This window comes from Burkholderia sp. ABCPW 11, assembly GCF_001523445.1.
Lineage (GTDB): Bacteria > Pseudomonadota > Gammaproteobacteria > Burkholderiales > Burkholderiaceae > Burkholderia.
Genome location: NZ_LOVM01000013.1, coordinates 172385 through 227770 on the forward strand (window position 1 = coordinate 172385; position 55386 = coordinate 227770).

The window sequence follows — 55386 nt, forward strand, 5'->3', positions numbered from 1 at the left end:
CAACTGGTCGGCCTGCCGCTCGTCGAGCGGTTGCTCGCACAGCTCCTTGTACGCGCGCTGGCGGTCGAACGGCGTATTGCCGAGCGCCCAGTAGAGCGGATGGTCGGTGATCAGGCTGTCGACGGTGAGCCCGACGTGATGCCGGTAGCTCGACCACCGATAGGCCTCGGGCGTCGCGACGAGCTGCGAGCGCACCGGGCTCATCTCGACCACGCGGCTCGCGAGCAGGAAATAGCGCTCGCCTTCGATCACCGTCGCGCGATAGCGGCCTTCCCACAGGGTGCCGCGCCGCGAATAGCGCCGGTTGAAATGCGCGACGTAGCGACGGCCGACGGCTTGCATCGCCTTCGGCAGACTCGCCTCGTCGCTCGGCGTCACGAGAAGTTGCACCTGGCGCGGCAGCAGCACGTAGGCATGCACCGACAGGTGATGATCGCGTGCGGCGGCCTTCAGGCAATCGATGAAGAGTTCGTAGTCCTGGTCGTCGACGAACGCGGGTTGCTGATCCAGGCCGCGCAGTATCACGTGCTGCGGCTGGTCGGGAACGTAGAGTCGTGCTAACCGTGCCATGCTGAATGTCCGTTTGAACGCGTTAGGAAATACCCGGAGGTCCGAAATTGCGCACCTGCGTAGAATGCCCGTCCCTGCGGCGCGCGTAAGCGTACGGTCGTGCGAATCCTAGGGAGAAAACTCTAACTTACGAGCTTGTTTGGTTTTAAACGCAGTCGTCATAATGAGCACGCCTTTGATCGGAGGAGACACAATGAAACGAAAACTGGCCATTACGGGGGCCGTAGCGCTCGCATTCGCGGGCGGTACGGCACATGCACAATCCGCAGGCGATTTTTACGTCAGCACCGGCTGGTTCCACCTTTCGCCGCAGGACAGCAGCGACCCGCTGTTCGTCTACGGCGTAGGCGGCACGCCCATCAACCAGTCGATTCCCAACACCGGCGCCGGTATCAACGACGCCGACACGCTCGGGCTCGCAACGGGCTACTTCATCACCGACCATATCTCCACCGAGCTCGTGATGGGGATACCGCCGAAGTTCGACATTACCGGCAAGGGTCAGTTCGAAAGATTCGGCGTACTCGGCCGCGCGTACCAGTGGAGTCCTGCCGTATTGCTTCGCTACCACTTCAACGACGCCAATGCGAAGTTCCGTCCGTATGTCGGCGTCGGCGCGACGTACGTCTGGTTCACCGGCGCCAAGATCACCAACGGCGCGTTCGAGAACGGCGTGCTCGGCGGCCCGACCAGCGCCACGACGAGCAATCAGTGGGCGCCCGTCTTCAACGCCGGCTTCACGTACAACTTCACGAAACACTGGTTCGCGGGCCTGTCGCTCTCGTACATCCCCGTCAGCGTGACCGCGACCTTCACGACGGCCCGCCGCACGCCGGTCGGGACGCTGACGGAAACGTCGAAGGCCCACATCTCGCTGAACCCGATCGTCACGTACCTGAACGTCGGCTACCGTTTCTAAGCGTAGTCGAATATTTGGGGAATGGTTAATTCTGCTGCAATTTGTAGCGGATTTTTCGTGGCGTAACGTCTCCACGATGCAAAACGCCCCGGCGGGAATCCCGTCGGGGCGTCGTTTTTTCGCGTCGGGCCCGTCCCGGGCAAGGGTTTTACCGGACGCCGCCGCAACTGCGACCGCCGCCGTGGCCGTCAGTCAGACGACGTCGATATCGTCCAGTGCATCGGGCGCGATCAGGTCGATGCGGTCCGTGCAGACCGCGTCGACGCCCCAGCGCGCCAACTCGCGCGCCCGTTCGAGGTCGTTCACCGTGTAAACCAGGATGCGTAGCCCGGCAGCCTTGATCGCGCGCACGAGCGGTTCGTCGAGGCGGGTGTGGTCTGCATGCAACGACACGCAGCCGAGCGCGTCGACGACCTGCGCATGCCAGTCGTCCGGCACGATTTCGTAGAGCATTCCGCGCGGCAGCGCCGGCGCGGACGCGCGCGCCTGTTGCAGTGCGTCGAACGAGAACGACGACAGCAGCGGCGCCACGGCGGCATCGCGCCAGTACGCGGCCGCGTCGGCCGCCACGCGCCGCCCCGTTTCGCGCTCGCGCCCCGGGCACGGCTTGATCTCGACGTTCGCGGCCAGCCCGTGCGCGATGCAGCGCGCCGCCGCGGCCTCGAGCGTCGGCATCCGTTCGCCCGCGAAGCGCGCATCGCGCCACGCGCCCGCGTCGAGCGCGGCCAGCGTCGCATAACGCATGCCCGCCGCCGCTCCATGGCCGTTCGACGTCCGGTCGACCGTGTCGTCGTGCAGCAGGAACGTCACGTCGTCGGCCGACAGCTTCGCGTCGAACTCGACCATCCGGTGACCGCGCCGCGCGCCCTCGTCGAGCGCGGCAAGCGTGTTCTCCGGCGCGAGCGTGCCGCCGCCGCGATGGGCGACGACGCGCGGATAGGGCCAGTCGGTGCGGATCGTCATCGTCGGTCTCCCGGCAGTCGGACAGTTTCAGCCGGCGCGCTTGCCGGTTTCGGGATCGAAGAAATGCAGCCGGTGCGCGGGCAACGCCGCCGTCAGCGCCGTGCCACGCGCGGGGCGGTCCGCGTGCGGCAGGCGCACCGCGACGTCGTGATTGCCCCAGCGGCCGTGCGCGAGATTGTCCGCGCCGAGCAGCTCGCACGAATCGACCGGCAGCGTCGCCTGCGCGACGCCCGGCTGCGGCGTCATGTGTTCGGGACGCACGCCGAGCACCCAGTCGCGCCCGGTGGCGATCTCGCTGCCGATGCCGGGCGCGCCGGCGACCGGCAGCGCGGGGCCGCCACCCGCGACCGTGAAGGTCGCGCCGTCTTCCGACAGCCGGCCGTGCATCAGGTTCATCGCGGGCGAGCCGATGAAGCCCGCGACGAACACGGTCGCCGGCTTCTCGTACACGTCGACCGGCGCGCCGATCTGCTCCGCGTAGCCGCGGTTCATCACGATCACCCGCTGCGCGAGCGTCATCGCTTCGATCTGGTCGTGCGTCACGTACACGCTCGTCGTCGCGAGTCGCGCGTGCAGCCGCTGGATTTCGAGCCGCATCTGCACGCGCAGCTTCGCGTCGAGGTTCGACAACGGCTCGTCGAACAGGAACACCGACGGCTCGCGCACGATCGCGCGCCCCATCGCAACGCGCTGCCGCTGGCCGCCCGACAACTCGCGCGGCCGCCGCGCGAGCAGCGGCTCGAGCTCGAGAATCTTCGCGGCCGCGGCCACCCGCGAATCGATCGTCGCGCGCTCGATGCCGCGAATCTTCAGCCCGTAGCCCATGTTCTGCGCGACCGTCATGTGCGGGTACAGCGCGTAGTTCTGGAACACCATCGCGATGTCGCGATCCTTCGGCTCCAGCGTGTTGACGACCCGGTCGCCGATCGCGATCTCGCCGTCCGTCACCGACTCGAGCCCCGCGATCATCCGCAACAACGTCGACTTGCCGCAGCCCGACGGGCCGACCAGCACGATGAATTCGCCGTCGGCGATCTCCACGTCGATGCCGTGCAGCACGTGCTGCTTGCCGTCGTAGGATTTCCTGACGCCCTTCAAGCTCAGTGCAGCCATACCTGGTCCTTCTCCCGGAGTTACCGTCGGTCGTTCATTTCTCGGAATCGACGAGGCCGCGCACGAACCAGCGCTGCATCGCCAGCACGACGACGAGCGGCGGAATCATCGCCAGCAGCGTCGCCGCCATCACGTATTGCCATTCGGTCGCGGCGTCGCCGCTCGCGATCATCGTCTTGATGCCGACCACCGCCGTCGACAGCGACGCTTCCGTCGTGATCAGGATCGGCCACAGATACTGGTTCCAGCCGTAGATGAACGTGATCACGAACAGCGCGGCGATGCTCGTCTTCGAAAGCGGCAGCACGACGTCCCAGAAGAAGCGCAGCGGCCCCGCGCCGTCGATACGCGCCGCATCCATCAGCTCGTCGGGCAGCGTCATGAAGAACTGCCGGAACAGGAACGTCGCGGTCGCCGATGCGATCAGCGGCATCGCGAGCCCCGCATAGGTGTTCGTCAGATGCAGTGTCGACACGACCTGCACGGTCGGGAAGATCCGCACTTCCACCGGCAGCATCAGCGTGACGAAGATCAGCCAGAACGCCGTGTTGCGAAACGGGAAGCGGAAATAGACGATCGCGTACGCGGACAGGATCGACACCGCGATCTTGCCGACCGCGATCCCGAGCGCCATCGCGAAGCTGTTCACGAGCAGGCGCCCGAACGGCGCCGTCGTGCCGCCGCTGCCGTGCCCCCAGATGTATGCGACGTTCTCGAACAGGTGCGTGCTCGGCACGAGCGACAGCGGCACCGTGAACACTTCCTGCGCATTCATCGTCGCCGCGCAGAACGCGACGTAGACGGGAAACACGATCAGGACGACACCGGCGATCAGCACCGCGTGGCAGAACAGGTCGAAGCCCTTGCGATTCTCGATCATGCGTATTGCACCCTGCGTTCGACGAAGCGGAACTGGATCACCGTGAGCCCCACGACGATGATCATCAGCACGACCGACTGCGCGCCCGAGCTGCCGATGTCGAGCCCCTGGAAGCCTTCCGCGAAGATCTTGTAGATCAGCGTCCTGGTGCTCTGCGCCGGGCCGCCGCCGGTGGCCGCGTCGATCACCGGGAAGGTGTCGAAGAACGCGTAGACGAGGTTCACGACCAGCAGGAAGAAACTCGTCGGCGACAGCAGCGGCAGCACGATGTTGAAGAAGCGCCGCACCGGCCCCGCGCCGTCGATCGCCGCCGCCTCGATCAGCGAGCGCGGGATCGCCTGCAGCCCCGCGTAGAAGAACAGGAAGTTGTAGCTCACCTGCTTCCATACCGACGCCAGCACGACGAGAAACATCGCCTGACCGCCGTTCAGCGCATGGTTCCACACGATGCCGCCCTTCGCGAGCGCATACGTGATCAGGCCGATGCTCGGGTTGAACAGGAACGCCCACAGCACGGCCGCGATCGTCGGCGCGACCGCGTACGGCCAGATCAGCAGCGTGCGGTACGCGCGCGCGCCGCGGATCACGCGGTCGGCGCATGCGGCGAGCAGCAGCGACACGACGAGCCCGCTCACCGTGACGAGCGAACTGAACACGAGCGTCGTGCGGAACGAATCGAGATACAGCGGATCGGCGAACAGGTGCGCGAAGTTCGCGAAGCCGACGAACTCGCTCGACGTGCCGAACGCGTCCTGCATCTGCGTGGACTGCCACAGCGCGACACCGGCCGGCCACAGGAAGAACACGGCGGTGATCGCGAGCTGCGGCGCGACCAGCAGGTACGGCACCGGGCTCGTACCGAAACGGGAACGGGATTGCATCGCGGGTGTCCGGTCAGGCGAAACGGAAGGGAAGCCGTGCCGCCGGACGGCACGCGCTGACGCGCGGCGCCGCCGGCGGCACGAACGCGATGCGTGCTCAGCCGCCCGACTTCTCGAAGCGGCGCAGCAGTTCGTCGCCGCGCGAGGCGGCCGAATCGAGCGCGTCCTTCGGCGACTTCTTCTGCGCCCAGACCTGTTCGAACTCCTCGTCGACGATCGTGCGGATCTGCGGCATGTTGCCCAGCCGCAGCCCCTTCGTGTACGGCAGCGGCGGCTTGTTCAACATCTGCTTGATCGCGGTTTCGGCGCTCGGGTTCTTCGCGTAGAAGCCCTGCTGGCGCGTCAGGTCGTACGCGGCGGTCGTGACCGGCAGGTAGCCCGTATCCTGGTGCCACTTCGCGGCGACGGCAGGCGTGGCCAGGTACGCGAGGAATTTCGCGACGCCCTTGTAGGTCGCCGGATCCTTGCCGGCCAGCACCCACAGGCTCGCGCCGCCGATGATCGCGTTCTGCGGCGCGCCCTTCACGTCCGCGTCGTACGGCAGCATCCCCGTGCCGTAGCTGAACTTCGCGAATTTCTGCACGTTCGCGAGCGCCCCCGACGACGTCGTCAGAATCCCGCAGTCGCCGCTGTAGAACTTCGCCGACGCTTCATCCTTGCGGCCCGCGTACGTGAACGTGCCGTCCTTCGCCATCTGCTGCAGGAACGCGATATGCGCGATCTGCTGCGGCTTGTTGAACTCGAGCACCGCGTCCGTACCGTCGAAGCCGTTGTTGCGGCTCGCGAACGGCAGCCCGTGCCACGCGCTGTAGTTTTCGAGCTGGATCCAGCCCTGCCAGCCGGTCGTGAAACCGCAGGCCATCCCCGACTTGCGCAGCTTCTCGGCATCCGCCTTCACGTCGGCCCACGTCTTCGGCGGCTGGTTCGGATCGAGGCCCGCCTTCTTGAACGCGTCCTTGTTGTAGTACAGCACCGGCGTCGAGCTGTTGAACGGCATCGAGACCAGGTGGCCCGTCTTCGCGTCGCTGTAGTAGCTCGCGATGGTCGGCACGAATGCCTTTTCGTCGAGCGTCACGCCGGCCTGCTTGAACACGTCGTAGACGGGCACCACCGCCTTCTTCGCCTGCATCATCGTCGCCGTGCCGACTTCATACACCTGCAGGATCGCCGGCGCGTTGCCGCTGCGATAGGCCGCGATGCCGGCCGCGAGCGCCTGGTCGTAGGTGCCCTTGAAGACAGGCACGATCTTGTAGTCGCTTTGCGACGCGTTGAACTGGTCGGCGATCGCATTGACCCGCTCGCCGAGCGCGGCCTCCATCGCATGCCAGAACTGGATTTCCGTCGCGGCGAGCGCGACGTGCTGCGCCCCGAACATCAACGCGCCGCCGAGCGCGATCGACCGAACCAGTGTCCCCGCAGGCTTCTTCTTCATCGACCTCTCCTATGAAGACGTTACCAACAGCGTGTGCAACATTCCCGTCGCCATTGAACCGGCGAAGTCTAGTGATCGTTTGTGACAGTCAGTTGTCGTTGACGACGAACAGGCGCTGGTATTCCTTCAGCGCGAAGCGGTCGGTCATGCCGGCGATGTAATGCGCGACGAGACGCGGCTGCTGCGCCGCGTCGTCGGACTGGTACGGCGGCGGCAGCAGGCGCGGATCGTCGATGAACGCATCGAACAACCCCGTGACGACGCGTTGCGCCTTGCTCGCCATGCGCATCACCTTGTAGTGGCGATACAGGTTCTTGAAGAGGAAGCGCTTGAGGGCGGCCGCCTGCGCGGCGACCTCGGGGCTGTGCGACACGAGCGGCGGTGCGTCGCGCACGTCGTCGAGCGACGCAGGCGCGACGCGCGCGAGATTGCGCGTCGTCTCGTCGATCAGATCGACGATCAGCGTGTTGATGATGCGGCGCACCGTCTCGTGCACGAGACGGCGGCCTTCGAGATGCGGGAATTCGGCGAGCGCCGCTTCGTAGTGACGCTGCCACAGCTCGACTTCCGCGAGCTGCTCGATCGTGATCAGGCCGGAGCGCAGGCCGTCGTCGACGTCGTGGTTGTTGTACGCGATTTCATCGGCGATGTTCGCGAGCTGCGCTTCGAGCGACGGCTGGCGGCCTTGCAGGAAGCGCTCGCCGAGCGCGCCGAGCTTGCGCGCATTCTCGCGCGAACAGTGCTTCAGGATGCCTTCGCGCGTCTCGAAGCACAGGTTCAATCCGTTGAACGCGCCGTAGTGCTCCTCGAGCTCGTCGACCACGGCGAGGCTTTGCAGGTTGTGCTCGAAGCCGCCGTGCTCGCGCATGCACGCATTCAGCGCGTCCTGCCCGGCATGGCCGAACGGCGTATGGCCGAGATCGTGCGCGAGCGAGATCGCTTCGACGAGATCCTCGTTCAGGCGCAGGTTGCGCGCGACCGAGCGCGCGATCTGCGCGACTTCGAGGCTGTGCGTGAGGCGTGTGCGGAACAGGTCGCCTTCGTGATTGACGAAGACCTGCGTCTTGTATTCGAGCCGGCGAAACGCGGTCGAATGGACGATGCGGTCGCGATCGCGCTGGAATTCGGTGCGCGCCGCCGGCGGGGTTTCCGGATGGCGGCGGCCACGCGACTGCGACGCGTGTGCGGCATACGGAGCGAGATGGGCTTCCAGCGCCGCCAGCGTCGGCGGCTCGGCCACCGGCGCGGCGCAGGCGCGGCCGGCTTCGGGCAGTGTGCGGCTGGATGTCTCGCTCACGTCTCCTCCATGTCAGGGCGCCGGCACATCCGGGCCACCGTTAGTGGGTCGTCTGCGCCAGTGTAGCGAATACCGCTTCGTCCGGCGCCTGCGTGATCAGCGTATCGCCGAATCGCTTCAGCAGGATGAACTTGATCGCGCCGGACTCGGCCTTCTTGTCGACGCGCATCAGGTCCATGTAGCGCGCGTCGCCGAGCGCAGGCCCGCGGGTCGGCAGATGCGCGGCCGCGATCACCGCATCGAGGCGCTGCCGCGACGCTTCGTCGAAGAGACCGAGCCGCACCGACAGGTCGCCCGCCATCACCATCCCGCAGCCGACCGCCTCGCCGTGCAGCCACTCGCCGTAGCCGAGCCCGGCCTCGATCGCATGGCCGAACGTGTGGCCGAAATTCAGAATCGCGCGCAGGCCGCCTTCGCGCTCGTCGGCCGCGACGACGCTCGCCTTGATCTCGCACGAACGCTTCACCGCATGCGCGAGCGCAGCCGGCTCGCGACGGTTCAGCGCACCGACGTTCGCCTCGATCCAGTCGAAGAACCCGGCATCGGCGATTGCGCCCGTCTTGATGACTTCGGCGACGCCCGCCGCCAGTTCGCGATCGGGCAGCGTCGTCAGCGCGCCGATGTCCGCGATCACGGCCTGCGGCTGGTAAAACGCGCCGATCATGTTCTTGCCGAGCGGGTGATTGATGCCCGTCTTGCCGCCGACCGACGAATCGACCTGCGACAGCAGCGTCGTCGGCACCTGGATGAACGGCACGCCACGCATGTAGCACGCGGCGGCAAAACCCGTCATGTCGCCGACCACGCCGCCGCCGAGCGCGACGAGCGTCGTCTTGCGATCCGCGTGCTCCGTGAGCAGGCCGTCGAAGATCAGGTTCAGCGTTTCCCAGTTCTTGTACGCCTCGCCGTCCGGCAGCACGACCGTCGACACGCGCTTGCCGAGTGGCGCGAGCGCCGCGCGCAGCGCGTCGCCGTAGAGCGGATCGACCGTCGTGTTCGTGACGATCGTGACGGACGAACCCTTGACGTGGGGAGCGAACAGCTCGGTGCGGCCGATCAGGCCGGCGCCAATATGAATCGGATAGGCGCGGTCGCCCAGATCGACGTTGACAGTAATCATGCTTGTAGCGGCTTGGCGACGACGCCGGCCAGTTCGAGTTGCATCAGCACCATGTTGACGAGACCGTTGACCGACGGACGGCCAGTCTCGATGACGAAATCCGCGCATTCGCGGTACAGCGGGTCGCGCACTTCGTACAGCGCTTCGAGACGCCCCTTCGGATCTTCCGTCTGCAACAGCGGGCGGTTCTTGTCCTTGCGCGTGCGCAGCCACAGATCGTGCGGATTGGCGCGCAGGTAGACGACGATGCCGTTGGTTTTCAGGCTGTCGCGATTTTCCGGGCGCAGCACCGCGCCGCCGCCCGTCGCGAGCACGATGTTCTCGCGCTGCGCGAGATCGGCGATGACCTGCGTTTCGCGATCGCGAAACCCGGCCTCGCCCTCCAGCTCGAAGATCACCGGAATGCGCGCGCCCGTACGGGCCTCGATTTCGTGGTCGGAGTCGAAGAACGTCCTGTCGAGACGACGCGCGACCGCACGGCCCACGGTGGTCTTACCCGCTCCCATAAGGCCGACGAAAAATACGTTTGCATGTGGGTCCCGCGCTTGCAACGGCTTCCTCTGCTTCAATCTTGCTGGTGTGTGGCGCAGCTTACTGGCAAAGCGGCTGCCTTGTCGAGCCTGCGCCGCCGGCTTCCGGCCCTGTTTTCTCGGCGTCCACGTCGCCCGTGTCGGATGCGCCGCAACGCGCCTCGACGACGGTCGGCGTGATGAAGACGACCAGTTCGTTGCGTTGATCGCGCTGCGCGCGGTGCCGGAAAAGCGCGCCCAGAAACGGTATTCTGCCCAAGAGCGGCACGCGCGTCACATCGTTCCGGTTCAGTTGTTCATAGATGCCGCCGATCGCGACCGTCCCGCCATTCTCGACCTCGACGCGCGTCTGCACGTGCTTCGTATGGATGGCAGGGCCGGCCGCGGTCGGCTCGCCGACGCTGTCCTTGGTCACGTCGAGATCGAGCACCACGCGCCCGTCCGGCGTGATCTGCGGCTCGACCTCCAGCTTGAGCGTCGCGCGACGGAACTGCACGCCGCTCATGCCATTGCCGACCTTCGCCTGGTACGGCAGTTCGGAACCCTGTTCGACGATGGCCTTGACGCGGTCCGCCGTCACTACCCGCGGACGCGAAACGATCTGGCCCCGACCCTGTGCCTCGAGCGCACTCAGCTCGATGTCGAGTACGCGGCTGAGCGGCGCGGCGAACAGCGTGAAGCCGGCAGTCGCCGCGTCGAAACCGCCGAGCGGCCGCGCGGCGAGATCCAGCGCGTTGCGCGCATCCGCCGTGAATGACGCGCCCTCGGCCGACGACGGCCGTCCCTGCGCACGCAGCGCGACGCGCGCGCCAAGGTTGCGCGAGAAACCCTGCTCGCCCTCGACGATGCGAGCCTCGATGCGGACCTGCCGCGACGGCCGGTCGATCGCGTCGATCAGGGCCGCGATCTGAGCGAGGCGCGGCGCGAGATCGGTCACGAACAGCAGGTTCGTGCGCGGATCGGCCGCCGCGGCGCCACGCTTCGACAGCAGACGCTGGCCGGTCGCGCCGGCCAGCAGCCGTTGCACGTCCTGCGCGCGCGGATAGTGCAGCGCGAACGTACGGCTCGCGAGCGGCTCCAGATCGGCGGCCCGCGCATGCATTTCGAAGCGCTCGCGTTCGCGCGCAGCCAGTTCGGCTGCCGGCGTGACCCAGATCACGTTTCCGCGCCGGGACATCGCGAGCCCGTGCGTGTCGAGCAGCGTGTCGAACGCTTCGCGCCAGCGGACATTGTTCAGACGTAACGTCACCGTGCCGCGCACCTGCTCGCCGACGACGATATTGAGCCCCGTGAACCGCGCGATCGCGTCGAACGCAGCCGCGAGCCCGGCGCCCTGCAGATTCAGCGAGATCCGGCGCGCGTCGTCGGCATCGCCGGGTTGCCGCGCGGCGGCGTCGCTCATTCGGGCCGGCGGCGCCAGCGGGATCGGCGGCCCCTCGAGCGTGGAAAGCGGTGGGGCGGTTTCCGTCTGCAGCGCCGCACGCGCGGCCTGATCGAACGGCGAGGGGCCGGCGTCCTCCGCTACCGCGCCGTCCACGCCGTCAGCCACGCGCAACGGCTGCGACAGGCCCGGCACCGACACCGCCGTCGACCCGGCCGGCCAGACCGCCGGCAGCGGCGGTAACGGCGGCAACGACGCGCCAGCGTTAGCCGCCGTCACGCCGGCCCAGACGACAAACACCCAACAGCCGTGTTTCGTCATGGCCGGCCTCCGTCGTCCAGGACGAGCCGCTGCGATCCGTCTGCCGTTGCAAGCGTCACGGCAGCGCGATCGACACGCACCACGCGCGCAGCCCCCAGCACCTCGCCAGGTGCGACGGCCGTGAACACGCCGTCGCCGTCGTCGAACAACGCGAGACCGGTACGCGCATCGCGAATCGTGCCGGCAAGGCGGGCTGCGCGCCCCGCCGCTTCGGTCGGGCCAGCCTCGCCGAACGGATCGGCGTCGGACGCAGCGGCGCGAACCGGCATGTCGGCCGCCGCGGCGGTTGCTGCCGGCAGCGCCGGAAACACGTCGACGGACATATCCACGCGCGCCGCCGACATGCCACGCTCGATACGCAGCGCCGACGGTACGGCCAACACCGGGAAGCGCGCCAGCCCGCCGACCATATGCACCAGCGCGCGAAAACCGCCATCCGCGACGATGCGCACGGTGCGCCGGCCGTCCGGTGCCGCGCCATCGGCGCGCTGCGGTTCGATCGACACGCCCTGCAGCCCGCTCGATGCAGCGAGATCGGCCAGCTCCAGCATCAACTCGACCCATTCCGGCGCATGCGGCAAGCGATCGTCGCGCGTCGACGCACGATGCCCGTCGCGCCGCTGTCCGGCGGAAGCGAGCACGCGTTGCGCGTCGGCCGCACGCGCCTGCGCTGCGGCGAGCAACGCGCGACTATGTGCCAGGCCGCTCCAGTTGGCCGTATTCGCCAGATGAATGCCGCCTGCCAACACGGCGCCGAATGCCAGCACGCAACCCGCGGCATGCACGGCCGCCGGCGACACGTGCGGCATGCGGCCCGGCCCGGCGCCTGAGCGCAGCGCCGACCAACGCACGAGCGCCGTCATGCGCCACCTCCCGGCACCGTCCGCGACGACATCGCGTCGTGCCAGCGCAACTGCACCGAGAACCGGAACGGCATCCCGGCCGCGGCAGCCGGCGCATCCGACGCAGGCTTCAACGTCTCTATATCGATCCGCCAGTCGCGCTGCTCGCGCGCCATCGCGGCGAGCCACCGCGCAGCCGCCCGGTAACTCGCGGCGCGCGCGTCGAGCACGGCGCCGGTCGTCGTCATGCGCAGTGCGTCGAGCCGGATATGATCGGCGCGCACCTGCTTCAGGGTCGCCAGCAACCCTGTCACGCGCCGGTAAGGCGCGGCCAGCGCAGCCGCCTGCGCTTCGCGCTGCGCGATGGCGGCGGCGGCGTGGGCGGCGTGCGTCGCAACGGCCACTTGTGGCTGCAACTGCCGCAACCGTGCCTCCACGCCGGCGCGCTCGGCGTCCACCCGCCATCGCGATAACACAGCAGCGCCCGTCCACACGCCGGCGCCGAGCACGCCGAGCAGGATCGCCACACCGCACTGCGCGGCCCGACGACGCCGCAACGCCTGCGCCAATCGTTCGCGGTACGGCAGCAGGTTGAAGTCGCCGAATACCGCCCGTACCGCCTGCTCGGCCGCCACCGCCCCGCCTCCGTTTGCCGCCACGTGATCGGCCATCATTCCGACACCCCGCGCAACGCCAGCCCGAATGCAACGGCAAACGCCGGGCCGCCCGGCATGCCGGCGCGCGCGCACGGCTGGCCGTCCCAGCCCGTGCAGTCGAACGGGACCACTGCCGTGCCGAGCACATCGCCAATCCCGGCGACGGACGTATCGAAGCGGGCGATACATCGCTCGTCTCCGGCGACGAATACGCACCGCACGGCCCCCAGCACGCGTCGGCGCAACGCATCGGGAAGTGCCTCCGGCAACGTGCCGGACAGTGTAAGCGCCGGGGTGATCGACGGGCCATCGATTCGCCAGCCGCGCACGCCCGCGTCGCAGAACCAGAGCGCGGCGTAGGCGCCCTGGGCGTCGAGTTCGAACTGCGCGGCATAGCGCAGCGCGCGCAGCACGGCGGCCGACTCGCCGTCGATCACCGTCAGGTCGATACCGGCCTGGGCGGCCACGTCGATCCGCCGCTCGAGCAGCGCCAGCGGCGCCACCGCCACCGCGATCTCGCCGGACCGCGCGCCGCCGTAGTGCCGCCAGTCGAACGCGAGACTGTCCGGCGCCAGCCCCGAGATGCGCTCGGCCGCCTGCCGCGCGGCGTCCGGGATGTCGCCGCGCCCGGCCAGATCGAGCGTCGCGGTACGCATCTCTTCGTCGTGCAGCGCCATCACGCCGCGCGCGTCGCACCGCACATCGCACGCCGACAGCCGCGCCACAGCCGCCGCCAGCGACCGCGCGACCGCCGCCCATCGCGCGTCTTCCGGCCCGTCCGCCAATCCGACCGGTTCCCGCTCGAGCCCCTCGACGCGCACATCCGCGTCCCGGCCGCGCCGGCTCAGCACGGCCACCCTTACTTCGTGCGCACCGACGTCGATTCCCGTCGACCGGTGCCTGCCCTGTGCAAACCGCGCCACCCATCGTCCTGCCATCCCAGCCTCCCGAGATCGTCGCGGCCCACGCCGCGTTTCCGAGACCTGATTCTGCAAAGCGACGCGTGCGACCGACAGTCGGCCAAATGGCCAGCATCCGCTCACGGGGGCCATGCAGGACTATGCTGACGACACGCCGACCTGCGGCTTTCCGACGGGCGGCCCCGCGTCAGGACCGGTCTTACCGGGCAGCTATAATCGCGGGACTGTTTTCCGGTATGCCTATGCAATCCACGACTCCTACGTCCCCGCCTCCCGCCCCGGAGCCGAAGAAGCGACCCTGGTGGCAAAAAGTCCTGCTCGGCTTCGCCGCGATGTGCGTGGCCCTCGTCGTGGCCGGCGGCCTCGTGCTCGGCTACGCGCTCGTCGTGGCGTGGCCGAACATGCCGTCGCTCGACGCGCTGACCGACTATCGGCCGAAGGTGCCGCTGCGCATCTATACGTCGGATCACGTGCTGATCGGCGAATTCGGCGAGGAGCGTCGCGACGTCGTCCATTTCAAGGACGTGCCCGACTCGCTGAAGAAGGCGATTCTCGCGATCGAGGACGCGCGCTTCTACGATCACGGCGGCGTCGATCTCACCGGCATCGTCCGCGCCGGCTTCGTCGCGCTGACGAACGGCCACGCGTCGCAGGGCGCGAGCACGATCACGATGCAGGTCGCGCGCAACTTCTTCCTGTCGAGCGAGAAGACCTACACGCGCAAGATCTACGAGATGCTGCTCGCGTACCGGATCGAGCGCGCACTGACGAAGGATCAGATTCTCGAGGTCTACATGAATCAGATCTATCTCGGCCAGCGCGCGTACGGCTTCGCGAGCGCCGCGCGGGTCTATTTCGGCAAGGACCTGAAGGACATCACGCTCGCGGAAGCCGCGATGCTCGCGGGGCTGCCGAAGGCGCCGTCCGCGTACAACCCGGTCGTGAACCCGAAGCGCGCGAAGGTGCGCCAGGAATACATCCTGCAGCGGATGCTCGAGCTGAACTTCATCACGCGCGAACAGTACGACGAAGCCGCCGCGCAGCCGCTCGTCGTCAAGGGGCCGGGCCGCGATTTCAGCGTGCACGCCGAATACGTCGCCGAAATGGTCAGACAGATGATGTACGCGCAGTATCGCGAGGAAACCTACACGCGCGGCTTCAACGTCGTCACGACGATCGATTCCGCGGACCAGCAGGTCGCGTACACCGCGCTGCGCAAGGGCATCATGGATTACGAGCGCCGCCACGGCTATCGCGGGCCGGAGGGCTTCATCGAGCTGCCGGCCGGCGCCGACGATCGCGAACAGGCGATCGACGACGCGCTGCTCGAGCACCCCGACAACGGCGAGCTGATCGCCGCGGTCGTGACGGCCGCGAGCCCGCGCCAGATCACGGTTGCGTTCATCGACGGCAGCACTGCGACGATCGAGGGCGACAACCTGCGCTTCGCGTCGGGCGCGCTGTCCGCCAACGCGCAGCCGAACCGCCGCATCCGCCCCGGCGCAATCGTCCGCGTCGTGAAGAACGACGCCGGCAAATGGTCGATCACGCAGTTGCCGCAGGTCGAAGGCGCGTTCCTGTCGATCGTCCCGCAGGATGGGGCGATCCGCTCGCTCGTCGGCGGCTTCGACTACAACAAGAACAAGTTCAACCACGTCACGCAGGCGTGGCGGCAGCCGGGTTCGTCGTTCAAGCCGTTCATCTATTCGGCGTCGCTCGACAAGGGCCTCGGGCCGGCCACCGTGATCAACGACGGCCCGCTGTATTTCAGCGCCGCGGAAACCGGCGGCCAGCCGTGGGAGCCGAAGAACTACGGCGGCGGCTTCGAGGGCCCGATGTCGATGCGCACCGCGCTGCAGCGCTCGCGCAACCTCGTGTCGATCCGGATCCTGAACCACATCGGCACGAAATACGCGCAGCAATACATCACCCGTTTCGGCTTCGACGCCGAGCGCCATCCCGCCTACCTGCCGATGGCACTCGGTGCCGGTCAGGTCACGCCGCTACAGATGGCGGGCGCGTATTCGGTCTTCGCGAACGGCGGCTACCGCGTCAATCCGTACCTGATCGCCGAAGTCACCGATCCGAACGGTGCGATCGTCGCGCGCGCGCAGCCGCTCATCGCCGAGCAGAACGCGCCGCGCGCGATCGACGCGCGCAACGCCTACGTCATGAACAGCCTGCTGCAGAGCGTCGCGCAGCGCGGCACGGGCGCGCGGACCAACGTGCTGAAGCGCACCGACCTCGCGGGCAAGACCGGTACGACGAACGACTCGCACGACGCGTGGTTCGCCGGCTACCAGCACACGCTCGCCGCGATCGCATGGATCGGCTGCGACAATCCGCGCAGCCTCGGCGATCGCGAAACCGGCGGCGGCCTGTCGCTGCCGGTCTGGATCGACTACATGGGTGCGGCGCTGAAGGGCGTGCCCGAGTTCAAGCCGACGGCGCCTGACGGCGTCGAATCGCTCGGCGGCGAACTGTACTTCACCGAGTTCACGCCGGGTCACGGCTTCGTGTCGACGGTCGGCGTGCCGCAGGCGCCGGCCGCGCAGAACGTCGACGAGGCGGTGCCGCACGTCGACGAACAGGAAAAGCAGGACATCATGAACCTGTTCCGCGGCCACTGACCGGCGGCCCGGACATGAAAAAAGCGCCCCGCGGGGCGCTTTTTCTTCGGGCACGACGTTGGGAGCCCAGTGCCCCGGCCGTCACGCGCTGAACGTGATCGGCAGGCCGGCCTGCTGGGTCGCGTACTCGGTGAGCGCCGCGAAGAACTCGGTGCCCGTGCGCGTATCGCGCCATGCGCCGTCGATGAAACGGTAGTGGAATCCGCCCGCCTTCGCGGCAATCCACACCTCCTTCATCGGCGGCTGCAGGTTGACGATGATCTTCGAGCCGTTCTCGAACGTCAGCGTCAGCACACTGCCGTTGCGCTCCAGGTCGATGTCGTGATCGCCGTCGTTCGCGACGTCCACGGTACGCTCGACGGCCGCCAGCACGGCCTCTGCACGGGCCAGGTATTCAGTATCGGACATGCTAAACTCTATCGGTTAAATTGTTCAGGGACGATCATGCGAGTCGTTTTCCGGATGAGCGCGATTGTAGCGGCTTTGGCGATTCTTGCCGGCTGCGGTCAAAGCGGCGCGCTCTATCTGCCCACCGTGCCTCCGATGCCCAAGCCGATCCAGCAACAGGACACGCCGCCGTCGGACGTGAAACCGACCGACGAAAACGCGTCGTCCGACGAGATGCCCGACACATCCGGCTCGCCGCTCAAGCTGTCGCCCGAGTTGTCGAGCAGCGCATCGACGCTGCCCGCCCCGGCATCGGGCCCGGCCGCCACGAAGTAACGCCGCGCTGCCGCCCGCGCGGCGCTCGAAACGAGGCGATGACCATTCGGTCATCGCCTTTCGTTTTTTCCGGGCCGCCCCGTCATGCGCGCACGCGCCGCCATCCCCACGCAACCAGTCGCCAGCCGAGCAGTGCGGCGACGATCGCCGCGTAGAGCTTCGGCTGCGCGAGATCGTGCTTGCCGGCCCGCATCCACCAGAAGTGCAGCACGCCGAACAGCGCGATCGCGTAGATCGCGCTGTGCAGCGTCGCCCAGTGGCGACCGAGCCGGCGCACCATCGCGCGCGGCGACGTCGCGGCGAGCGGAATCAGCAGCACGAACGCCGCGAAGCCGACCGTGATGAACGGACGCTTGCCGACGTCCTTCAGGATCGCGACGACGTCGAACCACTTGTCGAACCACAGGTAGGTCGTGAAATGCAGCGTCGCGTAAAAGAACGCGAACAGCCCGATCATCCGGCGAAAGCGCAGCAGCGGCGCGAAACCCGTCATGCGCCTCACCGGCGTGACGGCAAGCGTGATGCACAACAGGACGAGCGTCCACAAACCCGTCGAGCGCGTGACGAATTCGATCGGGTTCGCGCCGAGCCGATCGGTCAGCCCGAACAGCACGATGCGCGCGAGCGGATAGAGGCCGGCCGCGAACACCAGCACCTTGGCCGGTGCGAGCCAGCGCGGCGCAGCGGGACGGATCGCACCGGCCCGTGCCGTGCGCGCGAGCGGCCCGTCGCCCGCGGCGCGGGCGGACGTGAGCGTCGAAGGAGGCATGTCGTTTCTCACGGTCGCACTCAGAAATTCTTCTTCAGGTCCATGCCCTGATACATCGATGCGACCAGATCGCCGTAGCCGTTGAACATCAGCGTCTTGCGCTTCGGCGTGAAGAAGCCGTCCTCGCCGATGCGCCGCTCGGTCGCTTGGCTCCAGCGCGGATGATCGACATTCGGGTTCACGTTCGAATAAAAGCCGTATTCGTTCGCCGCGTACGTGTTCCAGCTCGTCTTCGGCTGCTTGTCGACGAAGCGGATCTTCACGAGCGACTTCGCGCTCTTGAAGCCGTACTTCCACGGCACGACGATCCGCACCGGTGCGCCGTTCTGGTTCGGCAGCACCTGCCCGTAGACGCCCATCGTCAGCAGCGTCAGCGGATTCATCGCCTCGTCCATGCGCAGCCCTTCCGAATACGGCCAGTCGAGCACGGGCGTCGACAGGCCCGGCATCTGCGACGGATCGGCCAGCGTGACGAATTGCACGTATTTCGCGTTGCCGGTCGGCTGCACGCGCTTGATCAGCTCGGACAGCGGCACGCCGATCCACGGAATCACCATCGACCAGCCCTCGACGCAGCGCAGCCGGTACACGCGCTCCTCGAGCGGCGCGAGCTTCAGCAACTCGTCGAGATCGAACACCTTCGGGTGCTGCACCTCGCCTTCGACACTCACGCGCCACGGGCGCGGCCGCAGCGTGCCGGCGTTCTGCGCCGGATCGCTCTTGTCGGTGCCGAATTCGTAGAAGTTGTTGTAGGACGTGATGTCCTTGAACGGCGTCACCTTGTCGATGGCGACGAATGTCGGGTTCGTTTTTGCCGCGAGCTTCGCCGCCCGCGGATCGGGCGACGCATACGCGGCGAGCGCCGCGCCGCTGGCGCCGAACAGGCCGCCTGCGGCCGCGAGGCCGGCTGCCTGCAGCACGCGCCGCCGGTTCTCGAACACCGCGCGCGGGGTGATCTCGCTCGGCGCGATATCCGCGCCGGTCAGTACGTTACGCAAAGGGCGTTTGATCCACATCGTGCAGCTCCTCCCGCATGCGCGGCGCGCATGCTTCATGAGCGTTCGACCCGGCCCGTCACGCGCCGTTCGACGCCCGGTTCGCCCGCCCGTTACAAAAGAAAACCGCCGGGCACGCAGTGCACCGGCGGTCATATGGTCGGACGAGCGGCGGAAACCTTACAGCTTGCCGTAGCTGTGCAACCCGGACAGGAACATGTTGACGCCGAGGAACGCGAACGTCGTGACCAGCAGGCCGGTAAGTGCCCACCACGCGGCCACCGCGCCGCGCAGGCCCTTCATCAGCCGCATGTGCAGCCACGCCGCGTAGTTCAGCCACACGATCAGCGCCCAGGTTTCCTTCGGATCCCAGCTCCAGTAGCCGCCCCACGCCTCGGCCGCCCACAGTGCGCCGAGGATCGTCGCGATCGTGAAGAACGCGAAACCGACCGCGATCGACTTGTACATCACGTCGTCGAGCACTTCCAGCGTCGGCAGGCGATCGGCGAGGACCCCGCGCTCCTTCATCAGGTACGCGACCGACACCATCGCCGACAGCGCGAAGCTGCCGTAGCCGATGAAGTTCGCCGGCACGTGGATCTTCATCCACCAGCTTTGCAGTGCCGGTACGAGCGGCTGGATCTGCTGCGCATCGCGCGCGACCGAGTACCACATCAGGAAGCCGACCGCCGCACTGATGACCAGCAGCACGAACGCGCCGAGCGAGCGCGTGCCGTAGTGGCCTTCGTAATACAGATAAAGCAGCGCGGTGATCAGGCTGAACAGCACGAACACTTCATAGAGGTTCGACACGGGGATGTGCCCGACATCCGCACCGATCAGGTAGGACTCGTACCAGCGCACCATCAACCCCGTGAAGCCCATCAGCACGGCAACCCACGTGAGCTTCTGGCCGATCGCGGCGCCCGTTTCGGAGCGGGCGAGCAGGCCGATCCAGTAGAAGATCGTCGCGAGCACGAACAGCGCGCTCATCCACAGGATCGCCGACTGGCTCGACAGGAAATACTTGAGGAAGAACGCCGCATCGGCGCGGGCGAGATCGCCCTGGTAGATCTGGATCGACAGCAGCGACAGCACGGCGATCGACGCCATCATCAGCCGCGCGGGCTTCCAGCGCCAGCCGAGCGCGACGAGCGCCGGCACGGTGCCGATCATCACCGCCTTGTCGTAGTAATCCATGTGCGCGTTGTAGTGCACGAGCGCATAGCCCGCGCCCGCCACCAGCGCCAGTGCGAACAGCCAGTCGAACAGCGACAGGCGCGCGAGGAACGGACGGTCGTCGAACAGCGGCGACGATGCCGGCGCCGCAGCCGACGCCGTACGGGAAGAGGAAACTTGCGTGAGATCCATGATGTTACCGGGTGGAATTCTCGGAATCGGAACCGCCGCCGGCAGGCGGGCGGGCCGTCGAAGCCGCACCGGCGGGCGCGGCGTCGCGAGGTGCGGCGCGCAAGGCGGCGCCGGCCGCGTCGCGCGTCTGCACGAATTCTTTCTCGAAATCGAAGGTCTTGCGGGCCGTGGACATTGCCATCACCACATCGACGCCCGAACCGGCGTCCTTCAGCCAGAACCAGAGTCGCCGCTCGCGCACGTAGAACATCGAGAAGATGCCGGCGACCAGCAACAGGCTGCCAAGATACACCAGATTCTTGCCGGGTGCGCGCGTCAACTGAAATACCGAAGCTTGCACCTGCTTGAACGAGTCAAGCTGCAAATAGACCGGCGATCCATACAAGAAGCTGTCGGATAGCGCATTGATCGCGTTCTGCACGAAGCGGATCGTGTCGGTGCCCTGCTGCGCCGCCGGCTCGCCGGCACGCTCGCGGGCGATCTGCCAGACCTCCCACATCGAGCCCTCGAGCATCCGCAGCAGCAGGCTCGCAGCCTTCTCCTGCTCGCCCTTCGGCACCGAGCGGTCGATGAAGGTCGCCACTGCCTGGAAGCCGCCGACCGGCTGGCCGTCCGCTCCGCGACCGATGCTGTCGTCGCTTGCCGCAAAAAGGGTCAGCACCTTCGATGCACTATCCTGCAGACGGCCACGCAGCGACGCGTCGCCCGGCAGCGAGCGCTGCGCGAAGCGTGCGGCGGCTTCCGTGCGCACGGCCGGATCCTCGAGCGCGGCGCGCAGGCGCATCCATTCGCCGATCGAATCCTGGCTGTCGGCCGGAATCCGCATATAGCGGAACGGGTCGTTCGGGCTCGCGCGCACGCCGGCGAGGAACACGCGCTCGCCGTTCATGTCGACGGGCAGCATGTAGTTGTTGAATTCGCGCGCCTGGCCGTCCTTGCCGCGGATCTTGTACTGCACCGACGGGCCGATGTTGTGGAGCTGCGTCGGCTTCGACGTCTTCGCGCCCGAGCCGAGCCGCTCGTCGAACACTTCCTTCAGCGAGCTCGTCGTCGCGACGCCGCGGACGTCGGGCTTGCCGGTCGCGTCGGCCATGTTCTCGACGTTGATCGCGCGGAAATCGGAGAACTCAATCGTGTCGCCGTCGGCGCCCGGAACCTGCAGCGGCGCCGAGCTGCCGATCGTACCCTTCACGGGGACGGTCGCCGCGTGGCTGCCCGTCATCGGATAGGCCGTCATCTGCATCTGCGAGCCGCCGTCCTGGAAGCTCGACTGGTAGATCGACACGCCCTTGTACGTGAACGGCTTGTTGACCTCGACCCGCGCCGGGATCTTCCGGCCGGTCTCGCGATCGATCACGACGATGTCGCTCGCGAACAGCTTCGGCATGCCCGTCGTGTAGTAATCGACGATGAACTTGTCGAGCTGGATCGAGAACGGCAGATCCTGAATCAGCGAGCCGCTCGGCTGGTTCAGGATCGCGGTCGACACGAACTGGCCCTCCGGCACCCATGCATAGCCGCGGAACGTCGGGTTCGACGCGGACAGGCGATGGTCGGGCGAGATCTCGCTGATCGTCGCGCTCGTGTTGACCGGGCTCTTGCCGAACATCCACATCTGGAATTTGATCGGCAGGTTGCTGTCGAGCAGGCCGCCGATACAGATCACGACGATCGCAAGGTGCGCGGAGATATAGCCCCACTTGGTCATCGCACCGCGCTTCGCGGAGATCAGCGTCGCGCCGTCGGTTTCACGCACGACGTGCTTGTAGCCGGCCTTCGTGACGAACGCGGCGAGCGTGGTCGCGACGCTCGCGCGCGTGCCGGACGCCGTGTACTCGGCCTTGTGGTGGAATGCGCGCAGGCTGCCCTCGCGGACCTTGTCCTTCCAGCTCTTCGCATCGGCGAGCATCTTCGGCGCGTTGCGGATCACGCACAGCGAGATCGACGCGACGAGGAAGATCAGGATCAGCATGAACCACCACGCGCTGTACACGTTGTACAGGCCGAGCGAGCGGAAGATGTCCGCCCAGAACGGCCCGAACTGGTTCACGTAGTTCGGATACGGATCGTCCTGGGTCAGGACCGTGCCGATGATGCTCGCAATCGACAGCACCACCAGCAGCGCGATCGCGAAGCGCATCGAGCTCAGCAGCTCGACCGCGCGTTTCGATGCACCCTGGCTCGACTTCGACTGCAACCCCGACGTGGTAACGCTCATTCAAACTCCGACTAAGGGGAAACAGCCCCCACGCTCACTATGTTCGCTTCGGGGGCGCAGCCCCCATCGCCGGCAAGCCGCTCCATCCCGGCTCGGCCCGGCGAGTGCCGACAAAAAAGAAGGGCGAGGCAACCGCGACGGCGCGGCGCCCCACCCTTTTCTTGTTCTGACTCCGGCCGCCCTTCGGGCGCCCGGTCATTCCATTCGCGGCCGACCGCTCAACGCAGGCCCGCGATGTAATCCGCGACGGCCTTGATCTCGGTATCCGACAGCCGCGACGCGATCTGATGCATCGCCTCGTTGTTGTTGCGCGCACCGGCACCCTGCTGGAACGCGGTCAACTGCGCGACCGTGTAATCGGCCCATTGCCCCGACAGACGCGGGTACTGGACCGGGATTCCCTGCCCCGTCGGGCCGTGGCAGCTCGCGCAGGCGGGTACGCCCTTTTCCGCGATGCCGCCTCGATAGATCTTCTGGCCGACCGGCACGGTCGCCGCATCGCGTGCGGTACCGAGCTTCGTCGTCTGCGACCCGTAGTACGCGGCGACGTTGCGCATGTCGTCCGCGCTCAACGCGCTCGCGAATCCAACCATCACCGCGTTGTTCCGCACCGGCCCCTTCGCGCCCGGCTGCGTCTTGAAGTCGTTCAACTGCTTGACCAGATATTCGGGATGCTGGCCGGCAAGCTTCGGGAAACTGCCCGACGCGCTATTGCCGTCGGCGCCGTGACACGACGCGCAAACCTGCCCGGCAATCGCCTTGCCGCGGTCGAGATCCGGCTTGGCCGCATCTGCCGCGTTTGCCTCCGCTACGAAACCTACGAACCCTGCTGCAACCTGAAGCACCATCAGAGACTTGCACAGTCGATTCATTCGCACACCCTGTTTCGTCTTGTGGGAATTTGAGGTTCTGCAAAAAACGACGGCGTCCAGTCTACCGCAGAAGCCACATAAAAGCGCGAGGCAGGCGCCCGGTGGCCTTCGGTAAAACCGCCGTATTGTACAATATCGTGTTGAAAGCTCCCGCGCCTATCGGGGCTACCCCGCCTCCACCAAGCGGCTCGCGCCGCCCGTCCTTCCGGTTCCCATGGCCTTTCTGCTCCATCAAGCCCGCTTCTACACGACCGTCAACCATCTGCGCGACCTGCCGCCGACGGTTCAGCCGGAAATCGCGTTCGCGGGCCGCTCGAATGCCGGCAAGTCGACGGCGATCAACGTGCTCTGCAACCAGAAGCGGCTGGCCTTCGCGTCGAAGACGCCCGGCCGCACGCAGCATATCAACTACTTCTCCGTCGGCCCGGCCGCCGAGCCCGTCGCGAACCTCGTCGACCTGCCCGGCTACGGCTATGCGGAAGTGCCCGGCGCCGCGAAGGCACATTGGGAAATGCTGCTGTCGTCCTATCTCGCGACGCGCTCGCAGCTTTGCGGCCTGATCCTGATGATGGATTCGCGCCGTCCGCTGACCGATCTCGATCGACGCATGATCGAGTGGTTCGCGCCGACCGGCAAGCCGATCCACACGCTGCTGACCAAGTGCGACAAATTGACGCGCCAGGAAAGCATCAACGCGTTGCGCAATACGCAGAAGGGGCTCGACGCGTATCGCGACCAGGGCGTGCAGGGCAAGCTGACGGTCCAGCTGTTCTCGGCGCTGAAGCGCACAGGGCTCGACGAGGCCCATGAACTGATCGAGAGCTGGCTGCGGCCGTCCGTCGCCGACGAAAAAAGCGAGCCTGTAGCACAATGAGCGGGCAACGCGCGGCTGGGATCGGCTGTGCGCACCTGACGGCACCTGCGGATTCGGCCGGCTCATAAAAAAACCCGCCGTCGAACGGCGGGTCAAACAGCCTAATCGAAAAACGACAGGCACCCGCTCAGGGAGGAGAAGCGGGGAGCTGCACGCAACGCGTACCGCTCGATCGCTATCATATACCAACGATCTCGAAAATGACCTAAGGGTTCCGTAAGGTCCTTCTTGCCCTGATTTCTGCCAAATCGCCATGAGCTTCCATCCGCTTCATCGTCCGCGCCGGATGCGCCGCGACGACTTCTCTCGCCGCCTGATGCGCGAAAATCGCCTGACCACCGACGATCTGATCTATCCGGTGTTCGTCGTCGAAGGCACCAACGAACGCCAGCCAGTCCCGTCGATGCCCGGCGTCGAGCGCGTGTCGGTCGATCTGCTGATGCACGTCGCCGAACAGTGCGTCGAACTCGGCGTGCCCGTGCTGTCGCTGTTCCCGGCCATCGAGCCGTCGTTGAAAACACCCGACGGCCGCGAAGCGGCCAATCCGGAAGGCCTGATCCCGCGCGCCGTGCGCGAGCTGAAGAAGCGCTTCCCCGAACTCGGCGTGCTGACCGACGTCGCGCTCGATCCGTACACGAGCCACGGCCAGGACGGCGTGCTCGACGAAAACGGCTACGTGATCAACGACGACACGATCGAGATCCTGGTCGACCAGGCGCGTGCGCAGGCAGAAGCCGGCGTCGACATCGTCGCGCCGTCGGACATGATGGACGGCCGCATCGGCGCGGTCCGCGAGATGCTGGAAAGCGACGGCCATATTCATACGCGGATCATGGCCTACTCGGCGAAGTTCGCATCGGCGTTCTACGGCCCGTTCCGCGATGCGGTCGGTTCGGCATCCAATCTGGGCAAGGGTAACAAGATGACCTACCAGATGGATCCGGCGAACAGTGACGAAGCGCTGCGCGAAGTGCGCCTCGACATCGACGAAGGCGCCGACATGGTGATGGTCAAGCCCGGCATGCCGTATCTCGACATCGTGCGCCGCGTGAAGGACGAGTTCCGCTTCCCGACCTACGTGTACCAGGTGAGCGGCGAGTACGCGATGCTGAAGGCGGCCGCGATGAACGGCTGGCTCGACCACGACAAGGTCGTGCTCGAATCGCTGCTCGCGTTCAAGCGTGCAGGCGCTGACGGCGTGCTCACGTACTTCGCGCTCGATGCCGCGCGTCTGCTGAAAGCGCAGCGCTGATCGCGCGCCGGCTGCACGAGCAAAAACGGCGGGACACCTCGGTGTTCCGCCGTTTTTCGTTGACCGTCGATCGAGACTGTCAGCCAGCCCGGAAGCTTCCGTTCGCCAGTTCGCGTCGGCCGGCCGCCGTCATGCCGTCGGAACGGCCGCCCGATCGAGGCTGCGCAGGAACGTGTCGGCCGCCTGATAGCCGACCACGCGGCCGATCTCGTTGCCGTGGCGATCGAAGAAGATGATGCCCGGCGGCCCGAACAGGTTGAAGCGCTTGAGCAGCGCCTGATCGTCCGGATTGTTCGCGGTGACGTCCGCGCGCACGAGGTGAAGCTGCGCGAGCCGCGCCTGCACGCGCGCGTCGGTGAACGTCAGATGCTCCATCTCCTTGCAGCTAACACACCAGTCGGCGTAGAAGTCGAGCATCACGGGCCGGCCCGACGTCTTCAGCAGCGCGTCGAGTTCGCCGCTGGAGCGCACCGGGGCGAACGCCGGGCCGTCCTGCGCGGCAGCCGCGCCAGCCGCCGCCGCACTGCCGGACGCCACCGTACGCGCCGCGAGCACGGCTAGCGGCTTGACGGGATCGGTCGAGCCCGCGGCCAGGCCGACGAGCAACGTCGCTGCCCAGATCGCGAGCGCGGCGCCCACGCCGCGGCCCAGGCGGCGCCAGACCGACGCAGCACCGGCATTCGGCGTGAACAGGCCGAGCGCCGCGGCCGCGATCAGCAGCCACAACGCCGCGAGCACCATCTTCAGCCCGGCCGCCAGCACCGGCCACACGATCCACAGCGCGGCCGCGAGCAGCACGATGCCGAAGAACACCTTGACGCCGTCCATCCACGCACCTGCGCGCGGCAGCACCGTCCCGGCCCCGACGCCGACGACCAGCAGCGGCACGCCGAGCCCCAGCCCCATCGCGAACAGCGCCGCGCCGCCGAGCCACGCATTGCCGGTGTGCGCGATGAAAGCGAGCACGGCGAACAGCGGCGCCGTCATGCACGCGCCGACGACCAGCGCCGACAACGCGCCCATTACTGCAACCGCGACGAAGTGGCCGCCCTGGCGCGCGCTCGATGCCTCGGCCGCGCCGTTCTGCCAGCGCGCCGGCAGCGCGATGTCCTTGCCCGAGATCAGCGACACCGCGAACGCGGTCAGCAGCACGCCGAACGCGCCGAGTACCCACGGGTTCTGCAGCCATGCGCCGAGGCTCTGGCCGACCAGCGCGGCCGCGATGCCGAGTACCGTGTAGACCAGCGCCATGCCGACCACGTAGGTCAGCGACAGCGCAAAGCCGCGTGCATGCGTCGCACGCGTGCCCTGGCCGATGATGATCGCGGACACGATCGGAATCATCGGGTACGAACACGGCAAGAGGCTCAGCACGACACCCGCGACGAAATAGAGTGCGACGATCGTGAAGAAGCCGTGGCCTTCGAGCAGCGACTGCGCGAAATCCGCACTCGTGACCTTGTCGAACCAGTTGCCCGCGACAGCCGTATCGCCGGACGACGATGCGGCGCCGAGCGCGGCGCCATCGACCTTCATCACGTGCTCGGCCGGCGGATAACAGATCCCTTCGTCCGCACATCCTTGCGACGTCACCGCGAGCTCGAACGGCCCGGCTGCCTGCTTCACCGGCACGTGAACGACGACTTCGTCGCGATAGGTCTCGACGTTCTTCTGGAACGTCTGGTCGAATTTCACGTGGCCGGCCGGGAATTGCGGTTCGCCGAGCGTCGCCTGACCGCTCTTCACCGCGAACGCGAACCGCTCGCGGTACATGTAATAGCCGTTGGCGATCTTGAAACGCACGTCCACTTGTCCCGGCGCTTCGCTCGCGCTGAACTTGAACGCAACCGCCGGATCGAGGAAATCGTCGGCCGCGCGCGCGACGGACAGGCCGCCCAGCACGAGCACGAACGACAACAGGACCGCAACAAACCGCAGCGCACGCACGCGCACCGAAAGCGCCATACCGTTAAACATGAAATAGACGTTGAGTTTCGCCGGTCACCCACTGGCCATACGCGGCCGATGCCGTCGCCTGCCACGAGACGATTTCGGGTGTCTCGTAAGGATGATGCGCGAGGATAAATCGCTCCAGTTCGAGCGCCCGCACGGGGCTCGTCTTGAACAGCAACTGGATCTCGTCGGCCGTTTCGACCTTGCCCTGCCAGTGATAGCGCGACTTGATCGCACCGAGCTCCGACACGCACGCGGCAAGGCGCGCGTCGAGCGCGCCGTCGGCGAGCACCGCAGCCGTCGCCGCATCGGGTACCGTCGTCAGCATCAACACCACTATCATCCGCGCCCTCCTCACTGGTCTGCCGGCTCCTGCCGGCGCCGGCTACCCGCTCGGCGACCGCACCGGTTGCCCCGTATCGTAGCGCAGCCCGCGCGCCGCTGCCGGCACCGGCCTGCGACAATCGATCGCAGCCGGCATCTCATAAACAAAAAGGGCCAAGCAAAACGCTCGGCCCCTTTCTGATCCTGCTGCGTACCGGAAGCTTACTCGGCTTCTTGCACGTTTTCCGTTTCGTCGACTTCCGGACGGTCGAGCAGTTCGACCAGTGCCATCGGTGCGTTGTCGCCCACGCGGAAGCCGAACTTCAGCACGCGCAGGTAGCCGCCCGGACGGTTCGCGAAACGCGGACCGAGCACGTCGAACAGCTTCGCGACCGAGTCACGATCGCGCAGGCGGTTGAACGCCAGGCGACGGTTTGCCAGCGACGGCTTCTTGCCGAGCGTGATCAGCGGCTCGACGACTTTACGGAGTTCCTTCGCCTTCGGCAGCGTCGTCTTGATGACTTCGTGCTCGATCAGCGAGTTGGACATGTTACGGAGCATAGCCAGACGGTGGCTGCTCGTGCGGTTCAGTTTCCGCAGACCATGACGATGGCGCATTTCAGTTTCCTTGATTCAAAGTTTTGGTCCAGCTCTTCTATCGCACCTCGGAGGGCGCACGGGCCGGTAACGAAAAAAAGCAAGATGCGGATTTTAAAGGAAAATCCGCATCTTTGCCAACTACGGCTATAGCCAGGCTACGACCGGGCTTACTTGTCGAGACCAGCCGGCGGCCAGTTCTCGAGCTTCATGCCCAGCGTGAGACCGCGCGAAGCGAGCACTTCCTTGATCTCGTTGAGCGACTTGCGACCGAGGTTCGGCGTCTTCAGCAGCTCGTTTTCCGTGCGCTGGATCAGGTCGCCGATGTAGTAGATGTTCTCGGCCTTCAGGCAGTTCGCCGAACGAACCGTCAGCTCGAGATCGTCCACCGGACGCAGCAGGATCGGATCGATCTGCGGTGCACGCGACGGCGCTTCGGCTGCCGTTTCCGTGCCTTCCAGCGCCGCGAACACGGACAACTGGTCGACCAGGATGCGGGCCGACTGGCGGATCGCTTCTTCCGGCGTGATCACGCCGCTCGTCTCGATGTTCATCACGAGCTTGTCGAGGTCGGTACGCTGCTCGACACGCGCGCTTTCGACAGCGTAGCTCACGCGGCGAACCGGCGAGAACGATGCGTCGAGGACGATGCGGCCGATGATCTTGGCCGTGTCTTCGCCGTAGCGACGGACGTTGCCGGGCACGTAGCCGCGACCCTTTTCGATCTTGATCTGAACGTCGAGCTTGCCGCCCTTCGACAGGTGCGCAATCACGTGATTCGGGTTGATGACTTCGCAATCGTGAGCCAGCTCGATATCGCCGGCCGTCACGACGCCTTCACCTTCCTTGCGCAGCGTAACCGTCACTTCGTCACGGTTATGCAGCTTGAACACCACGCCCTTCAGGTTCAGCAGCAGGTTGACGACGTCTTCCTGCACGCCATCCAGCGTCGAGTACTCGTGCACCACGCCTGCGATCGTGACTTCGGTCGGCGCGTAGCCCACCATCGACGACAGCAGCACGCGGCGAAGCGCATTGCCCAAGGTGTGGCCGTAACCGCGTTCGAACGGTTCCATGACCACCCTCGCGTGGTTCTCGCCCAGCGATTCCACGGCGATGATCTTGGGTTTCAGCAAACTGGTTTGCATGGGCTTTCCTTTTCAATACCCTCGGCTCGTTACACCGATAAGGCTGACCGGTAACAACCAGAAAATAAACAGCCGAGGCCCGTCCTTGCGCAACGCAATCGGGGTACCTCGGCCGTCAATCGGATTAACGCGAATACAATTCGACGATCAGGCTTTCGTTGATGTCGCCTGCGATTTCAGCGCGTTCCGGCATCTGCTTGAACGTGCCTTCGAACTTCTTCGCATCGACTGCAACCCAGCTCGGCATGCCGCCTTGCTCGGCCAGCGACAGCGCTTCGACGATACGCGCCTGCTTCTTCGCCTTTTCGCGAATCGCGACGACGTCACCTGCCTTCACTTGCTGCGACGGGACGTTTGCAACGACGCCGTTCACGGTGATCGACTTGTGGCTCACCAGCTGACGCGCTTCAGCGCGGGTCGAGCCGAAGCCCATGCGATACACGACGTTGTCGAGGCGCGACTCGAGCAGTTGCAGCAGGTTTTCACCCGTGTTGCCCTTGCGGCGATCGGCTTCAGCGAAGTAGCGACGGAACTGACGTTCCAGCACGCCGTAGATACGCTTGACCTTCTGCTTCTCGCGCAGCTGCGTACCGTAGTCGGACGTACGTGCGCCCGAGGTACGGCCGTGCTGACCCGGCTTGCTGTCGAGCTTGCACTTGTCGGCGAGCGAGCGGCGTGCGCTCTTCAGGAACAGGTCGGTGCCTTCACGGCGGGAAAGCTTGGCTTTGGGGCCGATATAACGTGCCACTTTGCATTCCTTTATCAATCAGTCACGCGGATCGAAATCCGCGCTAGTCCGCTCCCTTTGGGGCGAACGGTGGGCTTAGTCAATCAAAAAAGCAACGCCCGTCGACGCTGAGCGGCGACAGGCAATGCGCTAGCACGAACGTGCCAGCACATCCTTAGATACGACGACGCTTCGGCGGGCGGCAGCCGTTGTGCGGAATCGGGGTGACGTCCGAAATCGCGGTGATCTTGATGCCGAGGCCGTGCAGTGCGCGCACTGCCGACTCGCGACCCGGGCCCGGGCCCTTGATCCGCACTTCCAGATTCTTCACGCCGTATTCCATCGCGACGCGGCCAGCCGACTCGGCTGCGACCTGAGCAGCGAACGGCGTCGATTTGCGCGAGCCCTTGAAGCCCTGACCGCCCGACGTCGCCCATGCCAGAGCGTTGCCTTGGCGATCGGTGATCGTGATGATCGTGTTGTTGAACGACGCGTGAACGTGAACCACGCCTTCAGCGACGTTCTTCTTAACCTTCTTGCGAACGCGTTGCGCCGCGGTGTTCGAAGCCTTAGCCATTACGTTTTCCTGTAACTGTCAGTTCCGCTTACTTCTTCAGCGCTTGCGCTGCACGACGCGGACCCTTGCGGGTACGTGCGTTCGTACGCGTACGCTGACCGCGCATCGGCAGGCCCTTGCGATGACGGACGCCACGGTAGCAACCGAGGTCCATCAGGCGCTTGATGTTCATCGTCACTTCACGGCGCAGATCGCCTTCGACGACAAACTTGCCTACTTCTTCACGCAGCTTTTCCAGGTCTGCGTCGGTCAGATCCTTGACCTTCTTCGAAAAATCGACGCCAGCTGCCACGCAGATGCTGCGCGAACGGGTGCGGCCGATACCGAAGATAGCCGTCAGGCCGATCTCGGTATGCTGGTGATTCGGGATGTTAACCCCTGCGATACGAGCCATTGTTTTTCCTCAAACAAAAAGCGCAAACAAACGCGCGGTCAGCCTTGGCGCTGCTTGTGGCGCGGATCCGAGCTGCAGATCACGCGAACGACGCCTTTGCGCTTGATGATCTTGCAATTGCGGCAAATGCGCTTAACCGATGCCATCACTTTCATGATAATACCCTTTTTTCAAATCACTTCGCCCGGAACACGATCCGCGCACGAGACAGATCGTAAGGCGTCAATTCAACCGTCACCTTGTCGCCCGGCAGGATGCGGATGTAGTGCATCCGCATCTTCCCGGAAATATGCCCCAACACGACATGGCCGTTTTCCAGCTTCACGCGGAAGGTCGCATTCGGGAGGTTTTCAATTACCTCACCCTGCATCTGGATTACATCGTCTTTGGCCATAGTCCTTTTCAACGCATCGGGATGTTGCCGCCCTTGAAGTTAGCCTTCTTGAGCAGCGACTCATACTGTTGCGACATAACGTACGACTGCACCTGCGCCATAAAGTCCATCGTGACGACGACAATGATCAGCAGCGACGTTCCACCAAAATAAAACGGCACGTTCCAGCGCAGCACCAGGAATTCCGGCAGCAGACACACGAAGACGATGTAGATCGCACCGGCCAGCGTCAGACGCGTGAGGATGCGGTCGATATATCGTGCGGTCTGATCGCCCGGACGGATGCCCGGAACAAACGCGCCGCTCTTCTTCAGGTTGTCCGCGGTCTCCCTGCTGTTGAACACCAGTGCGGTGTAGAAGAAGCAGAAAAACACGATTGCCAGCGTGTACAGCAGCACGTAGACCGGCTGGCCCGGCTTCAGCGCTTCCGCAACGTTATGCAACGTATTGGAAATCCAGCTTCCTGTCGGCTGACCGGTACTGAACCAGCCGAGAATCGTTGCCGGGAACAGAATGATCGACGATGCAAAGATCGGCGGAATCACGCCCGACATGTTCAGCTTCAGCGGCAGATGCGACGACTGCCCACCGTAGATCTTGTTGCCGACCTGACGCTTCGCGTAGTTCACGAGGATCTTGCGCTGACCGCGTTCGATGAACACGACCAGGTAAGTCACCGCGGCGATCAGAACGACGATGATGATCGCCGAAATGATGCTCATCGAACCCGTACGCACCAGTTCGAACAACCCACCCACGGCATTCGGGAACCCTGCTGCGATCCCGCCGAAGATGATGATCGAGATACCGTTGCCCAGACCACGCTCGGTAATCTGCTCGCCGAGCCACATCAGGAACATCGTGCCCGTAACCAGCGTCACGACCGTCGTCAGACGGAACAGCATGCCGGGATCGGTGACGAGGCCCGGCTGGTTTTCCAGCGCAGCCGCGATACCGAATGCCTGGAAGGTCGCGAGCACCACGGTGAAATACCGCGTGTACTGCGTGATCTTCCGTTGCCCTGCCTGCCCTTCCTTCTTCAGCGCCTCGAGCTGCGGCGAAACGATCGCCAGCAACTGCATGATGATCGACGCCGAGATGTACGGCATGATCCCCAGCGCAAAGATCGTGAAGCGGGAAAGCGCGCCACCCGAGAACATGTTGAACATGCCCAGGATGCCGCCCGCCTGGCTCTGGAACAGCTTAGCCAGTTGATCCGGATCGATGCCCGGCACGGGAATGTGCGCGCCGATGCGATAGACGATCAGCGCCAGGAGCAGGAACATCGCTCGCCGGCGCAGATCGCCGAATTTCGCCGTGCTTCGACCGGGTTTTGCAAGACTCGGGCTGTTAGCCAAGTACCTTCTCCGATGAATGCAAGTGACGACGCGCTACGCGTGTCACTCGGCGAACGAACCGCCAGCCGCTTCGATCGCAGCGCGCGCACCCTTGGTGGCACCGAGACCCTTCACGACGATCTTGCGCTTCAGTTCGCCCGTCGCGATGATCTTTGCGCTCTTCGTCAGCTCGCCGACCAGGCCGGCTTGCTTCAGTGCGAGCAGATCGATCTCGTCGACCGGCAGCTTCTCGAGGTCGCCCAGGCGCACTTCACCGACGAATTCCTTCGTCAGCGACGTGAAGCCGCGCTTCGGCAGACGACGTTGCAGCGGCATCTGACCGCCTTCGAAACCGACTTTGTGGAAGCCGCCCGAACGCGATTTCTGACCCTTGTGACCACGGCCAGCCGTCTTGCCGAGGCCCGAACCGATGCCACGACCGACGCGACGCTTGGCGTGCTTGGCGCCAGCGGCCGGCTTCAGGTTATTCAATTCCATATCAACTCCTTGATCCGTAGGGCCGCTTACGCGATGACCTTAACGAGGTACGAGACCTTGTTGATCATGCCGCGGACCGCCGGCGTGTCCTGCAGCTCGCTAACCGAGTTGAGTCGGCGCAGGCCCAGGCCACGCACGGTTGCGCGGTGCGATTCGCGGGTCCCGATCAGGCTCTTGACGAGCTGAACCTTGACAGTTTTTTCAGACATGGTGACCACCCGGGCTTAGCCCAAAATATCTTCGACGGACTTGCCGCGCTTCGCCGCGATGTCTGCCGGGGTCGACTGCTTGCGCAGACCGTCCAGCGTGGCGCGAACGAGGTTGTACGGGTTCGTCGAACCGTGGCTCTTCGCCACGACGTTCTGAACGCCCATCACGTCGAACACTGCGCGCATCGGGCCGCCGGCGATCACGCCCGTACCTGCCTTCGCCGGAGCGAGGAGGACAGCGGATGCGCCATGCTTGCCGTGCACTTCGTGCTGCAGCGTGCCGTTCTTGAGCGGCACCTTGAACATGTTGCGGCGAGCTTGTTCCATTGCCTTCTGGACAGCGACCGGCACTTCCTTCGCCTTGCCCTTGCCCATACCGATGCGGCCATCGCCGTCGCCAACCACGGTCAGTGCGGCGAAGCCGAGAATACGGCCACCCTTCACGACCTTGGTCACGCGATTGACCGAAATCATCTTTTCGCGAAGGCCGTCGTCGCGCTCGTCAGCCTGAACTTTCGCTTGCATCTTTGCCATGACGAATTCCTTCCTTAGAACTTGAGCCCAGCTTCGCGAGCTGCCTCAGCCAGCGCCTTGACGCGGCCGTGGTAGCGGAAGCCCGAGCGGTCGAAGGCGACGGATTCGATGCCGGCAGCCTTTGCCTTCTCGGCAATACGCTTGCCGATCAGCGTCGCAGCATTGACGTTGCCGCCCTTGCCCGACTTGTCGGCCAGTTCTGCGCGCACTTCTGCTTCGAGCGTCGACGCGCTGGCGAGCACCTTGGTGCCGCACGGCGAGAACACTTGAGCGTAGATGTGCGTGTTCGTGCGATGCACGGCGAGACGCGCGACCTGCAGCTCAGCGATCTTGATACGCGTCTGGCGAGCGCGGCGCAGGCGAGATTGAGTCTTATCCATGATTGCGCACCCTTACTTCTTCTTCGTTTCTTTGAGGATCACAACCTCGTCGGCATAACGCACGCCCTTGCCCTTGTAGGGCTCCGGCGGACGGTAACCGCGGACTTCCGCAGCCACTTGACCGACTTGTTGCTTGTTGATCCCCTTGATCACGATTTCGGTTTGCGTCGGGGTTTCAGCCTTGACGCCTTCCGGCATCTGGTGCACCACCGGGTGCGAGAAACCCAGCGACAGGTTCAGCTTGTCGCCTTGCGCTTGCGCACGGTAACCGACGCCAACCAGCGTCAGCTTGCGCTCGAAACCCTTGGTCACGCCGTGCACGGCATTCGCGATGATCGCGCGCATCGTGCCCGACAGTGCATTTGCTTCGCGGCTTTCGTCGACCGGCGACAGATTCAGCGTGCCGTCGTTGTTCGCCACGTTCACGAGCGGATTGATCGCTTGCGTGATGGTGCCCAGCGGGCCCTTGACGGTGATTGCACCGTCGGCCAGCTTGACTTCCGCGCCTTGCAGCGCGATCGGGCTTTTACCTACTCGAGACATGTTTCTCTCTCCTCGGCTTTAAGCGACGTAGCAGATGACTTCGCCGCCGACGCCGGTAGCGCGCGCCTTGCGGTCGGTCATCACGCCCTTCGGCGTCGACACGATTGCCACACCGAGGCCATTCATGACCTGCGGAATGTCGTTACGGCCGCGATACACGCGCAGACCAGGCTTCGACACGCGCTCGAGGCGTTCGATGACCGGGCGACCTGCGTAGTACTTCAGCGCGATATTCAGTTCGGACTTCGCACCTTCCGCCTTCACGGCGAAATCGTCGATATAACCTTCGTCCTTCAGGACTTGCGCGATTGCAACCTTGACCTTCGACGAGGGCATCGCGACCGATACCTTCTCGACCATCTGCGCGTTGCGGATGCGAGTCAGCATATCGGCGATAGGATCACTCATGCTCATTTACGTTTCTCCTATTACCAGCTCGCCTTGGTCAGGCCAGGAATCTCGCCACGGAATGCGATTTCACGAATCTTGTTACGCGCGAGGCCGAATTTACGGAACGTGCCACGCGGACGGCCCGTGATCGCGCAGCGGTTACGCTGGCGGGTCGGGTTTGCGTTGCGGGGCAGTTGCTGCAGCTCCAGGCGTGCTTCGTAGCGCTCTTCTTCCGACTTGCTTTGGTCTTCGACGATCGCCTTCAGCGCTTCGCGCTTTGCTGCGAACTTCGCGACCAGGCGGGCGCGCTTCTTTTCACGTTCGATCAGTGCCAGTTTAGCCACGGTAACCTCAGTTTCTGAACGGGAACTTGAAGCTGGCGAGCAGAGCCTTTGCTTCGTCGTCGGTCTTCGCAGTCGTCGTGATGCTGATGTTCAGCCCACGCAGTGCGTCGATCTTGTCGTAATCGATTTCGGGGAAAATGATCTGCTCTTTCACACCGATGTTGTAGTTGCCACGGCCATCGAAAGCACGACCCGACACGCCGCGGAAGTCACGCACGCGGGGCAGGGCAACCGTCACGAAACGGTCGAGGAATTCGTACATCGCGCGGCCACGCAGCGTCACCATCGCGCCGATGGGGTAACCCTGGCGGATCTTGAAGCCTGCGATTGCCTTGCGGGCCTTCGTGACGACCGGCTTCTGGCCGGCGATCTTCGTGAGGTCGCCAACGGCGTTCTCGATGATCTTCTTGTCAGCGATCGCTTCGCCAAGACCCATGTTCAGCGTGATCTTGGTGATGCGCGGCACTTCCATGACCGACTTGTAACCGAACTTCTCGATCAGGCCGGGCACAACCTTTTCTTTGTAAAACTCTTGAAAACGAGCCATTTTTTACTCCGCTGCGTCAGGCGCTCAGTACGGCACCGGTCGTCTTCAGGAAGCGAACCTTCTTGCCTTCCTCGACCTTGATGCCAACACGCGACGCCTTGCCATTCGCGTCGACCAGTGCGACGTTCGAAATATGCAGGGGCATCGTCTTCGCTTCCACGCCGCCCGTCGTACCCTTCATCGGGTTCGGCTTCACATGCTTCTTGACGAGGTTGATACCTTCAACCGTCACATGTTCAGCACCGACAGCCAGCACGACGCCGCGCTTGCCCTTGTCCTTGCCAGTGACGACGATGACTTCGTCACCTTTGCGAATCTTGTTCATCGCGACTCCTTACAGCACTTCCGGCGCCAGCGAAACGATCTTCATGAATCGTTCGCTACGCAGCTCACGCGTCACCGGCCCGAAGATACGGGTGCCGATCGGCTCGAGCTTGTTATTCAAAAGCACAGCGGCGTTGCCGTCGAACTTGATCAGCGAGCCGTCTTGACGGCGCACGCCCTTGGCGGTGCGGACCACCACGGCGTTGTAAATTTCGCCTTTCTTCACGCGCCCGCGCGGCGTTGCCTCTTTGACGCTCACCTTGATGATGTCGCCAATGCCGGCATAACGACGCTTCGAGCCGCCGAGCACCTTGATGCACAGGACTTCACGTGCACCCGTGTTGTCGGCTACTTCGAGCCGAGATTCGGTCTGGATCATGGTTTGTCTTTCCCAACTTAATCCGGATGCACCACCATGATGCATTCGGTCAGTCTTGGTCCCGTCAGCCAATCGGCTGCTTGGGTTGGAACAGCAGCGACGGCAAACGAAACCCGCCATCGCAATTCGGTGAATCTTTCGGACAGGCAGGCGCCAGTCCGCTTCCCCCACCAACTTCGCCCGCGACGGGGCTCCCATAAAGAGGGAAGACCGGGATTATAACAAATAATCCCGGTCACGCAAGCAAAAACTTTGCGATTTCAAGCACTTCGTGGAGAAGTGCCCGTTACTGCCTACTGCTCTGCCCGCTTAGATGACGCGAGCGGCTTCGACGAGGCGCGACACCGTCCAGGCCTTCGTCTTCGAAACAGGACGCGTTTCCTGGATTTCGACGAGATCGCCTTCGTTGTAGGTGTTCGCTTCATCGTGCGCGTGGTACTTCTTCGAACGCACGACATACTTGCCGTAGATCGGATGCTTGACGCGGTGCTCGATCAGCACGGTGACGGTCTTGTCCATCTTGTTGCTGACGACCCGACCGACCAGCGTCCGCTTCAGCGAGGTTTTCACGCTATCGTTCATTTCTGGTTCGCCTTCTGAGTCATGACGGTCCGCACACGTGCGATGTCGCGACGAACCTTCTTCAGCTGGCTCGTGTTCGTGAGCTGCTGGGTCGCGAGTTGCATGCGCAGGCCGAATTGCGCCTTCAGCAGGTCCGCCAGCTCCTTGTTGAGCGCGGCCTGGTCTTTCTGGAGAAGTTCGGAAGCCTTCATGTTTTCTCCTTAGGCGCCGAGCTGGCGCACGATGAATGCCGTCTTGAGCGGCAGCTTGGCTGCAGCCAGACGGAACGCTTCGCGTGCCAGTTCTTCGGTTACGCCGTCCATTTCATAGAGCATCTTGCCCGGCTGAATCTCGGCGACGTAGTACTCCGGGTTACCCTTACCGTTACCCATACGCACTTCGGCCGGCTTCTGCGAAATCGGCTTGTCCGGGAAGATCCGGATCCAGATGCGGCCGCCACGCTTGATGTGACGCGTCATTGCACGACGCGCCGCTTCAATTTGACGTGCGGTCAAACGACCGCGACCGATCGCCTTCAGGCCGAATTCACCGAACGACACTGCGTTGCCGCGCGTCGCCTTGCCGGTGTTACGACCCTTCTGCTCTTTACGATACTTTCTGCGTTTCGGTTGCAGCATCGTTATTCTCCAGTCTTGCCGTCTTCGGGCTTGCCGGCGCCACGGCGCGGTGCGCCACGACGAGCACCCGGAGCGCCGCCTTCGCCGTCACGGCGCGGACGACGGTCGCCCGGACGCGCATTGCGACGCGGACGCTTGTCTTCGGCTACTTCTTCCACCACCGGTGCATCGTTGCGGCCGAGCGTATCGCCCTTGTAGACCCACACCTTGACGCCGATGATCCCGTAAGTCGTCTTCGCTTCCGAAGTCGCGTAGTCGATATCAGCACGCAGCGTGTGAAGCGGCACGCGACCTTCGCGATACCACTCCGTACGAGCGATTTCGATACCGTTCAGACGGCCTGCGCTCATGATCTTGATGCCTTGGGCACCCAGACGCATCGCGTTCTGCATCGCACGCTTCATCGCGCGACGGAACATGATCCGGCGCTCGAGCTGTTGCGTGATCGAGTCAGCGATCAGCTGAGCATCGGTTTCCGGCTTGCGGATTTCCTCGATGTTGACGTGAACCGGCACGCCCATGCGGCGTTGCAGTTCCGTCTTCAGCTGTTCGATGTCCTCGCCCTTCTTGCCGATGACCACGCCCGGACGCGAGCTGTAAATCGTGATGCGCGCGTTCTTCGCCGGACGCTCGATGACCACCCGACCGACCGAAGCGTTCTTCAGCTTCTTCTTCAGGTATTCACGAACACCGATGTCTTCCTGCAGCATCGCCGCGAAATTGTTGTTGTTCGCGTACCAACGCGAAGCCCAATTGCGGCTGACAGCCAGGCGGAAGCCAGTCGGATGAATTTTCTGTCCCATCGTATGGCTCCTTAATTCCCGACCGTCACAGTGATGTGACAGGATTGCTTCTCGATGCGGTTACCGCGGCCCTTGGCGCGCGCGGTGAAACGCTTGAGCGATGCAGCCTTGTCGACGTAGATGCTCTTGATCTTGAGCTCGTCGATATCAGCGCCTTCGTTGTGCTCCGCATTCGCGATTGCCGACAGCACAACCTTCTTCACGATGCCAGCCGCCTTCTTCGGCGAGAACGTCAGAACGTTCAGCGCCTTGTCGACCGGCAAACCGCGGATCTGGTCAGCCACAAGGCGCGTTTTCTGCGCCGAGATGCGGGCACCGCGATGAATTGCTTTCACTTCCATCTTGATTGCCCCTTATTTCTTGGCCTTCTTGTCGGCTGCGTGACCCTTGAACGTACGGGTCAGTGCGAACTCGCCAAGCTTGTGGCCGACCATGTTTTCCGAGATGTACACCGGAACGTGTTGACGGCCGTTGTGAACAGCGATCGTCAGGCCGATGAAATCCGGCAGAATCGTCGAGCGACGCGACCAGGTCTTGATCGGCTTTTTGTCGCGCGAAGCTGCAGCCGCCTCAACTTTCTTCAGCAAATGGGCGTCGCAGAACGGACCTTTTTTAACAGAACGTGCCATTGCCTACTCCTTAACGCTTGTGACGGCGCTGGACGATCATCGTCGTCGTGCGCTTGTTGCTGCGGGTGCGGTAACCCTTAGCCGGCGTACCCCACGGGCTCACCGGGTCGCGACCTGCAGCCGTCTTGCCCTCACCACCACCGTGCGGGTGATCGACCGGGTTCATCGCAACGCCACGCACCGTCGGGCGGATACCGCGCCAGCGGTTCGCGCCAGCCTTGCCGATCTGGCGCAGGCTATGCTCTTCGTTGCCGACTTCACCGATCGTTGCACGGCACTCGATGTGCACGCGGCGGATTTCGCCCGAACGCAGACGAACCTGCGCGTAGACGCCTTCACGCGCCAACAGCATGGCCGACGTGCCAGCCGAACGCGCCATTTGCGCGCCCTTGCCCGGCAGCATCTCGATGCAGTGGATCGTCGTACCGACCGGAATGTTGCGGATCGGCAGCGTGTTGCCTGCACGGATCGGCGCTTCCGAACCCGACATCAGCTGTTGGCCGACGGTCAGGCCCTTCGGGGCGATGATGTAGCGACGCTCGCCGTCTGCGTAGAGCACCAGCGCGATGTTCGCGCTGCGGTTCGGGTCGTACTCGAGACGCTCGACCTTTGCCGGGATGCCATCCTTCGTGCGACGGAAATCGACGATACGATAGTGCTGCTTGTGACCACCACCCTTGTGACGCGTGGTGATACGGCCGTTGTTGTTACGGCCGGCGGTCGAGCTCTGCGAGTCGAGCAGTGCCGCGTACGGCTTGCCCTGGTGCAGATTCTTGTTGACCACCTTGACCATCGCGCGGCGACCCGGCGAAGTCGGTTTAACTTTCACGATTGCCATGATTACTTGGCCTCCGCTTCAAAGTTGATTTCCTGGCCGGGCTTCAGGCAAACGTACGCCTTCTTCACGTCCTTGCGGCGGCCCATCGAACGGCCGAAGCGCTTTTGCTTGCCCTTCTGAACCAGCACGTTGACCGAATCAACTTCAACCTTGAACAGCAGCTCGACAGCCGCCTTCACTTCCTGCTTCGTGGCATCCGGTGCGACTTCGAACACGACTTGCTCGTTCTTGTCGGCAACCAGCGTCGCCTTTTCGGAAATCACCGGTGCGAGCAGGACCTGCATCAAACGATGATCGTTCTTGCGAATCTCGCTCATGACAGCAACTCCTCGATCTGGGCGACCGCAGCCTTCGTGACCAGCACTTTCTTGAAGTAGATCAGCGACAGCGGGTCAGCGTAGCGCGGCTCGACAATTGCCACGTGCGGCAGGTTGCGCGATGCCAGGTACAGGTTTTCGTCAACCGTGTCGGTGATGATCAGCACGGAGTCGAGACCCATGGTCTTGAATTTGTCGGCCAGCAGCTTGGTCTTCGGCGCTTCGAGGACGATGTCCTCGACGACCGACAGACGGCCTTCGCGGGCCAGCTGCGAGAAGATCGAGCAGAGGCCTGCGCGATGCATCTTCTTGTTGACCTTGTGCGAGAAGTTTTCTTCCGGCGAATTCGGGAAGATACGACCACCGCCACGCCACAGCGGGCTCGACGACATACCGGCACGAGCGCGGCCCGTACCCTTCTGACGCCACGGCTTCTTGGTCGTGTGCTTGACTTGCTCGCGGTCCTTCTGTGCGCGGTTACCCTGGCGAGCATTCGCCTGGTAAGCGACGACGACCTGGTGGATCAGCGCTTCGTTGTAGTCACGACCGAACACGACGTCCGATGCGTTGACCACTGCACCTTCCTGACCATTTTCGTTCAGGAGCTTGAGTTCCATTATTTCGCCCCCTTGGTCTTGACGGCCGGCGTCACGAAGACCTTGCCGCCCTTCGCGCCCGGAATCGCACCCTTCACAAGCAGCAGCTTGCGCTCTGCGTCGATACGGGCGATTTCGAGGTTCTGCACCGTCACCGTCACGTCACCCATGTGACCCGTCATGCGCTTACCCGGGAAAACACGACCCGGATCCTGCGCCATACCGATCGAGCCCGGCACGTTGTGCGAGCGCGAGTTACCGTGCGTGGCACGGCCGGAGGAGAAGTTGTAACGCTTGATCGTACCGGCGTAGCCCTTACCGATCGACACGCCTTGCACGTCGACCTTCTGGCCCACTTCGAAAAGATCTGCACCGACCACGGCGCCATTCGACAGCTCGGCTGCCTTGGCCGCGTCAATGCGGAATTCCTTGAGGATTTCACCGGCTTCGACACCGGCTTTGGCGAGATGACCTGCCAGCGGCTTCGTCACGCGCGATGCGCGGCGGGAGCCGAATGCAACCTGCACGGCCGTGTAGCCGTCGGTTTCAACAGTCTTGATCTGCGTCACGCGGTTGTCCGACACGTCCAGCACGGTGACGGGAATCGAATCCCCTTCAGCCGTGAAGATACGGGTCATGCCAACCTTGCGACCTACGAGTCCAAGGCTCATCATTTTCTCCATTCCCGACTGCGATTGGTCGGGGCTGATTTACAAAATGCCGGGCACGCAAGGCCCAACTTTTTTACGCGAATACGCGAAAAGCCAAGCAGTATAGCCCGACTTCTCGATTTCCGCAAGCAATACAAAGACTTAGCGCCACCCGGCTCGCCGGCCGGCGCCGGAAGCCTTACTGCAGCTTGATTTCCACGTCGACGCCAGCCGGCAGGTCGAGCTTCATCAGCGCGTCAACGGTCTTGTCCGTCGGGTCGACGATGTCCATCAGGCGCTGGTGGGTGCGGATTTCGAGCTGATCGCGCGACGTCTTGTTGACGTGCGGCGAACGCAGGATGTCAAAACGCTGAATGCGCGTCGGCAGCGGCACCGGGCCACGGACGATTGCGCCAGTCCGCTTCGCGGTATCGACGATTTCGGCAGCCGATTGATCGATCAGACGATAGTCGAATGCCTTCAGGCGAATGCGGATTTTCTGTTGCTGCATGACGATTCCTTGAAAAGAGCGAGGCGATGTTGCATCGCCGGACACTAAAAGAACGTGAAACATGACGCCGGCGGGGAGCGAAGCATCAGGTTCCGGGCGGTACTTCCACTGCTAAGCCCGCGATTCTACACGAAAATTCGCGGCGGTGGGCGTTTGTCAATAGAGCGGTTCGCACGCCACAAAGAAAAACCGGGTGCCAGATCGAACTGGACACCCGGTTTCTACGGTACGAGTTGCTTACCGTGGAATCGCGGACCCCGCAGGGATCCGCGGATCGTCGATATTACTCGATGATCTTGGCGACGACGCCGGCGCCGACCGTACGGCCGCCTTCGCGGATTGCGAAGCGCAGACCTTCTTCCATCGCGATCGGAGCGATCAGCTTCACCGTGATCGACACGTTGTCGCCCGGCATCACCATTTCCTTGTCCTTCGGCAGCTCGATCGAGCCCGTCACGTCCGTCGTACGGAAGTAGAACTGCGGACGGTAGTTGTTGAAGAACGGCGTGTGACGGCCGCCTTCGTCCTTGCTCAGCACGTACACTTCAGCCGTGAAGTGCGTGTGCGGCGTGATCGAACCCGGCTTCGCCAGAACCTGGCCACGCTCCACGTCTTCACGCTTCGTGCCGCGCAGCAGGATACCGACGTTGTCGCCTGCCTGACCCTGGTCCAGCAGCTTGCGGAACATTTCAACGCCCGTGCAGGTCGTCTTCACCGTCGGCTTGATACCGACGATTTCGATTTCTTCGCCGACCTTGATGATGCCGCGCTCGACACGACCCGTCACCACCGTACCGCGGCCCGAGATCGAGAACACGTCTTCCACCGGCATCAGGAACGCGCCGTCAACCGCACGCTCCGGCGTCGGGATGTACGTGTCCAGTGCGTCTGCCAGGTTCATGATCGCCACTTCGCCCAGCTCGCCCGTGTCGCCTTCCAGCGCCAGCTTCGCCGAACCCTTCACGATCGGCGTGTCGTCGCCCGGGAAGTCGTACTTCGACAGGAGTTCGCGAACTTCCATCTCGACCAGCTCGAGCAGTTCAGCGTCGTCCACCATGTCGCACTTGTTCAGGAACACGATGATGTACGGAACGCCAACCTGACGTGCCAGCAGGATGTGCTCGCGCGTTTGCGGCATCGGGCCGTCTGCTGCCGAGCAAACCAGGATCGCGCCGTCCATCTGCGCCGCACCCGTGATCATGTTCTTCACATAGTCAGCGTGGCCCGGGCAGTCGACGTGTGCGTAGTGGCGGTTAGCCGTTTCGTACTCGACGTGCGCCGTGTTGATCGTGATGCCGCGCGCCTTTTCTTCCGGTGCCGCGTCGATCTGGTCGTACGCCTTCGCTTCGCCGCCGAACTTCTTCGTCAGAACCGTCGTGATCGCTGCCGTCAGCGTCGTCTTGCCGTGGTCAACGTGACCAATCGTACCAACGTTCACGTGCGGCTTGGTCCGCTCAAACTTTTCTTTTGCCATGATTCTCTTCTTTCAAAAAATAATCGATTGGTAGCTAAAGATTTACTTCGACTTTGCGCTGATGATCGCTTCGGCAACGTTGCGCGGAGCTTCAGCGTAGTGCTTGAACTCCATCGTGTACGTTGCACGACCTTGCGTCAGCGAGCGCAGCGACGTCGAGTAGCCGAACATTTCCGACAGCGGCACTTCGGCGCGCACGATCTTGCCGCCGCCAACCATGTCTTCCATGCCCTGGACGATACCGCGACGGCCCGACAGGTCGCCCATCACGTTGCCCATGTAGTCTTCCGGCGTCTCGACTTCGACAGCCATCATCGGCTCGAGGACGACCGGGTTCGCCTTGCGCATCGCTTCCTTGAACGCCATCGAACCGGCCATGCGGAACGCGTTTTCGTTCGAGTCAACGTCGTGGTACGAACCGAACGTCAGGTGAACCTTCACGTCGACGACCGGGAAGCCTGCCAGCACGCCCGACTTCAGCGTGTCCTGGATACCCTTGTCGACCGCCGGGATGTATTCACGCGGAATCACACCACCCTTGATCTCGTCGAAGAACTCGTAGCCCTTGCCTTGTTCGTTCGGCTCGAGCGTGATGACCGCGTGACCGTACTGGCCGCGACCACCCGACTGCTTGACGAACTTGCCGTCGACGTCCTTCGCCGTCGAACGGATCGTTTCGCGGTATGCAACCTGCGGCTTGCCGACGGTCGCTTCCACGCCGAATTCACGCTTCATCCGGTCGACCAGAATTTCGAGGTGGAGCTCGCCCATGCCCGAAATGATGGTCTGGCCCGACTCTTCGTCGGTCTGCACGCGGAACGACGGGTCTTCCTGAGCCAGACGGTTCAGTGCGAGGCCCATCTTTTCCTGGTCGGCCTTGGTCTTCGGCTCGACCGCCTGCGAAATCACCGGCTCCGGGAACACCATGCGTTCGAGAACGATCGGGTTCGCCGGGTCGCACAGCGTGTCGCCCGTGGTGGCTTCCTTCAGGCCGACCGCTGCAGCGATGTCGCCTGCGCGGACTTCCTTGATTTCTTCACGCTGGTTCGCGTGCATCTGCAGAATACGGCCGAGGCGTTCCTTCTTGCCCTTGGTCGAGTTCAGCAGCGTGTCGCCCGAGTTGACGACGCCCGAGTACACACGGAAGAAGATCAGCTGGCCGACGAACGGGTCGGTCATGATCTTGAACGCGAGCGACGAGAACTTCTCTTCGTCCGATGCCTTGCGCTCTGCTTCTTCGCCGTTTTCGAGCTCGCCCTTGACCGGCGGAATGTCGACCGGCGACGGCAGGAAGTCGATCACGGCGTCGAGCATACGCTGCACGCCCTTGTTCTTGAACGCGGTACCGCACAGCATCGGCTGGATTTCGCACGCGATCGTACGGTCACGCAGCGCCTTGACGATGTCGGCTTCCGGCAGATCGCCTTCTTCCAGGTACTTGTTCATCAGGTCTTCGCTGGCTTCGGCAGCCGCTTCGACCATCTTTTCGCGCCATTCCTTGCAGGTCTCTGCGAGTTCGGCCGGGATGTCGACGTAGTCGAACTTCGTGCCTTGCGACGCTTCGTCCCAAATGATCGCCTTCATCTTGATCAGGTCGACCACGCCCTTGAAGTTTTCTTCCGAGCCGATCGGCACCACGACCGGAACCGGGTTCGCCTTCAGGCGCAGACGGAGCTGGTCGTAGACCTTGAAGAAGTTCGCGCCGGTACGGTCCATCTTGTTGACGAACGCGAGACGCGGCACCTTGTACTTGTTCGCCTGGCGCCACACCGTTTCCGACTGCGGCTGCACGCCGCCCACTGCGCAGTACACCATGCACGCGCCGTCGAGCACGCGCATCGAACGCTCCACTTCGATCGTGAAGTCGACGTGGCCCGGGGTGTCGATGATGTTGATGCGGTGTTCCGGATAGTTGCCGCCCATGCCCTTCCAGAAGGCCGTGGTAGCAGCGGACGTGATCGTGATGCCACGTTCCTGTTCCTGCTCCATCCAGTCCATCGTGGCTGCGCCGTCGTGGACTTCACCGATCTTGTGGTTCACACCGGTGTAAAACAGAATGCGCTCGGTCGTCGTCGTCTTGCCGGCGTCGATGTGAGCGCTAATACCGATATTGCGGTAGCGCTCGATAGGAGTCTTGCGAGCCACTTTGATCCTCTACTGGGATGACGTGATGCAGCCCTGCTGCATCACGCCTCAACACAAACGGGCGAGGCGCCTGAAAAGCGCACCCGCCCGGAATTTATTTCCGCAAACAGCCCAGACAGGCGCTTAGAAACGGAAATGCGAGAACGCGCGGTTGGCTTCTGCCATGCGGTGAACTTCATCGCGCTTCTTCATCGCGCCGCCACGGCCTTCGGCCGCTTCGGTGAGTTCGCCTGCCAGACGCAGAGCCATCGACTTCTCGCTGCGCTTCTTCGCAGCCTCACGCAGCCAGCGCATCGCCAATGCCATACGACGCGACGGGCGCACTTCGACCGGAACTTGATAGTTGGCACCACCAACGCGGCGGCTCTTCACTTCGACCACCGGCTTCACGTTGTTGAGCGCAACCGTGAACACTTCCAGCGGGTCCTTGCCACCCTTGGTCTGGATTTGTTCGAATGCGCCATAAACGATGCGCTCTGCGACCGACTTCTTGCCGGACAGCATCAGCATGTTCATGAACTTGGCAACATCAACGTTACCGAACTTCGGATCCGGCAACACTTCCCGCTTGGGGACTTCGCGACGACGCGGCATGATTCTTCCTTTACTTGTTCAGTTGGAGCTGTAACCAGCTCCGCGGCCACCAACAAACCCGATCACATCTTCACGACTAACCAGCTTGGCCGGGTGACCACTTACTCGACAGCACCGGCAATCCGGCACTCCCGCCTTGACCGCCCTGCGGCGATCCCTGATCAAAAACTGCTTACTTGGCAGCCTTTGCACGCTTCGCGCCGTACTTCGAGCGCGCTTGCTTACGGTCCTTGACGCCCTGGGTATCCAGCGAGCCGCGAACCATGTGGTAACGCACACCCGGCAAGTCCTTCACACGGCCGCCGCGGATCAGCACAACCGAGTGCTCCTGCAGGTTGTGGCCTTCACCGCCGATGTACGAAATCACTTCGAAGCCGTTCGTCAGACGAACCTTGGCGACCTTACGGAGTGCCGAGTTCGGCTTCTTCGGCGTCGTCGTGTACACACGGGTGCACACGCCGCGACGCTGGGGGCAGTCCTGCAGGGCCGGGCTCTTGCTCTTCGTCGTTTCCGACTGACGGCCTTTGCGAACCAGTTGGTTGATGGTTGGCATTGTTTATTCCTGAAATTGAACAAAATCTGCACATCGATTTCGGGCAAAGCGAAAATCGACGCACAGTTGACTTCCGAACCGGCGAGACGGACACGAACCTTCGAACGCGACTCGGCCCACCGAATACCGGAACCCAACATGATATTCCGGAAATACCAACTAAGTCAACGGCTTGCGTGATGTGCCGACCGACCGCGCGGTTTACAGAAGGGGGCGGAACACCTGTGTCAGGCCGATTCGACGACGTCGATGATCTCGTCGCCGAAGCGTTCGAGCTTGCGCACGCCCATGCCGGGGATGTGACGCAGGTCGTCGATCGTCTCCGGCGCGTTGCGCGCGATTTCGGCGAGCGTCGCGTCGTGGAAAATCACATAGGCCGGCACGCCGTCGGTCTTCGCGGTTTCCGCCCGCCATGCGCGCAGCGCATCCCACCGTGCGCGCTCGCGGGCGCCCATGCCAGCCGTCGGATCGACGCGCGTGGCGCTGCGGCTCGACGACTGGCGGGTGCGCTGCGGCTTCACATAGCGGCGCAGCGTGACCTTTTCCTCGTTCTTCAGCACGGGCTTCGCGGCCTCGGTCAGCATCAGCGCGCCGAAGCCGCCATGGTCGACGGCCAGGTAGCCGTACGCGACCAGCTGCCGGAAAATCGCGCGCCACTCGGGCTCGGACAGCGCTGCGCCGATTCCGAACGTGCTGAGCTGATCGTGGCCGCGCTGCAACACCTTCTCGGTGCGCCCGCCACGCAGGATTTCGATCAGGTGACTGGAACCGAAATTGAAGCCGCTCGCGCGCTGCGCGCGGAACACGCACGACAGCGCCATCTGCGCCTCGCGCGTCGCGTCCCACGACGCGGGCGGCTCGAGGCACGTGTCGCAGTTGCCGCACGGCTGGCTCGCCTCGCCGAAGTAGCTCAGCAGCCGCACGCGGCGACACGAGATCGTCTCGCACAAGCCGAGCAGCGCATCGAGCTTCGACGTCTGCACACGCTTGTGCGCGTCGTCCGCATCGGACTCGTCGATCATCTTGCGCTGCTGGACGACGTCGCCGAGGCCATACGCCATCCACGCGTTCGCCGGCAGCCCGTCGCGGCCCGCGCGGCCGGTTTCCTGGTAGTAGCCTTCGACGCTCTTCGGCAAGTCGAGATGCGCGACGAAACGCACGTCGGGCTTGTCGATGCCCATGCCGAACGCGATCGTCGCGCACATCACGATGCCTTCCTCGCGCTGGAACATTTCCTGGTGCTTCTGCCGCACCTCGAACTCCATTCCCGCGTGGTACGGCAGCGCGCGCACGCCCTGCGCCTTCAGCCATTCGGCCGTTTCCTCGACCTTGCGGCGCGATAGGCAATAGACGACACCCGCGTCCGTCGTGCCGTCGGCATTCGTGTGCTCGGCGCGAATGAAATCGAGCAGCTGCGCGCGTGCGTTGTCCTTTTCGACGATCCGGTAGCGGATGTTCGGCCGGTCGAAGCTCGACACGAACACGCGTGCATCGTCGAGCGCGAGACGATGGATGATCTCGTCGCGCGTGATCGCATCGGCCGTGGCGGTGAGCGCGATGCGCGGCACCGACGGGAAGCGCTCGTGCAGCACCGACAGCTGGATGTATTCCGGGCGGAAATCGTGCCCCCATTGCGACACGCAGTGCGCTTCGTCGATCGCGAACAGGCCGATCTTCGCGCGCTCGAGCAGCTCGAGGAAGCGCCCCGTCATCAACCGCTCCGGCGCGACGTACAGCAGGTCGATTTCGCCCTCGCGCAGCGCGCGCTCGGTGGCCGCTGCCTCGGCGCCCGACAACGTCGAATTCAGATAGGCCGCGCGCACGCCGACTTCGCTCAACGCGGCGACCTGGTCCTGCATCAGCGCGATCAGCGGCGACACGACGATGCCGGCGCCCTGCCCGGCTTCGCGGCGCAGCAGCGCGGGAATCTGGTAGCACAGCGACTTGCCGCCGCCGGTCGGCATCAGCACGAGACAATCGCCGCCGCCGGCGACGTGCTCGACGATCTCGCCCTGCTGGCCGCGAAAGGCGGAATAACCAAAGACTTCGTCGAGTATTTCGAGGGCGCGGGACATGAATGAGAGCAGGGACGGCTAAGCGATGACCGCAATTTTAACAACCCGCTCGCGCGACGCGGGGCGAATCGCGCGATGTTGGCCGTTCGGTCAGGGTTCGTTCGCGTGCATCACGGGCCTGCCGCGCCCGTACCGGACGCGATCGCGACGCATGCGCCGGCGCTGTGCCGGCCCGTGATGCACGTGAACGAAGGATGAAAAAAAACCGCCCGGCAGAACCGGGCGGTTTCGGTGACAGCGATGATAGCAAGGCAAGGCGGCTTGCGCCGCCCCGCGCTTACTCGGCTGCCGGGTGTTGCGGCTCTTCCGCCGGCGCGCTCGGCGTGCCGAAGTCGAATGCCTCTTCCGCTGCGATCTGGTCGAAACGCTCGCGATCCGACGATTCCTTCGCCTTGCGTGCCTTGTGGAACGCGAGACCCGTACCGGCCGGAATCAGACGGCCGACGATCACGTTTTCCTTCAGGCCGCGCAGATCGTCGCGCTTGCCCATGATCGCCGCTTCGGTCAGCACGCGGGTCGTTTCCTGGAACGATGCCGCGGAGATGAACGAGTCGGTCGACAGCGACGCCTTCGTGATACCGAGCAGCACGTTGTCGTACGAAGCCGGACGCTTGCCCTCGGCGATCATGCGATCGTTCTCGTCCAGCATGTCGGAACGCTCGACCTGTTCGCCCGGGATGAAGCGCGTATCGCCGTTGTCGGTGATCTGCACACGACGCAGCATCTGGCGAACGATCACCTCGATGTGCTTGTCGTTGATCTTCACGCCCTGCAGACGGTACACGTCCTGCACTTCGTCGACGATGTAGCGCGACAGCGCCTCGATACCCTGCAGACGCAGGATGTCGTGCGGATCGGCCGGACCGTCCACGATCATTTCGCCCTTGTTGACGACCTGGGCATCGTGAACCAGAACCTGCTTTTCCTTCGCGATCAGGAACTCGTGCTGGTTGCCCTCGAGATCCGTGATGACGAGACGCTGCTTGCCCTTCGTGTCCTTACCGAACGACGTCGTACCGGTGACCTCCGCGAGAATGCCGGCATCCTTCGGCGAACGCGCTTCGAACAGTTCCGCCACCCGCGGCAGACCGCCGGTAATGTCACGCGTCTTCTGCGCTTCGGTCGGGATACGTGCGAGCACTTCACCGACCTGCACCTGCTGGCCATCCTTCACGGTGATCAGTGCGCCGACCTGGAAGCCGATCTGCACCGCGTGCTCCGTGCCCGGAATCTTCACTTCTTCGCCGTTCGCGTCGAGCAGCTTCACCTGCGGACGCACGCTCTTCGAAGCCTGCGAACCGCGGCGCTTCACGTCGATCACGACCAGCGTCGACAGGCCGGTCACGTCGTCGATCTGCTTCGCGACGGTCACGCCTTCCTCGACGTTCTCGAACTTCACCGTACCACCGTACTCGGTGATGATCGGACGCGTCAGCGGATCCCACGTGGCGAGCTGCGTGCCGGCCTTGATGGTCGCGCCGTCGAGTTGCAGCAGCGTCGCGCCGTACGGCACTTTGTGACGCTCGCGCTCGCGACCGAAGTCGTCGGTGATCATCGCTTCGCCCGAACGGGAAATGACGATCTGCTCGCCCTTCGCGTTCGTGACGTAGCGCATCGTCGCCGTGAAGCGGACGATACCGTTGCTCTTCGCTTCGACCGACGAAGCCACGGCCGCACGCGATGCCGCACCACCGATGTGGAACGTACGCATCGTCAGCTGCGTGCCCGGTTCGCCGATCGACTGCGCCGCGATCACGCCGACTGCTTCGCCGACGTTCACCAGCGAGCCGCGGCCGAGGTCGCGGCCGTAGCAGGATGCGCACAGGCCGTAACGCGTTTCGCAGGTCAGCGGCGTGCGCACGCGCACTTCGTCGATGCCGAGGCGTTCGATTTCCTCGACCGCCGTTTCGTCGAGCAGCGTGCCCGATTCGTACAGCGTTTCCTGCGTTTCCGGATTCACGACGTCCGCAACCGCGACGCGGCCGAGGATACGGTCGCGCAGCGCTTCGACGACTTCACCGCCTTCGACGAGCGCCTTCATCGCCACGCCATTCGACGTGCCGCAATCGTCCTCGACCACCACCAGGTCCTGCGTGACGTCGACGAGACGACGCGTCAGGTAACCCGAGTTCGCGGTCTTCAGTGCCGTATCAGCCAGACCCTTACGTGCACCGTGGGTCGAGATGAAGTACTGCAACACGTTCAGACCTTCGCGGAAGTTCGCGGTAATCGGCGTCTCGATAATCGAGCCGTCCGGCTTCGCCATCAGGCCACGCATACCGGCCAGCTGACGAATCTGAACCGCCGAACCCCGGGCGCCCGAGTCGGCCATCATGTAGATCGAGTTGAACGACTCCTGGCGCGTCTCGTTGCCGTCGCGATCGATCACCGGCTCCGTCGACAGCTGCTCCATCATCGCCTTGCCGACCGCTTCCGACGTTGCCGACCAGATGTCGACCACGTTGTTGTAGCGTTCCTGCGCGGTGACGAGACCCGACATGTACTGGCGGTCGTATTCCTTCACCTTCTTCGCGGCGTCGCCGACGATCGTTTCCTTCTGCGGCGGCACGAGCATGTCGTCCACGCAGATCGAGATGCCGGCGCGCGTCGCGAGACGGAAACCCGATTGCATCAGCTGGTCGGCGAACACCACCGTCGCACGCAGACCGCACTTGCGGAACGCCGTGTTGATCAGGCGCGAGATTTCCTTCTTCTTCAGCGGCTTGTTCAGCACCGAGAACGGCAGGCCGTGCGGCAGGATCTCCGACAGGATCGCGCGACCGACGGTCGTCGCGTACAGCGTGATCTTCGGCACGAACTCCGGCGCGCCTTCCGACGTGTCCTCGTTGCGGACCATTTCGGTGATCCGGACGTTGACGCGCGAGGCCAGCTCGACTTCCTTGTTCTCGTACGCGCGGATGACTTCCGACACGCCCGTAAACGACAGGCCTTCGCCCTTGCCGTTGATCGCTTCGCGGGTCGCGTAGTACAGACCCAGCACGATATCCTGCGACGGCACGATCGACGGATCGCCGTTGGCCGGGAACAGCACGTTGTTCGACGCGAGCATCAGCGTGCGCGCTTCCATCTGCGCTTCGAGCGACAGCGGCACGTGAACGGCCATCTGGTCACCGTCGAAGTCGGCGTTGAACGCCGCGCAGACGAGCGGGTGCAGCTGGATTGCCTTGCCTTCGATCAGCACCGGCTCGAACGCCTGGATACCGAGGCGGTGCAGCGTCGGCGCACGGTTCAGCATCACCGGATGCTCGCGGATCACCTCTTCGAGGATGTCCCACACCACCGGCGTCTGGTTCTCGACTTCCTTCTTCGCAGCCTTGATGGTCGTCGCGACGCCCATCACTTCCAGCTTGTTGAAGATGAACGGCTTGAACAGTTCGAGCGCCATCAGCTTCGGCAGACCGCACTGGTGCAGCTTCAGCGTCGGGCCGACCACGATGACCGAACGGCCCGAGTAGTCGACGCGCTTGCCCAGCAGGTTCTGACGGAAACGGCCGCCCTTGCCCTTGATCATGTCGGCGAGCGACTTCAGCGGACGCTTGTTCGCGCCCGTCATCGCCTTGCCGCGACGACCGTTGTCGAGCAGCGAGTCGACGGCTTCCTGCAGCATCCGCTTTTCGTTGCGGACGATGATTTCAGGGGCCTTCAGCTCGAGCAGGCGCTTCAACCGGTTGTTACGGTTGATCACGCGGCGATACAGGTCGTTCAGGTCCGACGTCGCGAAACGGCCGCCGTCCAGCGGCACGAGCGGACGCAGTTCCGGCGGCAGCACCGGCAGCACTTCGAGGATCATCCACTCGGGCTTGATGCCCGAGCGCTGGAATGCCTCGAGGACCTTCAGGCGCTTCGCGTACTTCTTGATCTTCGCTTCCGAGCCGGTGTTCTTCAGCTCGGTGCGCAGCGTCTCGACCTGCTCGTCGATGTTGATCGCGCGCAGCAGTTCACGCACGCCTTCCGCGCCCATCTCGGCACGGAATTCGTCGCCGTATTCCTCGACCTTGTTGTAGTAATCCTCTTCGGTCATGATCTGCCGCGCCTTCAGCGGCGTCATGCCCGGTTCGATCACCACGTACGCTTCGAAGTACAGCACGCGTTCGATGTCGCGCAGCGTCATGTCGAGCACCATGCCCAGACGCGACGGCAGCGACTTCAGGAACCAGATGTGCGCGACCGGCGAGGCCAGCTCGATGTGGCCCATCCGTTCGCGACGCACCTTCGCCAGCGTCACTTCGACGCCGCACTTCTCGCAGATCACGCCGCGGTGCTTCAGGCGCTTGTACTTGCCGCACAGGCACTCGTAGTCCTTGATCGGCCCGAAGATCTTCGCGCAGAACAGACCATCGCGTTCCGGCTTGAACGTACGGTAGTTGATGGTCTCCGGCTTCTTCACTTCGCCGAACGACCACGAACGGATCTTGTCGGGCGAGGCCAGACCGATCTTGATCGCGTCGAAAACTTCTTCCTGTTGGACTTGCTTGAATAGATCGAGCAGAGCTTTCATTGCTTTCTCTCCGTAGTCCGATTAATTGCGGTCGAGATCGATATCGATACCGAGCGAGCGGATTTCCTTCACGAGCACGTTGAAGGATTCCGGCATGCCTGCATCGATCACGTGATCGCCCTTGACGAGGTTTTCGTACACCTTCGTCCGGCCGGTCACGTCGTCCGACTTCACCGTCAGCATTTCCTGCAGCACGTAGGACGCGCCGTACGCTTCGAGTGCCCACACTTCCATTTCACCGAAACGCTGGCCACCGAACTGCGCCTTACCGCCCAGCGGCTGCTGCGTGACGAGCGAATACGGGCCCGTCGAACGCGCGTGCATCTTGTCGTCGACCAGGTGGTGCAGCTTCAGGTAGTGCATGTAGCCGAGCGTCACGCGACGTTCGAACATTTCACCCGTGCGGCCGTCGTACAGGCGGACCTGGTTCTTCGACGGATTCATGCCGAGCTGTTCGGCGATGTCGTCCGGGAACGCGAGGTCGAGCATCTTGCCCATTTCTTCCTCGGTCGCACCGTCGAACACCGGCGTTGCGAACGGCACGCCTTCGCGCAGGTTCTTCGCGAGTTCGAGGATCTCGTCGTCGGTGAAGCTTTCCAGATCTTCCTGGCGGCCTGACTCGTTGTAGATCTTCGTCAGGAACGCGCGCAGTTCCTCGATCTTCGCCTGACGCTGCAGCATTTCGCCGATACGCCAGCCGAGGCCCTTCGCGGCCCAGCCGAGGTGCACTTCCAGAACCTGACCCACGTTCATCCGCGACGGCACGCCGAGCGGGTTCAGCACGACGTCTGCCGGACGGCCATCGGCCATGTATGGCATGTCTTCGATCGGGACGATCTTCGACACGACACCCTTGTTACCGTGACGGCCCGCCATCTTGTCGCCAGGCTGCAGACGGCGCTTCACCGCCAGGTACACCTTGACCATCTTCAGCACGCCCGGCGGCAGTTCGTCGCCTTGCGTGAGCTTCTTGCGCTTCTCTTCGAACGCGAGGTCGAACTGGTGACGCTTTTCCTCGATCGAGTTCTTGATCGCTTCGAGCTGTGCCGCTGCTTCGTCGTCCGCGAGGCGGATGTCGAACCAGTGGTAGTGGTCGAGGTCTTCCAGGTAAGCCTGGTCGATCTTCGTGCCCTTCGCGAGCTTCTTCGGACCGCCGTTCGCGACCTTGCCCACGAGCATGCGCGCGAGACGCTGGAACGCGTCGCCTTCCACGATGCGCAGCTGGTCGTTCAGGTCGAGGCGGTAACGCTTCAGTTCGTCGTCGATGATCTGTTGCGCACGCTTGTCGCGCTGAATGCCTTCGCGCGTGAACACCTGGACGTCGATCACGGTGCCGCTCATGCCCGACGGCACGC

62 protein-coding genes (2 of these 62 only partly in view) are annotated in these 55386 nt (G+C 64.0%); 5 read left to right on the forward strand and 57 right to left on the reverse strand.

Annotation, left to right across the window (positions count from 1 at the left end):
* A protein-coding gene (locus WS61_RS06490; RefSeq protein WP_027783329.1) for a transposase crosses the window boundary here: on the reverse strand, positions 1 to 570 show its 5' portion. It extends 144 nt beyond the left edge of the window; the window shows 570 of its 714 coding nt (coding positions 1–570); it begins with the start codon at positions 568 to 570; the stop codon falls past the left edge of the window.
* 193 nt (positions 571 to 763) lie between these two features.
* On the opposite strand from WS61_RS06490, the gene WS61_RS06495 reads away from it, so the two are divergent.
* On the forward strand, positions 764 to 1489 hold the full coding sequence (locus WS61_RS06495; RefSeq protein ID WP_059499754.1) for an OmpW family protein: 726 nt from the start codon (positions 764 to 766) through the stop codon (positions 1487 to 1489).
* Positions 1490 to 1681: 192 nt separating this feature from the next.
* On the opposite strand, the gene ugpQ is transcribed toward WS61_RS06495, so the two are convergent.
* The 12 genes from ugpQ to WS61_RS06555 form a co-directional block, all read right to left on the reverse strand.
* On the reverse strand, positions 1682 to 2452 hold the full coding sequence (gene ugpQ, locus WS61_RS06500) for a glycerophosphodiester phosphodiesterase (protein WP_059499755.1): 771 nt from the start codon (positions 2450 to 2452) through the stop codon (positions 1682 to 1684).
* A 27-nt stretch (positions 2453 to 2479) separates the two neighbouring features.
* Complete coding sequence (locus WS61_RS06505; RefSeq protein WP_059499756.1) at positions 2480 to 3565, reverse strand: sn-glycerol-3-phosphate import ATP-binding protein UgpC; 1086 nt, start codon at positions 3563 to 3565, stop codon at positions 2480 to 2482.
* Between the two features lie 34 nt (positions 3566 to 3599).
* Entirely contained in the window at positions 3600 to 4445 is an 846-nt protein-coding gene (gene ugpE, locus WS61_RS06510) for a sn-glycerol-3-phosphate ABC transporter permease UgpE (protein ID WP_034209753.1), read from the reverse strand.
* A complete protein-coding gene (gene ugpA, locus WS61_RS06515) occupies positions 4442 to 5326 on the reverse strand; it encodes a sn-glycerol-3-phosphate ABC transporter permease UgpA (RefSeq protein WP_059499757.1) in 885 nt (294 codons plus the stop codon). The genes ugpE and ugpA overlap by 4 nt, the downstream gene beginning before the upstream one ends.
* A gap of 97 nt (positions 5327 to 5423) precedes the next feature.
* Positions 5424 to 6758 carry a sn-glycerol-3-phosphate ABC transporter substrate-binding protein UgpB gene (gene ugpB, locus WS61_RS06520; RefSeq protein ID WP_034209751.1) on the reverse strand — a complete coding sequence of 445 codons (1335 nt, stop codon included), beginning with the start codon at positions 6756 to 6758 and terminating at the stop codon, positions 5424 to 5426.
* 88 nt (positions 6759 to 6846) lie between these two features.
* A complete protein-coding gene (locus tag WS61_RS06525) occupies positions 6847 to 8055 on the reverse strand; it encodes a deoxyguanosinetriphosphate triphosphohydrolase (protein ID WP_059499758.1) in 1209 nt (402 codons plus the stop codon).
* A 40-nt stretch (positions 8056 to 8095) separates the two neighbouring features.
* Positions 8096 to 9175 (reverse strand): 3-dehydroquinate synthase, encoded by a 1080-nt coding sequence (gene aroB, locus WS61_RS06530; protein ID WP_059499759.1) that lies wholly within the window; start codon positions 9173 to 9175, stop codon positions 8096 to 8098.
* Positions 9172 to 9726, reverse strand: a complete 555-nt coding sequence (locus WS61_RS06535) for a shikimate kinase (RefSeq protein WP_059499760.1) — start codon at positions 9724 to 9726, stop codon at positions 9172 to 9174. Before WS61_RS06535 ends, aroB begins: the two co-directional genes overlap by 4 nt.
* 40 nt (positions 9727 to 9766) lie before the next feature.
* Positions 9767 to 11407: a type IV pilus secretin PilQ gene (locus WS61_RS06540; RefSeq protein WP_059499761.1), complete on the reverse strand. Its 1641-nt coding sequence runs from the start codon at positions 11405 to 11407 to the stop codon at positions 9767 to 9769.
* Positions 11404 to 12270 carry a hypothetical protein gene (locus WS61_RS06545; RefSeq protein ID WP_059499762.1) on the reverse strand — a complete coding sequence of 289 codons (867 nt, stop codon included), beginning with the start codon at positions 12268 to 12270 and terminating at the stop codon, positions 11404 to 11406. Before WS61_RS06545 ends, WS61_RS06540 begins: the two co-directional genes overlap by 4 nt.
* A complete protein-coding gene (locus WS61_RS06550; RefSeq protein WP_059499763.1) occupies positions 12267 to 12920 on the reverse strand; it encodes a hypothetical protein in 654 nt (217 codons plus the stop codon). Before WS61_RS06550 ends, WS61_RS06545 begins: the two co-directional genes overlap by 4 nt.
* A complete protein-coding gene (locus WS61_RS06555) occupies positions 12920 to 13843 on the reverse strand; it encodes a hypothetical protein (RefSeq protein WP_059499764.1) in 924 nt (307 codons plus the stop codon). The genes WS61_RS06550 and WS61_RS06555 overlap by 1 nt, the downstream gene beginning before the upstream one ends.
* 218 nt (positions 13844 to 14061) lie before the next feature.
* Between WS61_RS06555 and WS61_RS06560 the strand changes: the two genes are divergently transcribed.
* Positions 14062 to 16455 carry a penicillin-binding protein 1A gene (locus WS61_RS06560; protein WP_059499765.1) on the forward strand — a complete coding sequence of 798 codons (2394 nt, stop codon included), beginning with the start codon at positions 14062 to 14064 and terminating at the stop codon, positions 16453 to 16455.
* Between the two features lie 81 nt (positions 16456 to 16536).
* Here the strand turns inward: WS61_RS06560 and cyaY are convergent, their stop codons facing one another.
* Complete coding sequence (gene cyaY / locus WS61_RS06565; protein WP_059499766.1) at positions 16537 to 16863, reverse strand: iron donor protein CyaY; 327 nt, start codon at positions 16861 to 16863, stop codon at positions 16537 to 16539.
* Positions 16864 to 16899: 36 nt separating this feature from the next.
* On the opposite strand from cyaY, the gene WS61_RS06570 reads away from it, so the two are divergent.
* A complete protein-coding gene (locus tag WS61_RS06570) occupies positions 16900 to 17178 on the forward strand; it encodes a lipoprotein (protein ID WP_059499767.1) in 279 nt (92 codons plus the stop codon).
* Between the two features lie 82 nt (positions 17179 to 17260).
* On the opposite strand, the gene msrQ is transcribed toward WS61_RS06570, so the two are convergent.
* The 5 genes from msrQ to WS61_RS06595 all read right to left on the reverse strand — a co-directional run bounded on the left by msrQ (position 17261) and on the right by WS61_RS06595 (position 23403).
* Positions 17261 to 17947, reverse strand: a complete 687-nt coding sequence (gene msrQ, locus WS61_RS06575; protein ID WP_059499768.1) for a protein-methionine-sulfoxide reductase heme-binding subunit MsrQ — start codon at positions 17945 to 17947, stop codon at positions 17261 to 17263.
* 20 nt (positions 17948 to 17967) lie between these two features.
* Entirely contained in the window at positions 17968 to 18963 is a 996-nt protein-coding gene (gene msrP, locus WS61_RS06580) for a protein-methionine-sulfoxide reductase catalytic subunit MsrP (RefSeq protein ID WP_059499783.1), read from the reverse strand.
* 159 nt (positions 18964 to 19122) lie between these two features.
* Positions 19123 to 20313 (reverse strand): c-type cytochrome biogenesis protein CcsB, encoded by a 1191-nt coding sequence (gene ccsB / locus WS61_RS06585; RefSeq protein WP_059499769.1) that lies wholly within the window; start codon positions 20311 to 20313, stop codon positions 19123 to 19125.
* 4 nt (positions 20314 to 20317) lie between these two features.
* Positions 20318 to 22531, reverse strand: a complete 2214-nt coding sequence (locus tag WS61_RS06590; RefSeq protein ID WP_059499770.1) for a cytochrome c biogenesis protein ResB — start codon at positions 22529 to 22531, stop codon at positions 20318 to 20320.
* 218 nt (positions 22532 to 22749) lie between these two features.
* Complete coding sequence (locus WS61_RS06595; RefSeq protein WP_011546640.1) at positions 22750 to 23403, reverse strand: cytochrome c; 654 nt, start codon at positions 23401 to 23403, stop codon at positions 22750 to 22752.
* Between the two features lie 214 nt (positions 23404 to 23617).
* On the opposite strand from WS61_RS06595, the gene yihA reads away from it, so the two are divergent.
* Both yihA and hemB read left to right on the forward strand, forming a co-directional pair.
* The gene (gene yihA, locus WS61_RS06600) at positions 23618 to 24277 is read left to right on the forward strand and encodes a ribosome biogenesis GTP-binding protein YihA/YsxC (RefSeq protein ID WP_034209737.1); all 660 of its coding nucleotides are present in this window, start codon (positions 23618 to 23620) and stop codon (positions 24275 to 24277) included.
* Positions 24278 to 24530: 253 nt separating this feature from the next.
* Complete coding sequence (gene hemB, locus WS61_RS06605) at positions 24531 to 25529, forward strand: porphobilinogen synthase (RefSeq protein WP_034209736.1); 999 nt, start codon at positions 24531 to 24533, stop codon at positions 25527 to 25529.
* Between the two features lie 129 nt (positions 25530 to 25658).
* Here the strand turns inward: hemB and dsbD are convergent, their stop codons facing one another.
* The 38 genes from dsbD to rpoB all read right to left on the reverse strand — a co-directional run.
* The gene (gene dsbD / locus WS61_RS06610; protein WP_059499771.1) at positions 25659 to 27506 is read right to left on the reverse strand and encodes a protein-disulfide reductase DsbD; all 1848 of its coding nucleotides are present in this window, start codon (positions 27504 to 27506) and stop codon (positions 25659 to 25661) included.
* Positions 27499 to 27825 carry a divalent-cation tolerance protein CutA gene (gene cutA, locus WS61_RS06615; protein ID WP_059499772.1) on the reverse strand — a complete coding sequence of 109 codons (327 nt, stop codon included), beginning with the start codon at positions 27823 to 27825 and terminating at the stop codon, positions 27499 to 27501. Before cutA ends, dsbD begins: the two co-directional genes overlap by 8 nt.
* 203 nt (positions 27826 to 28028) lie before the next feature.
* Positions 28029 to 28424, reverse strand: coding sequence for a 50S ribosomal protein L17 (gene rplQ, locus WS61_RS06620; RefSeq protein ID WP_006477175.1), 396 nt, complete (start codon positions 28422 to 28424; stop codon positions 28029 to 28031).
* Positions 28425 to 28573: 149 nt separating this feature from the next.
* Positions 28574 to 29551, reverse strand: a complete 978-nt coding sequence (locus WS61_RS06625) for a DNA-directed RNA polymerase subunit alpha (protein ID WP_006477176.1) — start codon at positions 29549 to 29551, stop codon at positions 28574 to 28576.
* Between the two features lie 124 nt (positions 29552 to 29675).
* Complete coding sequence (gene rpsD / locus WS61_RS06630; protein WP_006477177.1) at positions 29676 to 30299, reverse strand: 30S ribosomal protein S4; 624 nt, start codon at positions 30297 to 30299, stop codon at positions 29676 to 29678.
* 154 nt (positions 30300 to 30453) lie between these two features.
* Complete coding sequence (gene rpsK / locus WS61_RS06635; RefSeq protein ID WP_004197937.1) at positions 30454 to 30855, reverse strand: 30S ribosomal protein S11; 402 nt, start codon at positions 30853 to 30855, stop codon at positions 30454 to 30456.
* A 28-nt stretch (positions 30856 to 30883) separates the two neighbouring features.
* Positions 30884 to 31249: a 30S ribosomal protein S13 gene (gene rpsM / locus WS61_RS06640; protein ID WP_006400641.1), complete on the reverse strand. Its 366-nt coding sequence runs from the start codon at positions 31247 to 31249 to the stop codon at positions 30884 to 30886.
* A 38-nt stretch (positions 31250 to 31287) separates the two neighbouring features.
* Positions 31288 to 31404: a 50S ribosomal protein L36 gene (gene rpmJ / locus WS61_RS06645; RefSeq protein WP_004199844.1), complete on the reverse strand. Its 117-nt coding sequence runs from the start codon at positions 31402 to 31404 to the stop codon at positions 31288 to 31290.
* Between the two features lie 20 nt (positions 31405 to 31424).
* Positions 31425 to 31643: a translation initiation factor IF-1 gene (gene infA, locus WS61_RS06650; protein ID WP_004521905.1), complete on the reverse strand. Its 219-nt coding sequence runs from the start codon at positions 31641 to 31643 to the stop codon at positions 31425 to 31427.
* Between the two features lie 8 nt (positions 31644 to 31651).
* The gene (gene secY, locus WS61_RS06655; protein WP_006482915.1) at positions 31652 to 33001 is read right to left on the reverse strand and encodes a preprotein translocase subunit SecY; all 1350 of its coding nucleotides are present in this window, start codon (positions 32999 to 33001) and stop codon (positions 31652 to 31654) included.
* Between the two features lie 42 nt (positions 33002 to 33043).
* A complete protein-coding gene (rplO, locus tag WS61_RS06660) occupies positions 33044 to 33478 on the reverse strand; it encodes a 50S ribosomal protein L15 (RefSeq protein WP_006482880.1) in 435 nt (144 codons plus the stop codon).
* A gap of 26 nt (positions 33479 to 33504) precedes the next feature.
* Complete coding sequence (gene rpmD / locus WS61_RS06665; protein WP_006400644.1) at positions 33505 to 33687, reverse strand: 50S ribosomal protein L30; 183 nt, start codon at positions 33685 to 33687, stop codon at positions 33505 to 33507.
* A gap of 15 nt (positions 33688 to 33702) precedes the next feature.
* On the reverse strand, positions 33703 to 34221 hold the full coding sequence (gene rpsE / locus WS61_RS06670) for a 30S ribosomal protein S5 (RefSeq protein WP_006752931.1): 519 nt from the start codon (positions 34219 to 34221) through the stop codon (positions 33703 to 33705).
* Between the two features lie 14 nt (positions 34222 to 34235).
* Positions 34236 to 34601 (reverse strand): 50S ribosomal protein L18, encoded by a 366-nt coding sequence (gene rplR / locus WS61_RS06675; RefSeq protein WP_006477183.1) that lies wholly within the window; start codon positions 34599 to 34601, stop codon positions 34236 to 34238.
* Positions 34602 to 34613: 12 nt separating this feature from the next.
* A complete protein-coding gene (rplF, locus tag WS61_RS06680; RefSeq protein WP_006477184.1) occupies positions 34614 to 35144 on the reverse strand; it encodes a 50S ribosomal protein L6 in 531 nt (176 codons plus the stop codon).
* Between the two features lie 18 nt (positions 35145 to 35162).
* The gene (gene rpsH / locus WS61_RS06685) at positions 35163 to 35558 is read right to left on the reverse strand and encodes a 30S ribosomal protein S8 (RefSeq protein WP_006477185.1); all 396 of its coding nucleotides are present in this window, start codon (positions 35556 to 35558) and stop codon (positions 35163 to 35165) included.
* Between the two features lie 14 nt (positions 35559 to 35572).
* Positions 35573 to 35878, reverse strand: a complete 306-nt coding sequence (gene rpsN, locus WS61_RS06690; RefSeq protein ID WP_006482884.1) for a 30S ribosomal protein S14 — start codon at positions 35876 to 35878, stop codon at positions 35573 to 35575.
* Between the two features lie 7 nt (positions 35879 to 35885).
* Positions 35886 to 36425: a 50S ribosomal protein L5 gene (rplE, locus tag WS61_RS06695; RefSeq protein WP_006482882.1), complete on the reverse strand. Its 540-nt coding sequence runs from the start codon at positions 36423 to 36425 to the stop codon at positions 35886 to 35888.
* A gap of 16 nt (positions 36426 to 36441) precedes the next feature.
* A complete protein-coding gene (gene rplX / locus WS61_RS06700) occupies positions 36442 to 36750 on the reverse strand; it encodes a 50S ribosomal protein L24 (RefSeq protein WP_006477187.1) in 309 nt (102 codons plus the stop codon).
* A 9-nt stretch (positions 36751 to 36759) separates the two neighbouring features.
* Positions 36760 to 37128: a 50S ribosomal protein L14 gene (gene rplN, locus WS61_RS06705; protein WP_006482918.1), complete on the reverse strand. Its 369-nt coding sequence runs from the start codon at positions 37126 to 37128 to the stop codon at positions 36760 to 36762.
* A gap of 309 nt (positions 37129 to 37437) precedes the next feature.
* Positions 37438 to 37710: a 30S ribosomal protein S17 gene (gene rpsQ, locus WS61_RS06710; RefSeq protein WP_006477189.1), complete on the reverse strand. Its 273-nt coding sequence runs from the start codon at positions 37708 to 37710 to the stop codon at positions 37438 to 37440.
* Entirely contained in the window at positions 37707 to 37901 is a 195-nt protein-coding gene (rpmC, locus tag WS61_RS06715; RefSeq protein ID WP_006400652.1) for a 50S ribosomal protein L29, read from the reverse strand. Before rpmC ends, rpsQ begins: the two co-directional genes overlap by 4 nt.
* Positions 37902 to 37910: 9 nt before the next feature.
* Complete coding sequence (gene rplP / locus WS61_RS06720) at positions 37911 to 38327, reverse strand: 50S ribosomal protein L16 (protein WP_006482873.1); 417 nt, start codon at positions 38325 to 38327, stop codon at positions 37911 to 37913.
* A 2-nt stretch (positions 38328 to 38329) separates the two neighbouring features.
* Positions 38330 to 39130, reverse strand: a complete 801-nt coding sequence (gene rpsC / locus WS61_RS06725) for a 30S ribosomal protein S3 (protein ID WP_006482899.1) — start codon at positions 39128 to 39130, stop codon at positions 38330 to 38332.
* A gap of 11 nt (positions 39131 to 39141) precedes the next feature.
* Complete coding sequence (gene rplV, locus WS61_RS06730) at positions 39142 to 39471, reverse strand: 50S ribosomal protein L22 (protein WP_004199272.1); 330 nt, start codon at positions 39469 to 39471, stop codon at positions 39142 to 39144.
* 12 nt (positions 39472 to 39483) lie between these two features.
* On the reverse strand, positions 39484 to 39759 hold the full coding sequence (gene rpsS / locus WS61_RS06735; protein ID WP_004199273.1) for a 30S ribosomal protein S19: 276 nt from the start codon (positions 39757 to 39759) through the stop codon (positions 39484 to 39486).
* A gap of 10 nt (positions 39760 to 39769) precedes the next feature.
* The gene (gene rplB / locus WS61_RS06740) at positions 39770 to 40597 is read right to left on the reverse strand and encodes a 50S ribosomal protein L2 (RefSeq protein WP_034209733.1); all 828 of its coding nucleotides are present in this window, start codon (positions 40595 to 40597) and stop codon (positions 39770 to 39772) included.
* Positions 40598 to 40599: 2 nt separating this feature from the next.
* Positions 40600 to 40914, reverse strand: coding sequence for a 50S ribosomal protein L23 (rplW, locus tag WS61_RS06745; RefSeq protein WP_004199275.1), 315 nt, complete (start codon positions 40912 to 40914; stop codon positions 40600 to 40602).
* A complete protein-coding gene (rplD, locus tag WS61_RS06750; RefSeq protein ID WP_040143046.1) occupies positions 40911 to 41531 on the reverse strand; it encodes a 50S ribosomal protein L4 in 621 nt (206 codons plus the stop codon). Before rplD ends, rplW begins: the two co-directional genes overlap by 4 nt.
* On the reverse strand, positions 41531 to 42181 hold the full coding sequence (rplC, locus tag WS61_RS06755; RefSeq protein ID WP_006482922.1) for a 50S ribosomal protein L3: 651 nt from the start codon (positions 42179 to 42181) through the stop codon (positions 41531 to 41533). The genes rplD and rplC overlap by 1 nt, the downstream gene beginning before the upstream one ends.
* Positions 42182 to 42359: 178 nt before the next feature.
* Positions 42360 to 42671, reverse strand: a complete 312-nt coding sequence (rpsJ, locus tag WS61_RS06760; RefSeq protein ID WP_004199280.1) for a 30S ribosomal protein S10 — start codon at positions 42669 to 42671, stop codon at positions 42360 to 42362.
* Positions 42672 to 42954: 283 nt separating this feature from the next.
* Complete coding sequence (gene tuf, locus WS61_RS06765; RefSeq protein WP_034209732.1) at positions 42955 to 44145, reverse strand: elongation factor Tu; 1191 nt, start codon at positions 44143 to 44145, stop codon at positions 42955 to 42957.
* Between the two features lie 42 nt (positions 44146 to 44187).
* On the reverse strand, positions 44188 to 46290 hold the full coding sequence (gene fusA, locus WS61_RS06770) for an elongation factor G (RefSeq protein WP_034209731.1): 2103 nt from the start codon (positions 46288 to 46290) through the stop codon (positions 44188 to 44190).
* A gap of 123 nt (positions 46291 to 46413) precedes the next feature.
* Positions 46414 to 46884, reverse strand: coding sequence for a 30S ribosomal protein S7 (gene rpsG / locus WS61_RS06775; protein ID WP_034209730.1), 471 nt, complete (start codon positions 46882 to 46884; stop codon positions 46414 to 46416).
* A gap of 172 nt (positions 46885 to 47056) precedes the next feature.
* Positions 47057 to 47437: a 30S ribosomal protein S12 gene (gene rpsL / locus WS61_RS06780; protein ID WP_006400662.1), complete on the reverse strand. Its 381-nt coding sequence runs from the start codon at positions 47435 to 47437 to the stop codon at positions 47057 to 47059.
* Positions 47438 to 47664: 227 nt separating this feature from the next.
* The gene (gene recQ, locus WS61_RS06785; RefSeq protein WP_059499773.1) at positions 47665 to 49512 is read right to left on the reverse strand and encodes a DNA helicase RecQ; all 1848 of its coding nucleotides are present in this window, start codon (positions 49510 to 49512) and stop codon (positions 47665 to 47667) included.
* Between the two features lie 277 nt (positions 49513 to 49789).
* Positions 49790 to 54031 (reverse strand): DNA-directed RNA polymerase subunit beta', encoded by a 4242-nt coding sequence (rpoC, locus tag WS61_RS06790; RefSeq protein ID WP_059499774.1) that lies wholly within the window; start codon positions 54029 to 54031, stop codon positions 49790 to 49792.
* Positions 54032 to 54052: 21 nt separating this feature from the next.
* Positions 54053 to 55386, reverse strand: the end of a protein-coding gene (rpoB, locus tag WS61_RS06795) for a DNA-directed RNA polymerase subunit beta (RefSeq protein ID WP_034209726.1). It continues 2773 nt past the right edge of the window; 1334 of the gene's 4107 nt are visible here — the last part of the coding sequence; its start codon lies beyond the right edge, outside the window — the gene reads right to left on this strand; it ends in the stop codon at positions 54053 to 54055.

What these genes read in the sequence shown, in the direction of transcription:
- WS61_RS06495 (WP_059499754.1), top strand. Translation starts at nt 764, where the DNA reads ATGAAACGAAAACTGGCCATTACGGGGGCCGTAGCGCTCGCATTCGCG.
- ugpQ (WP_059499755.1), bottom strand. Translation starts at nt 2,452, where the DNA reads ATGACGATCCGCACCGACTGGCCCTATCCGCGCGTCGTCGCCCATCGC.
- WS61_RS06505 (WP_059499756.1), bottom strand. Translation starts at nt 3,565, where the DNA reads ATGGCTGCACTGAGCTTGAAGGGCGTCAGGAAATCCTACGACGGCAAG.
- ugpE (WP_034209753.1), bottom strand. Translation starts at nt 4,445, where the DNA reads ATGATCGAGAATCGCAAGGGCTTCGACCTGTTCTGCCACGCGGTGCTG.
- ugpA (WP_059499757.1), bottom strand. Translation starts at nt 5,326, where the DNA reads ATGCAATCCCGTTCCCGTTTCGGTACGAGCCCGGTGCCGTACCTGCTG.
- ugpB (WP_034209751.1), bottom strand. Translation starts at nt 6,758, where the DNA reads ATGAAGAAGAAGCCTGCGGGGACACTGGTTCGGTCGATCGCGCTCGGC.
- aroB (WP_059499759.1), bottom strand. Translation starts at nt 9,175, where the DNA reads ATGATTACTGTCAACGTCGATCTGGGCGACCGCGCCTATCCGATTCAT.
- WS61_RS06540 (WP_059499761.1), bottom strand. Translation starts at nt 11,407, where the DNA reads ATGACGAAACACGGCTGTTGGGTGTTTGTCGTCTGGGCCGGCGTGACG.
- WS61_RS06545 (WP_059499762.1), bottom strand. Translation starts at nt 12,270, where the DNA reads ATGACGGCGCTCGTGCGTTGGTCGGCGCTGCGCTCAGGCGCCGGGCCG.
- WS61_RS06550 (WP_059499763.1), bottom strand. Translation starts at nt 12,920, where the DNA reads ATGGCCGATCACGTGGCGGCAAACGGAGGCGGGGCGGTGGCGGCCGAG.
- WS61_RS06555 (WP_059499764.1), bottom strand. Translation starts at nt 13,843, where the DNA reads ATGGCAGGACGATGGGTGGCGCGGTTTGCACAGGGCAGGCACCGGTCG.
- WS61_RS06560 (WP_059499765.1), top strand. Translation starts at nt 14,062, where the DNA reads ATGCCTATGCAATCCACGACTCCTACGTCCCCGCCTCCCGCCCCGGAG.
- cyaY (WP_059499766.1), bottom strand. Translation starts at nt 16,863, where the DNA reads ATGTCCGATACTGAATACCTGGCCCGTGCAGAGGCCGTGCTGGCGGCC.
- WS61_RS06570 (WP_059499767.1), top strand. Translation starts at nt 16,900, where the DNA reads ATGCGAGTCGTTTTCCGGATGAGCGCGATTGTAGCGGCTTTGGCGATT.
- msrQ (WP_059499768.1), bottom strand. Translation starts at nt 17,947, where the DNA reads ATGCCTCCTTCGACGCTCACGTCCGCCCGCGCCGCGGGCGACGGGCCG.
- msrP (WP_059499783.1), bottom strand. Translation starts at nt 18,963, where the DNA reads ATGTGGATCAAACGCCCTTTGCGTAACGTACTGACCGGCGCGGATATC.
- ccsB (WP_059499769.1), bottom strand. Translation starts at nt 20,313, where the DNA reads ATGGATCTCACGCAAGTTTCCTCTTCCCGTACGGCGTCGGCTGCGGCG.
- WS61_RS06590 (WP_059499770.1), bottom strand. Translation starts at nt 22,531, where the DNA reads ATGAGCGTTACCACGTCGGGGTTGCAGTCGAAGTCGAGCCAGGGTGCA.
- WS61_RS06595 (WP_011546640.1), bottom strand. Translation starts at nt 23,403, where the DNA reads ATGAATCGACTGTGCAAGTCTCTGATGGTGCTTCAGGTTGCAGCAGGG.
- yihA (WP_034209737.1), top strand. Translation starts at nt 23,618, where the DNA reads ATGGCCTTTCTGCTCCATCAAGCCCGCTTCTACACGACCGTCAACCAT.
- hemB (WP_034209736.1), top strand. Translation starts at nt 24,531, where the DNA reads ATGAGCTTCCATCCGCTTCATCGTCCGCGCCGGATGCGCCGCGACGAC.
- dsbD (WP_059499771.1), bottom strand. Translation starts at nt 27,506, where the DNA reads ATGTTTAACGGTATGGCGCTTTCGGTGCGCGTGCGTGCGCTGCGGTTT.
- cutA (WP_059499772.1), bottom strand. Translation starts at nt 27,825, where the DNA reads ATGATAGTGGTGTTGATGCTGACGACGGTACCCGATGCGGCGACGGCT.
- rplQ (WP_006477175.1), bottom strand. Translation starts at nt 28,424, where the DNA reads ATGCGCCATCGTCATGGTCTGCGGAAACTGAACCGCACGAGCAGCCAC.
- WS61_RS06625 (WP_006477176.1), bottom strand. Translation starts at nt 29,551, where the DNA reads ATGCAAACCAGTTTGCTGAAACCCAAGATCATCGCCGTGGAATCGCTG.
- rpsK (WP_004197937.1), bottom strand. Translation starts at nt 30,855, where the DNA reads ATGGCTAAGGCTTCGAACACCGCGGCGCAACGCGTTCGCAAGAAGGTT.
- rpsM (WP_006400641.1), bottom strand. Translation starts at nt 31,249, where the DNA reads ATGGCTCGTATCGCAGGGGTTAACATCCCGAATCACCAGCATACCGAG.
- rpmJ (WP_004199844.1), bottom strand. Translation starts at nt 31,404, where the DNA reads ATGAAAGTGATGGCATCGGTTAAGCGCATTTGCCGCAATTGCAAGATC.
- infA (WP_004521905.1), bottom strand. Translation starts at nt 31,643, where the DNA reads ATGGCCAAAGACGATGTAATCCAGATGCAGGGTGAGGTAATTGAAAAC.
- rplO (WP_006482880.1), bottom strand. Translation starts at nt 33,478, where the DNA reads ATGGAATTGAATAACCTGAAGCCGGCCGCTGGCGCCAAGCACGCCAAG.
- rpmD (WP_006400644.1), bottom strand. Translation starts at nt 33,687, where the DNA reads ATGTCTGAAAAAACTGTCAAGGTTCAGCTCGTCAAGAGCCTGATCGGG.
- rpsE (WP_006752931.1), bottom strand. Translation starts at nt 34,221, where the DNA reads ATGGCAAAGATGCAAGCGAAAGTTCAGGCTGACGAGCGCGACGACGGC.
- rplR (WP_006477183.1), bottom strand. Translation starts at nt 34,601, where the DNA reads ATGGATAAGACTCAATCTCGCCTGCGCCGCGCTCGCCAGACGCGTATC.
- rplF (WP_006477184.1), bottom strand. Translation starts at nt 35,144, where the DNA reads ATGTCTCGAGTAGGTAAAAGCCCGATCGCGCTGCAAGGCGCGGAAGTC.
- rpsH (WP_006477185.1), bottom strand. Translation starts at nt 35,558, where the DNA reads ATGAGCATGAGTGATCCTATCGCCGATATGCTGACTCGCATCCGCAAC.
- rplE (WP_006482882.1), bottom strand. Translation starts at nt 36,425, where the DNA reads ATGGCTCGTTTTCAAGAGTTTTACAAAGAAAAGGTTGTGCCCGGCCTG.
- rplX (WP_006477187.1), bottom strand. Translation starts at nt 36,750, where the DNA reads ATGAACAAGATTCGCAAAGGTGACGAAGTCATCGTCGTCACTGGCAAG.
- rplN (WP_006482918.1), bottom strand. Translation starts at nt 37,128, where the DNA reads ATGATCCAGACCGAATCTCGGCTCGAAGTAGCCGACAACACGGGTGCA.
- rpsQ (WP_006477189.1), bottom strand. Translation starts at nt 37,710, where the DNA reads ATGAACGATAGCGTGAAAACCTCGCTGAAGCGGACGCTGGTCGGTCGG.
- rpmC (WP_006400652.1), bottom strand. Translation starts at nt 37,901, where the DNA reads ATGAAGGCTTCCGAACTTCTCCAGAAAGACCAGGCCGCGCTCAACAAG.
- rplP (WP_006482873.1), bottom strand. Translation starts at nt 38,327, where the DNA reads ATGCTGCAACCGAAACGCAGAAAGTATCGTAAAGAGCAGAAGGGTCGT.
- rpsC (WP_006482899.1), bottom strand. Translation starts at nt 39,130, where the DNA reads ATGGGACAGAAAATTCATCCGACTGGCTTCCGCCTGGCTGTCAGCCGC.
- rplV (WP_004199272.1), bottom strand. Translation starts at nt 39,471, where the DNA reads ATGGAAGTGAAAGCAATTCATCGCGGTGCCCGCATCTCGGCGCAGAAA.
- rpsS (WP_004199273.1), bottom strand. Translation starts at nt 39,759, where the DNA reads ATGGCACGTTCTGTTAAAAAAGGTCCGTTCTGCGACGCCCATTTGCTG.
- rplB (WP_034209733.1), bottom strand. Translation starts at nt 40,597, where the DNA reads ATGGCAATCGTGAAAGTTAAACCGACTTCGCCGGGTCGCCGCGCGATG.
- rplW (WP_004199275.1), bottom strand. Translation starts at nt 40,914, where the DNA reads ATGAGCGAGATTCGCAAGAACGATCATCGTTTGATGCAGGTCCTGCTC.
- rplD (WP_040143046.1), bottom strand. Translation starts at nt 41,531, where the DNA reads ATGGAACTCAAGCTCCTGAACGAAAATGGTCAGGAAGGTGCAGTGGTC.
- rplC (WP_006482922.1), bottom strand. Translation starts at nt 42,181, where the DNA reads ATGAGCCTTGGACTCGTAGGTCGCAAGGTTGGCATGACCCGTATCTTC.
- rpsJ (WP_004199280.1), bottom strand. Translation starts at nt 42,671, where the DNA reads ATGCAGCAACAGAAAATCCGCATTCGCCTGAAGGCATTCGACTATCGT.
- tuf (WP_034209732.1), bottom strand. Translation starts at nt 44,145, where the DNA reads ATGGCAAAAGAAAAGTTTGAGCGGACCAAGCCGCACGTGAACGTTGGT.
- rpsG (WP_034209730.1), bottom strand. Translation starts at nt 46,884, where the DNA reads ATGCCGCGTCGTCGCGAAGTCCCCAAGCGGGAAGTGTTGCCGGATCCG.
- rpsL (WP_006400662.1), bottom strand. Translation starts at nt 47,437, where the DNA reads ATGCCAACCATCAACCAACTGGTTCGCAAAGGCCGTCAGTCGGAAACG.
- recQ (WP_059499773.1), bottom strand. Translation starts at nt 49,512, where the DNA reads ATGTCCCGCGCCCTCGAAATACTCGACGAAGTCTTTGGTTATTCCGCC.
- rpoC (WP_059499774.1), bottom strand. Translation starts at nt 54,031, where the DNA reads ATGAAAGCTCTGCTCGATCTATTCAAGCAAGTCCAACAGGAAGAAGTT.